57 protein-coding genes and 2 tRNA genes (1 of these 59 only partly in view) are annotated in these 53,721 nt (G+C 68.2%); 27 read left to right on the plus strand and 32 right to left on the minus strand.

What is annotated here, in order from left to right:
• Nucleotides 1-686 (minus strand): endonuclease III domain-containing protein (locus tag ACQUQ0_RS07460; RefSeq protein WP_435184265.1); only part of this gene is annotated, 686 nt, incomplete at its 3' end.
• Between the two features lie 146 nt (nt 687-832).
• Here ACQUQ0_RS07460 and ACQUQ0_RS07465 point away from each other — a divergent pair.
• Complete coding sequence (locus ACQUQ0_RS07465; protein ID WP_435184266.1) at nt 833-1,231, plus strand: DUF302 domain-containing protein; 399 nt, start codon at nt 833-835, stop codon at nt 1,229-1,231.
• 39 nt (nt 1,232-1,270) lie between these two features.
• Here ACQUQ0_RS07465 and ACQUQ0_RS07470 read toward each other — a convergent pair whose 3' ends face one another.
• A complete protein-coding gene (locus ACQUQ0_RS07470; RefSeq protein WP_435184268.1) occupies nt 1,271-1,705 on the minus strand; it encodes a DUF371 domain-containing protein in 435 nt (144 codons plus the stop codon).
• 333 nt (nt 1,706-2,038) lie between these two features.
• On the opposite strand from ACQUQ0_RS07470, the gene ACQUQ0_RS07475 reads away from it, so the two are divergent.
• Both ACQUQ0_RS07475 and ACQUQ0_RS07480 read left to right on the plus strand, forming a co-directional pair.
• The gene (locus ACQUQ0_RS07475; protein WP_435184270.1) at nt 2,039-2,962 is read left to right on the plus strand and encodes a coiled-coil protein; all 924 of its coding nucleotides are present in this window, start codon (nt 2,039-2,041) and stop codon (nt 2,960-2,962) included.
• Nucleotides 2,963-3,089: 127 nt separating this feature from the next.
• Nucleotides 3,090-4,196 carry a DUF373 family protein gene (locus tag ACQUQ0_RS07480; RefSeq protein ID WP_435184272.1) on the plus strand — a complete coding sequence of 369 codons (1,107 nt, stop codon included), beginning with the start codon at nt 3,090-3,092 and terminating at the stop codon, nt 4,194-4,196.
• Between the two features lie 42 nt (nt 4,197-4,238).
• Here ACQUQ0_RS07480 and ACQUQ0_RS07485 read toward each other — a convergent pair whose 3' ends face one another.
• The 6 genes from ACQUQ0_RS07485 to ACQUQ0_RS07510 form a co-directional block, all read right to left on the minus strand.
• Nucleotides 4,239-4,430, minus strand: a complete 192-nt coding sequence (locus ACQUQ0_RS07485) for a DUF7333 family protein (RefSeq protein WP_372389505.1) — start codon at nt 4,428-4,430, stop codon at nt 4,239-4,241.
• Between the two features lie 48 nt (nt 4,431-4,478).
• The gene (locus ACQUQ0_RS07490) at nt 4,479-5,303 is read right to left on the minus strand and encodes an aldo/keto reductase (protein WP_435184273.1); all 825 of its coding nucleotides are present in this window, start codon (nt 5,301-5,303) and stop codon (nt 4,479-4,481) included.
• A gap of 53 nt (nt 5,304-5,356) precedes the next feature.
• Nucleotides 5,357-6,592, minus strand: coding sequence for a digeranylgeranylglycerophospholipid reductase (locus ACQUQ0_RS07495; protein ID WP_435184275.1), 1,236 nt, complete (start codon nt 6,590-6,592; stop codon nt 5,357-5,359).
• Between the two features lie 290 nt (nt 6,593-6,882).
• Entirely contained in the window at nt 6,883-7,971 is a 1,089-nt protein-coding gene (locus tag ACQUQ0_RS07500) for a DoxX family protein (RefSeq protein ID WP_435184276.1), read from the minus strand.
• Between the two features lie 60 nt (nt 7,972-8,031).
• Nucleotides 8,032-8,895, minus strand: a complete 864-nt coding sequence (locus ACQUQ0_RS07505) for a 2-oxoacid:ferredoxin oxidoreductase subunit beta (RefSeq protein WP_435184278.1) — start codon at nt 8,893-8,895, stop codon at nt 8,032-8,034.
• Complete coding sequence (locus ACQUQ0_RS07510; RefSeq protein ID WP_435184279.1) at nt 8,892-10,646, minus strand: 2-oxoacid:acceptor oxidoreductase subunit alpha; 1,755 nt, start codon at nt 10,644-10,646, stop codon at nt 8,892-8,894. The genes ACQUQ0_RS07505 and ACQUQ0_RS07510 overlap by 4 nt, the downstream gene beginning before the upstream one ends.
• Nucleotides 10,647-10,966: 320 nt before the next feature.
• On the opposite strand from ACQUQ0_RS07510, the gene ACQUQ0_RS07515 reads away from it, so the two are divergent.
• Nucleotides 10,967-11,605: an FAD-dependent oxidoreductase gene (locus ACQUQ0_RS07515; RefSeq protein ID WP_435184281.1), complete on the plus strand. Its 639-nt coding sequence runs from the start codon at nt 10,967-10,969 to the stop codon at nt 11,603-11,605.
• Nucleotides 11,606-11,696: 91 nt separating this feature from the next.
• Here the strand turns inward: ACQUQ0_RS07515 and ACQUQ0_RS07520 are convergent, their stop codons facing one another.
• From ACQUQ0_RS07520 to ACQUQ0_RS07535, 4 genes are read right to left on the minus strand one after another with little or no spacing between them, the layout of a single operon-like run.
• A complete protein-coding gene (locus ACQUQ0_RS07520; protein WP_435184283.1) occupies nt 11,697-12,632 on the minus strand; it encodes an ABC transporter permease subunit in 936 nt (311 codons plus the stop codon).
• The gene (locus ACQUQ0_RS07525) at nt 12,625-13,458 is read right to left on the minus strand and encodes an ABC transporter ATP-binding protein (protein WP_435184286.1); all 834 of its coding nucleotides are present in this window, start codon (nt 13,456-13,458) and stop codon (nt 12,625-12,627) included. The genes ACQUQ0_RS07520 and ACQUQ0_RS07525 overlap by 8 nt, the downstream gene beginning before the upstream one ends.
• Nucleotides 13,455-15,533: a NosD domain-containing protein gene (locus ACQUQ0_RS07530; RefSeq protein WP_435184288.1), complete on the minus strand. Its 2,079-nt coding sequence runs from the start codon at nt 15,531-15,533 to the stop codon at nt 13,455-13,457. The genes ACQUQ0_RS07525 and ACQUQ0_RS07530 overlap by 4 nt, the downstream gene beginning before the upstream one ends.
• On the minus strand, nt 15,533-16,159 hold the full coding sequence (locus ACQUQ0_RS07535) for a nitrous oxide reductase accessory protein NosL (protein WP_435184290.1): 627 nt from the start codon (nt 16,157-16,159) through the stop codon (nt 15,533-15,535). The genes ACQUQ0_RS07530 and ACQUQ0_RS07535 overlap by 1 nt, the downstream gene beginning before the upstream one ends.
• Before the next feature lie 161 nt (nt 16,160-16,320).
• On the opposite strand from ACQUQ0_RS07535, the gene acs reads away from it, so the two are divergent.
• Nucleotides 16,321-18,300, plus strand: coding sequence for an acetate--CoA ligase (acs, locus tag ACQUQ0_RS07540; RefSeq protein WP_435184292.1), 1,980 nt, complete (start codon nt 16,321-16,323; stop codon nt 18,298-18,300).
• Nucleotides 18,301-18,396: 96 nt separating this feature from the next.
• Here the strand turns inward: acs and ACQUQ0_RS07545 are convergent, their stop codons facing one another.
• Together ACQUQ0_RS07545 and ACQUQ0_RS07550 are read right to left on the minus strand one after the other, a co-directional pair.
• Nucleotides 18,397-18,936 (minus strand): type IV pilin, encoded by a 540-nt coding sequence (locus ACQUQ0_RS07545; protein ID WP_435184295.1) that lies wholly within the window; start codon nt 18,934-18,936, stop codon nt 18,397-18,399.
• Between the two features lie 171 nt (nt 18,937-19,107).
• Nucleotides 19,108-19,863 carry a GNAT family N-acetyltransferase gene (locus ACQUQ0_RS07550; RefSeq protein WP_435184298.1) on the minus strand — a complete coding sequence of 252 codons (756 nt, stop codon included), beginning with the start codon at nt 19,861-19,863 and terminating at the stop codon, nt 19,108-19,110.
• Between the two features lie 177 nt (nt 19,864-20,040).
• On the opposite strand from ACQUQ0_RS07550, the gene ACQUQ0_RS07555 reads away from it, so the two are divergent.
• Complete coding sequence (locus tag ACQUQ0_RS07555; protein ID WP_435184300.1) at nt 20,041-20,460, plus strand: DUF7510 family protein; 420 nt, start codon at nt 20,041-20,043, stop codon at nt 20,458-20,460.
• Here the strand turns inward: ACQUQ0_RS07555 and ACQUQ0_RS07560 are convergent.
• On the minus strand, nt 20,457-21,512 hold the full coding sequence (locus ACQUQ0_RS07560; protein WP_435184599.1) for a glycosyltransferase family 4 protein: 1,056 nt from the start codon (nt 21,510-21,512) through the stop codon (nt 20,457-20,459). The genes ACQUQ0_RS07555 and ACQUQ0_RS07560 overlap by 4 nt on opposite strands.
• 134 nt (nt 21,513-21,646) lie before the next feature.
• On the opposite strand from ACQUQ0_RS07560, the gene ACQUQ0_RS07565 reads away from it, so the two are divergent.
• Complete coding sequence (locus tag ACQUQ0_RS07565; RefSeq protein ID WP_435184302.1) at nt 21,647-22,315, plus strand: 2,5-diamino-6-(ribosylamino)-4(3H)-pyrimidinone 5'-phosphate reductase; 669 nt, start codon at nt 21,647-21,649, stop codon at nt 22,313-22,315.
• Between the two features lie 83 nt (nt 22,316-22,398).
• Nucleotides 22,399-22,737: a thioredoxin gene (gene trxA / locus ACQUQ0_RS07570; protein ID WP_435184305.1), complete on the plus strand. Its 339-nt coding sequence runs from the start codon at nt 22,399-22,401 to the stop codon at nt 22,735-22,737.
• 78 nt (nt 22,738-22,815) lie between these two features.
• Here trxA and ACQUQ0_RS07575 read toward each other — a convergent pair whose 3' ends face one another.
• Nucleotides 22,816-23,004, minus strand: coding sequence for a hypothetical protein (locus tag ACQUQ0_RS07575; protein ID WP_435184308.1), 189 nt, complete (start codon nt 23,002-23,004; stop codon nt 22,816-22,818).
• A 209-nt stretch (nt 23,005-23,213) separates the two neighbouring features.
• Here ACQUQ0_RS07575 and ACQUQ0_RS07580 point away from each other — a divergent pair, with 209 nt between their 5' ends.
• The gene (locus ACQUQ0_RS07580) at nt 23,214-23,939 is read left to right on the plus strand and encodes a ribosome assembly factor SBDS (RefSeq protein ID WP_435184310.1); all 726 of its coding nucleotides are present in this window, start codon (nt 23,214-23,216) and stop codon (nt 23,937-23,939) included.
• 34 nt (nt 23,940-23,973) lie between these two features.
• Here the strand turns inward: ACQUQ0_RS07580 and ACQUQ0_RS07585 are convergent, their stop codons facing one another.
• Complete coding sequence (locus tag ACQUQ0_RS07585; protein WP_435184311.1) at nt 23,974-24,306, minus strand: FUN14 domain-containing protein; 333 nt, start codon at nt 24,304-24,306, stop codon at nt 23,974-23,976.
• A 135-nt stretch (nt 24,307-24,441) separates the two neighbouring features.
• On the opposite strand from ACQUQ0_RS07585, the gene ACQUQ0_RS07590 reads away from it, so the two are divergent.
• The gene (locus ACQUQ0_RS07590) at nt 24,442-24,927 is read left to right on the plus strand and encodes an Lrp/AsnC family transcriptional regulator (protein ID WP_372389544.1); all 486 of its coding nucleotides are present in this window, start codon (nt 24,442-24,444) and stop codon (nt 24,925-24,927) included.
• A gap of 31 nt (nt 24,928-24,958) precedes the next feature.
• On the opposite strand, the gene ACQUQ0_RS07595 is transcribed toward ACQUQ0_RS07590, so the two are convergent.
• Nucleotides 24,959-25,032 (minus strand) — tRNA-Lys (locus tag ACQUQ0_RS07595).
• Between the two features lie 122 nt (nt 25,033-25,154).
• Here ACQUQ0_RS07595 and ACQUQ0_RS07600 point away from each other — a divergent pair.
• The 3 genes from ACQUQ0_RS07600 to ACQUQ0_RS07610 all read left to right on the plus strand — a co-directional run bounded on the left by ACQUQ0_RS07600 (nt 25,155) and on the right by ACQUQ0_RS07610 (nt 28,596).
• A complete protein-coding gene (locus tag ACQUQ0_RS07600; RefSeq protein WP_435184313.1) occupies nt 25,155-26,609 on the plus strand; it encodes a DHH family phosphoesterase in 1,455 nt (484 codons plus the stop codon).
• 41 nt (nt 26,610-26,650) lie between these two features.
• A complete protein-coding gene (locus tag ACQUQ0_RS07605) occupies nt 26,651-27,082 on the plus strand; it encodes an SRPBCC family protein (protein WP_372389549.1) in 432 nt (143 codons plus the stop codon).
• Between the two features lie 173 nt (nt 27,083-27,255).
• Nucleotides 27,256-28,596, plus strand: a complete 1,341-nt coding sequence (locus tag ACQUQ0_RS07610; RefSeq protein WP_435184316.1) for a hypothetical protein — start codon at nt 27,256-27,258, stop codon at nt 28,594-28,596.
• A 265-nt stretch (nt 28,597-28,861) separates the two neighbouring features.
• On the opposite strand, the gene ACQUQ0_RS07615 is transcribed toward ACQUQ0_RS07610, so the two are convergent.
• Nucleotides 28,862-28,944: transfer RNA gene (locus tag ACQUQ0_RS07615), tRNA-Leu, on the minus strand.
• Nucleotides 28,945-29,026: 82 nt separating this feature from the next.
• Here ACQUQ0_RS07615 and ACQUQ0_RS07620 point away from each other — a divergent pair.
• Nucleotides 29,027-29,335, plus strand: coding sequence for a transcription initiation factor IIB family protein (locus ACQUQ0_RS07620; RefSeq protein ID WP_435184319.1), 309 nt, complete (start codon nt 29,027-29,029; stop codon nt 29,333-29,335).
• A 22-nt stretch (nt 29,336-29,357) separates the two neighbouring features.
• On the opposite strand, the gene ACQUQ0_RS07625 is transcribed toward ACQUQ0_RS07620, so the two are convergent.
• Both ACQUQ0_RS07625 and ACQUQ0_RS07630 read right to left on the minus strand, forming a co-directional pair.
• On the minus strand, nt 29,358-29,861 hold the full coding sequence (locus tag ACQUQ0_RS07625) for a phosphopantetheine adenylyltransferase (protein WP_435184321.1): 504 nt from the start codon (nt 29,859-29,861) through the stop codon (nt 29,358-29,360).
• Nucleotides 29,862-29,919: 58 nt separating this feature from the next.
• On the minus strand, nt 29,920-30,345 hold the full coding sequence (locus tag ACQUQ0_RS07630) for a Tfx family DNA-binding protein (protein ID WP_435184322.1): 426 nt from the start codon (nt 30,343-30,345) through the stop codon (nt 29,920-29,922).
• Between the two features lie 60 nt (nt 30,346-30,405).
• Here ACQUQ0_RS07630 and ACQUQ0_RS07635 point away from each other — a divergent pair, with 60 nt between their 5' ends.
• From ACQUQ0_RS07635 to ACQUQ0_RS07645, 3 genes are read left to right on the plus strand one after another with little or no spacing between them, the layout of a single operon-like run.
• A complete protein-coding gene (locus tag ACQUQ0_RS07635; RefSeq protein ID WP_435184323.1) occupies nt 30,406-31,326 on the plus strand; it encodes an extracellular solute-binding protein in 921 nt (306 codons plus the stop codon).
• Complete coding sequence (locus ACQUQ0_RS07640) at nt 31,301-32,110, plus strand: ABC transporter permease subunit (protein ID WP_435184600.1); 810 nt, start codon at nt 31,301-31,303, stop codon at nt 32,108-32,110. Before ACQUQ0_RS07635 ends, ACQUQ0_RS07640 begins: the two co-directional genes overlap by 26 nt.
• 2 nt (nt 32,111-32,112) lie before the next feature.
• Nucleotides 32,113-33,138: an ABC transporter ATP-binding protein gene (locus ACQUQ0_RS07645; protein WP_435184326.1), complete on the plus strand. Its 1,026-nt coding sequence runs from the start codon at nt 32,113-32,115 to the stop codon at nt 33,136-33,138.
• A gap of 137 nt (nt 33,139-33,275) precedes the next feature.
• Here the strand turns inward: ACQUQ0_RS07645 and ACQUQ0_RS07650 are convergent, their stop codons facing one another.
• From ACQUQ0_RS07650 to ACQUQ0_RS07670, 5 genes are all read right to left on the minus strand, one after another.
• A complete protein-coding gene (locus ACQUQ0_RS07650; RefSeq protein ID WP_435184328.1) occupies nt 33,276-34,346 on the minus strand; it encodes a tyrosine-type recombinase/integrase in 1,071 nt (356 codons plus the stop codon).
• Nucleotides 34,336-34,779 (minus strand): DUF5805 domain-containing protein, encoded by a 444-nt coding sequence (locus ACQUQ0_RS07655; RefSeq protein ID WP_435184331.1) that lies wholly within the window; start codon nt 34,777-34,779, stop codon nt 34,336-34,338. The genes ACQUQ0_RS07650 and ACQUQ0_RS07655 overlap by 11 nt, the downstream gene beginning before the upstream one ends.
• 1,273 nt (nt 34,780-36,052) lie before the next feature.
• Nucleotides 36,053-37,546, minus strand: coding sequence for an MATE family efflux transporter (locus tag ACQUQ0_RS07660; RefSeq protein ID WP_435184332.1), 1,494 nt, complete (start codon nt 37,544-37,546; stop codon nt 36,053-36,055).
• A gap of 143 nt (nt 37,547-37,689) precedes the next feature.
• The gene (locus tag ACQUQ0_RS07665; protein WP_435184334.1) at nt 37,690-38,784 is read right to left on the minus strand and encodes a putative sulfate/molybdate transporter; all 1,095 of its coding nucleotides are present in this window, start codon (nt 38,782-38,784) and stop codon (nt 37,690-37,692) included.
• Nucleotides 38,785-38,960: 176 nt separating this feature from the next.
• Complete coding sequence (locus tag ACQUQ0_RS07670) at nt 38,961-39,647, minus strand: TOBE domain-containing protein (protein WP_435184335.1); 687 nt, start codon at nt 39,645-39,647, stop codon at nt 38,961-38,963.
• Nucleotides 39,648-39,710: 63 nt separating this feature from the next.
• On the opposite strand from ACQUQ0_RS07670, the gene ACQUQ0_RS07675 reads away from it, so the two are divergent.
• From ACQUQ0_RS07675 to ACQUQ0_RS07685, 3 genes are read left to right on the plus strand one after another with little or no spacing between them, the layout of a single operon-like run.
• Nucleotides 39,711-40,820, plus strand: a complete 1,110-nt coding sequence (locus tag ACQUQ0_RS07675) for an extracellular solute-binding protein (RefSeq protein WP_435184338.1) — start codon at nt 39,711-39,713, stop codon at nt 40,818-40,820.
• 26 nt (nt 40,821-40,846) lie between these two features.
• Complete coding sequence (locus ACQUQ0_RS07680; RefSeq protein WP_435184340.1) at nt 40,847-41,848, plus strand: ABC transporter permease; 1,002 nt, start codon at nt 40,847-40,849, stop codon at nt 41,846-41,848.
• Nucleotides 41,845-42,834 (plus strand): ABC transporter ATP-binding protein, encoded by a 990-nt coding sequence (locus ACQUQ0_RS07685; protein ID WP_435184342.1) that lies wholly within the window; start codon nt 41,845-41,847, stop codon nt 42,832-42,834. The genes ACQUQ0_RS07680 and ACQUQ0_RS07685 overlap by 4 nt, the downstream gene beginning before the upstream one ends.
• A 40-nt stretch (nt 42,835-42,874) precedes the next feature.
• On the opposite strand, the gene ACQUQ0_RS07690 is transcribed toward ACQUQ0_RS07685, so the two are convergent.
• The gene (locus tag ACQUQ0_RS07690) at nt 42,875-43,591 is read right to left on the minus strand and encodes an SOS response-associated peptidase (protein ID WP_435184344.1); all 717 of its coding nucleotides are present in this window, start codon (nt 43,589-43,591) and stop codon (nt 42,875-42,877) included.
• A gap of 97 nt (nt 43,592-43,688) precedes the next feature.
• On the opposite strand from ACQUQ0_RS07690, the gene ACQUQ0_RS07695 reads away from it, so the two are divergent.
• Together ACQUQ0_RS07695 and ACQUQ0_RS07700 are read left to right on the plus strand one after the other, a co-directional pair.
• A complete protein-coding gene (locus tag ACQUQ0_RS07695) occupies nt 43,689-44,471 on the plus strand; it encodes a ribonuclease H-like domain-containing protein (RefSeq protein ID WP_435184347.1) in 783 nt (260 codons plus the stop codon).
• Nucleotides 44,472-44,540: 69 nt separating this feature from the next.
• Nucleotides 44,541-45,224 carry a dolichyl-phosphate hexose transferase gene (locus ACQUQ0_RS07700; RefSeq protein WP_435184350.1) on the plus strand — a complete coding sequence of 228 codons (684 nt, stop codon included), beginning with the start codon at nt 44,541-44,543 and terminating at the stop codon, nt 45,222-45,224.
• 22 nt (nt 45,225-45,246) lie between these two features.
• On the opposite strand, the gene ACQUQ0_RS07705 is transcribed toward ACQUQ0_RS07700, so the two are convergent.
• Nucleotides 45,247-45,444, minus strand: coding sequence for a DUF5800 family protein (locus ACQUQ0_RS07705; RefSeq protein WP_435184353.1), 198 nt, complete (start codon nt 45,442-45,444; stop codon nt 45,247-45,249).
• A gap of 125 nt (nt 45,445-45,569) precedes the next feature.
• On the opposite strand from ACQUQ0_RS07705, the gene ACQUQ0_RS07710 reads away from it, so the two are divergent.
• Together ACQUQ0_RS07710 and ACQUQ0_RS07715 are read left to right on the plus strand one after the other, a co-directional pair.
• Entirely contained in the window at nt 45,570-46,421 is an 852-nt protein-coding gene (locus ACQUQ0_RS07710) for a polymer-forming cytoskeletal protein (RefSeq protein ID WP_435184355.1), read from the plus strand.
• Nucleotides 46,422-46,641: 220 nt separating this feature from the next.
• Entirely contained in the window at nt 46,642-47,589 is a 948-nt protein-coding gene (locus ACQUQ0_RS07715; RefSeq protein WP_435184357.1) for a DUF4349 domain-containing protein, read from the plus strand.
• Between the two features lie 6 nt (nt 47,590-47,595).
• Here ACQUQ0_RS07715 and grpE read toward each other — a convergent pair whose 3' ends face one another.
• Together grpE and ACQUQ0_RS07725 are read right to left on the minus strand one after the other, a co-directional pair.
• Nucleotides 47,596-48,375: a nucleotide exchange factor GrpE gene (grpE, locus tag ACQUQ0_RS07720; RefSeq protein WP_435184359.1), complete on the minus strand. Its 780-nt coding sequence runs from the start codon at nt 48,373-48,375 to the stop codon at nt 47,596-47,598.
• 75 nt (nt 48,376-48,450) lie between these two features.
• The gene (locus ACQUQ0_RS07725) at nt 48,451-49,194 is read right to left on the minus strand and encodes a proteasome assembly chaperone family protein (protein ID WP_435184362.1); all 744 of its coding nucleotides are present in this window, start codon (nt 49,192-49,194) and stop codon (nt 48,451-48,453) included.
• A 116-nt stretch (nt 49,195-49,310) separates the two neighbouring features.
• On the opposite strand from ACQUQ0_RS07725, the gene ACQUQ0_RS07730 reads away from it, so the two are divergent.
• Together ACQUQ0_RS07730 and ACQUQ0_RS07735 are read left to right on the plus strand one after the other, a co-directional pair.
• Nucleotides 49,311-50,249 carry an RsmB/NOP family class I SAM-dependent RNA methyltransferase gene (locus ACQUQ0_RS07730; RefSeq protein ID WP_435184364.1) on the plus strand — a complete coding sequence of 313 codons (939 nt, stop codon included), beginning with the start codon at nt 49,311-49,313 and terminating at the stop codon, nt 50,247-50,249.
• Nucleotides 50,246-50,791 carry a DUF7122 family protein gene (locus tag ACQUQ0_RS07735; RefSeq protein WP_435184367.1) on the plus strand — a complete coding sequence of 182 codons (546 nt, stop codon included), beginning with the start codon at nt 50,246-50,248 and terminating at the stop codon, nt 50,789-50,791. Before ACQUQ0_RS07730 ends, ACQUQ0_RS07735 begins: the two co-directional genes overlap by 4 nt.
• Before the next feature lie 2 nt (nt 50,792-50,793).
• Here the strand turns inward: ACQUQ0_RS07735 and ACQUQ0_RS07740 are convergent, their stop codons facing one another.
• On the minus strand, nt 50,794-52,350 hold the full coding sequence (locus ACQUQ0_RS07740; protein WP_435184601.1) for a DUF790 family protein: 1,557 nt from the start codon (nt 52,348-52,350) through the stop codon (nt 50,794-50,796).
• Between the two features lie 92 nt (nt 52,351-52,442).
• Between ACQUQ0_RS07740 and ACQUQ0_RS07745 the strand changes: the two genes are divergently transcribed.
• The gene (locus ACQUQ0_RS07745) at nt 52,443-52,844 is read left to right on the plus strand and encodes a transcriptional initiation protein Tat (RefSeq protein ID WP_435184368.1); all 402 of its coding nucleotides are present in this window, start codon (nt 52,443-52,445) and stop codon (nt 52,842-52,844) included.
• A 38-nt stretch (nt 52,845-52,882) separates the two neighbouring features.
• Here ACQUQ0_RS07745 and ACQUQ0_RS07750 read toward each other — a convergent pair whose 3' ends face one another.
• Nucleotides 52,883-53,721, minus strand: the 3' portion of a protein-coding gene (locus ACQUQ0_RS07750) for a DEAD/DEAH box helicase (protein ID WP_435184369.1). It continues 511 nt past the right edge of the window; the window shows 839 of its 1,350 coding nt (coding positions 512-1,350); its start codon lies beyond the right edge, outside the window; it ends in the stop codon at nt 52,883-52,885.

Consider the following 53,721-nt stretch of genomic DNA (forward strand, 5'->3'; position numbering starts at 1 on the left):
ACAGGTTCGCGGCTCGACGCTCCGAGACGAACGTCTTGACTGGGAACATCGTTCGTCGGGTGACGCGGTCGCGTCACTCTTGCCCGCTGTGACTTCCAGCTACTGCTGAGATCTGACCAACAATCGTTTACCCAAGAGCGCACCGGAAAGACGCCGTCGCGGCCGCCGGCGAAGAGCAGCACGCAGTCGGCGGTCTTCGGCCCGACGCCGTGGATGTCGAGGAGCGCGTCCCGCACCTCGCCCGGATCGCCCTCGGTCACGAACGCGTCGAAGCCGTCGGCGCCGCCGTACTCCTCGCAGATCCGCTCGGCCGCGCCGACGATCATCTCCGACTTCTGGTTGTATAGCCCCGCCGAGGAGATCGTCTCCGCCAGTTCGGACTGCTCGGCGTCCGCGAGCGCGGCCGCCAGGTCGTGGTCGCCGTCGCTCGATGTCTCCCCGGCCGAACCGTACCGCTCCATCAGCGCGTCGTGGGCGGGCTGGCTCGCCACGTCGCTCGTGTTCTGCGAGAGGATGGTCCGCACAAGCGACTCGAAGGCGTCCTTGCCGCCGTAGGTCTTCTGCCAGTACAGCCGGCCGAGCTCGTCGACGACGCCCTCGGCGCGCGTCCCAGCGTCCCCGGATTCGAAGGCCGCCGCGGTGGCGCCGTCACCGCCGCTGATGTTCTCCCGCGGTTCCTCGGGCATACTCGCGGCTTCGGATCGGATCGAAAAAAGCCGTCCGGCCGCGGATCGGCTGCCGACGGCCCCCCGACACCGTGGACCGATCCACCACCGCGCACCGTAAGAGTGTAGTCCGTGTCCGGCCTCTGTAATCGTGTGGAAAATAGACTATGACGTACACGACATCGATATCCGTCGACGGGGCGTTCGAGGACGTGGTCGAGACGACGACGGACGCGCTCGCAGCGGAGGGCTTCGGCGTGCTCTGCGACATCGACGTGCAGGCGACGCTGAAGGAGAAACTGGGCGAGGAGTTCCGCGACTACCGGATCCTGGGCGCCTGCAATCCCGAATTCGCCCATCAGGCGATGGAGGAAGAACTGGAACTGGGCGCGCTGCTGCCCTGTAACGTCATCGTCTACGCGGACGACGACGGCGGCGTCGTCGTTAGCGCGGTCGCGCCCGACAAACTGCTCTCGGTGGTCGAAAACGACGCGCTCGACCCCGTCGCCGACGAGGTGGACGAGCGGCTCCAGTCGGCGCTCGCGACCGTCGAAGCGGCGTACTGACGGCCTTCCGTCGGGTCGCGCAGACGGACACTGTCCATCCTACTCGACGACCAGCTCGAAGCGGAGGTCGGCCCCGTCCGCGAGCGCCTCGACGAGGTCGCGGTCGACGTCTGCGGCCGCGCCGTCGGCGTCGACGAGCACCGTCCGATCGTCCACGTAGTCGCTGGTGCGACCGACGTGGCTCCGCTCGTTCTCGAAGGAGAGGTCCGGATCGCCGCTGCCGGTGATCGTCTGGGTGTAGGTGTCGCCGTCGTCGGTCGTCGCGGTGAGGGTCGCGGTGATCGTCGCGTCGGCGTCGCAGCAGGCCGCGACGAAGTCCGCGTCGAAGTCGGCCGGCACCCGATCGGCCTCGACCGCGAGGATGCAGTCGCCGGCGGGGGTCAGCCAGTCGTCGCTCGTCACCTCGAACGTGCTCGCGTGTTCGGCGGATACGTTCTCGTGTCCGCGCGCGCGAACGACCTCTCGCAGCGTCATACTGCCGACTCCGGGACTCCCGGGTAAATCCCGACCGATTCCGCGCCGCGATCGGCCGTCCGTATGCGAACAGTTCCCACTTTTGTTTATATACGACTCGTGTACACTGCGAACGTCTCACAAGGCCCGTATGGGGTGTGAGAGCGGCTTTCAGCCCGTCAGTCCACCGGCAGACTTATATGTAGTAGTCGACAACTGGTAGGTACCAGAACGCCTCCGGCGTTCCGGCGGCACAGCACGCAGAATGATCGGGAATTCTTATCCACGGTCGGCAGCGATCCACCAGCGGCCGCCACGGTCCGGAGCGGTGATGGTATCGAGGTTTGATTACGTATGGTAACGAAGCAAGACGTTCTTCAGGAATACGACGTACAGGAACTCAAAGACGAAGACAACATCGAGCTCACCGACGACAAGCTCGAAAACGGGTCGAAAGGCCAGCTCATCAAGGTCGCCGGACAGCTCCGGGACCGACGAAACGAGCTCAATCAGATGGCCTCCGAGCGCGCCTCCAAGCGCGACGACCTGAACGCCAAGACGCGCGAGAAGGTCGACGAGGCCCAGGAGCACCGCGAGAAGCGCGACGAGCTCAACGAGCAGGTCCAGGAACACAAAGAAAAGCGCAACGAGCTCAACGCGGAGGCCAACGAGCTCTTCGACCAGGTCGAAGAGATGAAAGAGGACCTGGAGCTCGACGACGGCAAGGACATCGAGGAGCTCGAAGACGAGATCGAGCAGCTCGAGTTCCGCCAGCAGACCGAGGTCCTCTCGACGGAGGACGAGCGCGAACTCATCGAGAAGATCGAGGACAAGCGCGAGGAGCTCCGTCAGAAGAAGGAGAAGGTCGAAGACAGCGGTGAACTCGAAGCGCTCATCGAGGAGGCCGAAGAGGTCCGCTCGGAGGCGTCCCAGCACCACCAGAAGGTGACAGAGCTCGCCGACGAGGCCCAGGAACACCACAACCAGATGATCGAGGCCTACCGCGAGGCCGACGATATCCGCGACAAGGCCGACGCGATGCACGAGCTCTTCGTCGAGGCCCAGGAAGCCGCCGACCGCCACCACGAGGACTTCGTCCGCGTCCAAAAGCGGCTCCGCGAACTCGACAAGCAGGAGGAAGAAGAGCGCGAGGACGAGCGCGCCGAGGAGCGCGAGGCCGCCAAGGAGGAGGCCGAAGAGATCTACCAGAAGTTCAAGGAAGGCGAGACCCTCGACACCGAGGACCTGATGAAGCTCCAGAAGACGGGGCTCCTCTAAGGGCTGACGCTTCCGGATTCGACGCGGCCGTGGTTTTTTCGACGGGACGGACGTGACACGCAGCCGTAGCTTCGCATCCCTGTCGCTGACCGGGAGGACTTTAACCGAGTGAAGCCTTCACACGACCGTGACCACACTCGTCCTCTGTGTCGATCGGTCCGACGACGTCGGTCACGCGGCCGGTCTCGAACTCCCGATCGTGGGGTGGGAGGCCGTCCAGTCGCTCGTGACCGACGTCGGCCTCGCCGATCCGGAGGATTCGAGCGTGAACTGCCTGCTGGAGGCGCTGCGGGTCGCCCGCGACCTCCGCGACGAGCGCGAGGAGACCGTCGTCGCGGTCGTCGCGGGCGGCAGGGACTCGCTCGTCGGCGCCGACCGCTCGCTGTCGACCCAGGTGGACGCGCTCGTCGAGGAGTACGACCCCGACTCCGCGATCGTCGTCCTCGACTCCGCGAACGACGAGCGGGTCGTCCCCGTGATCGAGAGCCGCGTGCGCGTCGACTCCGTCGACCGCGTCGTCGTCCGGCAGGCCCACGACATCGAGTCGACGTACTACCTCCTCAAGCAGTTCCTCGGCGACGAGGAGCTCCGATCGACGGTCCTGGTGCCCCTGGGGGCGACGCTGCTCTTCCTGCCGATCCTCCTGACGCAGTTTCCGCCCGCCGTCGCGCTCGCGGGGCTGGCCGCGGTGCTCGGGGCCGCGCTGCTCTACAAGGGGCTCGCGGTCGACGAGTACCTCGCCGAGGTCCCCGACCGCGTCCGCGCGGCGCTGTACTCCGGCCGCGTCTCCGTCGTCACCTACGCCGTCAGCCTCGGGCTCGGCCTCGTCGGCATCTTCCTGGGGGCGCTGTCGGTATCGCCGCAGCTCGGCCCCCAGTCGGTCGTCCTCCGGACGATGCAGTTCACCTACAACGCCGTCCCCTGGCTCGCGCTGGCCGCGCTCACCGCCAGCGCCGGCCGGCTGCTCGACGAACTCATCGGCACCGACGGCGTGAGCACGCCGTACCTGAACCTCCCGTTCGGCGTCGTCGCGCTCGGGCTCGTCGTCCGCGGCTTCGCCGGGTGGTTCCTCCAGCGCGAGGCCGTCCTGCCCGACCCGTTCATCTTCGGATACGTCGTGACGCCCCAGCAGCGGCTCGCGGCGTTCATCCTCGCGGGGATCGTCGTCAGCATCGTCGGCGTCCGCGTCGCCGCCAGCGTGAGCGGCGAGTCGATCGAGGACGTCGTGCAGTAGCGCGGTAGGCCGAAAGCCGCCGCGCCGGATTTCCCCGCTATCTCAGGTCCCGGCGCGGTACTCTCCGTGTTTGACGCCGATCGCGACGCAGATCACGCCGAAGACGAGCATCGACGGCGTCACCATCATCAGCACCGTGCTCGTCGCCATCACGCCCGACGCGACGAGGACCGCCGTTCCCACGGCGACGAGCGCGACGAGCGCGCCCACCGTGGTTCCGAGTGTGAAGTCCATACGGGTCGTTCGACCCCGACCGACAAGGCCGTTGCGCCCGCCGGTGCCTCACCAGGGCGAGAAGCTGGGGTCGACCTGGCGGTCCGTCCGGTCGATGGCGTCGATGGCGGCCACGTCCTCGTCGTCGAGGTCGAGGTCGACCGACGCGAGGTTGTCGAGAACGTGCGCCTCGCTCGTCGCTTTCGGGATCGCCGTCACGCCCTTCTCGCGGAGCCACGCCAGCGACACCTGGGCCTCGCTGACGCCGTGTTTCTCCGCGATCTCGGTGATCTCGGGGACGTTGAACACCTCGCCGCGAGCCAGCGGCGAATAGGCGACGACCTCGACGTCGCGGTCGGCGCAGTGCGCGCGGAGCTCCTCCTGGGGGAGCAGCGGGTGGAGCTCGACCTGGTTCGCGAAGATCGGCGCGTCCGCGTGGTCGATGGCCTCGTCGACCTGTTCGGGCAGGAAGTTGCTGATGCCGATCCGCTCGACCTTCCCCGCGTCGACGAGCTCGTCGAAGGCGCGGAGCGTCTCCTCGGGGTCGTACGCCCGGGAGGGCCAGTGGACGTACATGAGGTCGACGTAGTCGACGCCGAGCTTGTCGAGGCTCGCCTCGGTCGTCGAAAGCACGTCGTCGTACGCGAGGTTGTCGATCCAGACCTTCGTCGCCAGGAAGACGTCCTCGCGGTCGACGTCGGCCGCCTCGATCCCGCGGCCGACGGCCTCCTCGTTGCCGTAGGCCTGCGCCGTGTCGACGTGGCGGTAGCCCTCGTCGAGGGCGGTCTCGACCGTGTCCGCGCAGGTGTCGGGATCGTCGTTCTGCCAGGTGCCGAGGCCCAGCATCGGCATCTCGCTCGCGAGCGGCACGCGTCGCTCACCTTGCTGACTCATATCCGAGCGGAGACCCCTCGGACGGTTAGGGGTTTGGATGGCGGCGTGTCAGGTCACTCGGCGAGCCGCTGTTTCGCAAAGCGCGCGAGGAGCGGCACGTCGTCGAGGTGGATGAGCTTCGAGAGGCCGCGGACGCTGCCGTCGTTGGCGTCGCTGAGCGTCTCTACATCCATCGCGTTCAGGTCGTCCATCAGGCGGTCGTAGCGGTCGTTCGGCGCGAGGTACAGCAGCTGGGTCATCGTCAGCCGCGTGCGCATATCCGGGGCGACCCGGGCGTGCCAGAGGTCGTCGTAGAGCGACATCGCTTCGGCGGAGGTGTCTCGAACGGACCCCATCAGGCAGCGGTCCGCCGTGATGGCGGCCGCGCGCGCGGACTCCATACACTTGTGGATGCCCTCGCCCCACAGCGGGTCGATGGTGGGCACGGTGTCGCCGATGGCCATGAAGCTGTCCGTGCTGAGGTCGGCCGGCATCTGGATGTGTGCGCTGCCGCGGTGCTGCTGTTTGTCCGCGATGCGGTGGGCGTCGGCGAACCGGGGGTCGGTCTCCAGCCAGTGATTGAGGTGGTCGTCGATGCTCTTCGAGGCGTCGCCGAACCGCTGGTAGCTCTCGTTTTGGATGTAACACAGGCCGACTTTCGCGGTGTCGCCGCCCGTGTGGAAGATCCACGAGTACCCGCCGGGCGCGTACTCGTGGTCGAGGCGCAGCATCATCGCGTCGGTGAGGTCTGCGAACTCGGGGTGGTCGACGTCGACGCCCTCCATCTCCCACTCGATGCCGACCGCCTGATTCTGCCGTTCGAGGCCGCAGACGTCGAGCTTCTTCGCGAGCGGCGCCGCCGGCCCCGTGGCGTCGATGACGATCTCTCCGAACACCTCCTCGTCGCCGGCGTACCGGACGCCGACCACGTCGCCGTCCTCCACGACGGGGTTGTTCACGCGCGCGCCGAAGCGGTACTCCGCGCCGTGGTCGCGCCCCTCCGCGACCAGCCAGCGCTTGAAGTCCGCGAATTCGAGGACGGCTCCGGGCTGGTGCTGGACGAAGTGCCTGTTGGGAGATTCGAGGACGACCTCGTCGGTGTAGTTCATCACGACGTTGTCGGGGATCCCAAAGGCGCCCGTCATCGACGCGAACGTCCCCGCCGTGGACTTGTTCGACTGCCGGGGGAACCCGTCTTCGGGCTCGGCCTCGAGCACGAGCACGTCGTAGTCGCGCTGTGCGAGGTCCCGCGCGCACTGTGCTCCGGCCGGCCCTGCACCGGCGATGACGACGTCGTAATGTTCAGACATGGCGTACTCCCGTGGTGTGCGTCGGCTGCGCGCCCCGGCGCGCCAGTGCGGTTGTCGCACAGACGCCGCGTGGCGAGCGCTGTTCCCCCCGCACACGTCTTCGGTCGGGCGTCACGGCGTCCGCGGTCATTGGTATTACTGTAAATCGGGGCGCGGGTAAAAAACGCGCCGGAACATTCCTGACGCCCACGAGAGGGCGTAATTCGGGACTCGGGATTCAGGATTCGAAGTGATCGACGCCGCGGTCGGCGAGCACGCGACCGCCGCGAGGGCGTCGGCCTCGACCGCCGCTACACCGCCGGGCGTTCGCCCCCGCCGGCGCCGGCGCCGATGCGACGACGGAGGGCGGGGATGACCGTCCCGTCGAGCGAGAGCGCGCCCGCGCCGGTCACCATCAGCGCCGACGACAGCCCGAAGAGCGTGACGTGGGCCAAGACCGGATCGTCCGGGAGGCCGAACAGCGTCGTCGTCAGGATGACGAACGCCGCAGTCGCGGTCCCGCGGGTGAACGTCCCGGTGAGGAGGAACACGCCGACGACGGCCTCGGTGAGGCCCGCGCCGAAGATCCACAGCTCAGGCGAAACGGGGACGACCGCGGTGAGCCCGTACTTCTCCACGACGGCCGCCGCCTGGGCGGGCTGGAGCCACTTCTGGACGACGCCCAGGTACACGAAGTTCGCGCCGAGGAAGACGCGGATCAAAAGCGGCGCGGTCCCCTGGGTCAGGCCGAGCTCCGAGAGGACGTCCTCGGGCTTGGGGAACCACCTGAAGCGACTGAGGAGGGTCCCCTCGGCGGCCACGATCCGCCTGAGCATCATATCGGCGCTGGGCTGGCCGGGCCCCACGACGAAGATGCCGAGGAAGCCGGCGACGTACTCGCTGGCGAGGAGGAGTTCGGGAAAGGCGCCCGCGAGCGCCCAGAGGTACGCGAGCAGGCCGACGGCCGCCACGACGCGCGTCAGCAGGCCGAACAGCAGGAGGAATCCGATCCCGACTTGGAGGAGCCGCGCGTCGGCGGTGACGGTCGGCGAGAACAGATAGCCCGAAAAGCCCGCGCCAACGAGCGGCAGGCCGACCGAGAGCCGGAGCATCCACGGCAGGTACGGGCGGTACGACGCCAGTGTCCGCCGGGCCACCTCGACGTCCCGCAGGGACGCCGAAAAGCGGAGGTACCCGAGGGCCGCCACCGCGACGGAGGCCCCGCCGCCGGCGAGCAGCGCGAGCGCGAGCGGCGAGGACATCACCGCCGCGAAGAGCTCCGCCGCCGATCCGGGCGCGGTCTCCTCTGTGACGTAGTCGACGTGGGCCGCCGCGGATCCGGTGGCCACCGCGAGCGCTCCGACTGTCGCGCACACTGGACGCAGGGCTCTTCGGGCCATACGCCTATGATACGAAGCGACACGGGAAAAACGGTGCGCCGCGGGACCGCCCCTGGCCCCTCAGTAGAACTCGCGGACGAGGTCCATCGCGCCCTCGGGGGCGCCGTCGTCGATCTGGGACATGTCGGCGTCGACGCCGTGTTTCTCGCTGTAGGGGATCGACTTCTCGGACTGCCAGATGACGCCCTGGTACTCCTTGCTGGCGTCGAGGATCTTCTCCTTGGCGGCGTCGTAGTCCGTGCGGTCGTGGCCCTCCTCGGCGACGTCGACGAGGTTGTCGCGGAAGTAGTCGTAGGTGTCGACGTCGTTGAAGGTGACGCAGGGACTGAAGACGTTGACGAAGCCGAAGCCGTCGTGTTCGATCGCCTCCTGGACGATCTCGGCGTGCCGCTGGGCGTCCGTCGAGAACGACTGCGCGATGAACGTCGCGCCCGACGCGAGCGCGAGCGCCAGCGGATTGACCGGGGGCTGCTGGGGCCCTTCGGGCGTCGTCGACGTCTCGAAGTCCTTGCGCGAGGTGGGCGAGGCCTGACCCTTCGTGAGGCCGTAGATGCGGTTGTCCATCACGACGTAGGTCATGTCGACGTTCCGGCGGACGGCGTGGACGAAGTGGCCCGCGCCGATCGAGTAGCCGTCGCCGTCGCCGCCGGCGACCATCACTTCGAGGTCGGGGTTCGCGAGCTTGACGCCGGTCCCGACCGGGAGCGCGCGCCCGTGGACGCCGTGGAGCGCGTAGGAGCGCATGTACGTCCCGATCTTCCCGGAACAGCCGATTCCGGCCACGACGAACGTGTTGTCGGGGTCGTTGCCGGTGTTCGCGAGCGCTTTCATCATCCCGTTCATCGTCCCGAAGTCGCCGCAGCCGGGACACCACGTCGGTTGCTTGTCCGATTTGAAGTCGGTGAAACGTACGTCTGAGCTCATTGGTCTGCCTCCTGGAGGGTCGCTTTGATGTCGTCTGCGAGTTCGTCGGCTTTGAACCGCACGCCGTCGTACTTGTTCAGGCGGTCGACCCGCGAGAGCGTGTCGTGTTCGACGACGTCGGCGAACTGCCCCGTGGCGTTACACTCGACGACGATGACGTTCTCCGCGGACTCGACCTCCGCTGTGAGGTCCGGCCGGGGGAACAGATACGGCACCGAGAGGAACCGGACGTCGACGCCGTCCTCTTCGAGGAAGTCGATCGCCTCCTCCATCGCGCCCTCGTTCGACCCCCACGAGATCACGAGGTTCTCGGAGTCGGGGTCGCCGAACTCCCGCGGCTCCCAGTTTTCTTCCGCACGCGCGGTCTCGACCTTGCGGTTGCGCTTGTCGACTTGTTCGACGCGCATCTCGGTGTCTTCGGTCCGGCGGCCGAGCTCGTCGTGTTCGAGGCCCGTCGACATGTGTGCGCCCTCGGCGGTGCCGGGGAACGCCCGCGGGGAGACGCCGTCGTCGGTGAGGGCGTGCGGCTTGAACTGGCCCTTCTCGTTTTGCCACTCCTCGATGGACTCCTCGTCGACGACCTTGCCGCGCTCGATCTCGACCTCGTCCATATCGAACGTCTCCGGCGGGAAGGTCTGTTCTGTGACCGCAAGCGAGAGGTCGGCGGCGATGTAGACCGGCGTCTGGTACTTCTCGGCGAGGTTGAACGCCTCGACGGTCTTCCAGAAGCACTCCGAGATGGTCGTCGGCCCGAGGACGAACCGGGGGATCTCGCCGTGGCCGCCGTAGAGCATCATGTTCAGATCGCCCTGTTCCTGCTTCGTCGGCATCCCCGTCGAGGGCCCCGAGCGCATCACGTCGACGACGACGAGCGGCGTCTCGGAGGTCGCCACCAGGCCGAAGGTCTCGGCCATCAGGTCGATCCCGGGCCCGGAGGTCGCGGTCATCGAGCGGGCGCCGGCGCGCGCCGCGCCGAGCGCGATGTTGATCGCCGAGAGCTCGTCTTCGGCCTGGACGACGTGGCCGCCGAACTGCTCGATCCGGCCGGTGAGGTACTCCATCACGTCGGTCGCGGGCGTGATCGGGTAGCCGGCGTAGAACTTACAGCCGGCGGCGATCGCGCCCATCCCGATGGCCTCGTCGCCGTTCAGGAGGACGTAGTCCGAATCCGTCGTCTCCAGTTCGTAGTCGAAGTCGTGGTCGTACTCGTCGGCGACGTAGTCGCGGCCCTTCCGGGCGGCCTCCTTGTTGTTGTCGACGAGGGCCTTCCCCTTCGAGCCGAAGCGCTTCTCCAAGGCGCTGTCGAGGTTCTCGATCGGGAAGTCCGCGACCTCGCAGGCGGCGCCGAGCGCGACGACGTTGCGCATAATCGCGCCGCCGGCCTCCTCGGCGAGGCGCTTGAGGGGGACGTTCAGCCCGATCATCCCCTCGGGGATCTCGACGTTCTCCATCGTCGTGCGCTCGCCGTCGTAGATGATGACGGAGCCGTCGTGGAGCTCGTCGAGGTTCTCCTCGATCGTGCGCGGGGTCAGCGCGATGAGGACGTCGAGCCGGTCGACGACGCTCTGGACGGGATCGACCGCGGTTCGAACCTTGTACGCCGTGTAGCCGCCACGGATCCGGGACGCGAAGTCCTTCGACGTGAACACGTGTCGCCCGGCCCGAGAGAGTGCCTGGGCGAAGATTTTTCCCGTCGAGTCGATGCCATCGCCGGCTTCCCCGCCGATGGCCCAGTTGAAGTCCGCAGGCATGTGGCTAAGGGGTTGCCCAGGCCCGAACAAAAGCCTTCTGAAAAGCCTTGAAAAAAGAAACGGTTCGAGACAGCCAAAAGTTAACAGTAACAGGGATTATACGGAACATAAATTTAATAATTAATATAATATGCCGATATACTCGTCTAGAATGGCCAAATGTAAACCCCAAATTTCCGGTCGCGAACGCCGTCGACTCGCCGGTTCGGCGGCACTTATACCGGCGGTTCCTCGTCGTCGTGCGCGCGAGCGGATCGGTGGGGACGTCGACTACGAGGCCGGAAGGCAAAGGCCTTCTCGCCGGATCCGATAGTGGGGATATGGACGCGACAGTCACCGTCAGTGCGGTCCGCGACGTCGGGCCCCACACGATCGCACTCGAACTGGAGTCGCCGGAGGGATTCGACGCCGAGCCCGGGCAGTTCGTGAAGCTCCGCGGCACCGTCGACGGCGAGGACTACGCCCGGTTCTACACGCTCTCGTCGCCGGACGCAGACGCGACGTTCGAGGTCACCGTCGGCGTCGACCCCGACGAGGCGGGCCCGTTCAGTCAGTACCTCCTCGACCTCGCCGCGGGCGACACCCTGGATATCTCCGGGCCGTTCGGGCGGAGCTTCTACGACGGGGAACCGCGCGCGGTCGTCCTCGCGGGCGGCCCGGGGATCGGCCCCGCGGTCGGGATCGCCGAGGCGGCCGTCGCCGGCGGCAACGAGGCCGCGATCGTCTACCTGACGGACGCTCCGGCACACGAGGATCGCCTCGACGCGCTCGAAGACGCCGGCGTGTCGATCGTCGTCACCGACGGCGACATCACGGACGCGGTCGCCGACGCGGCCACCGGCGCCGAGGGCGAGCAGATCTTCGTCTACGGCTTCGCCGACTTCGTCGACGACGCGACGGCGGCGCTCGAAGCGGCGAGCGTCGACACCGACCGGGCGAAGTTCGAGAATTTCGGCTGAGGAGAGATGCGACGTCGAGAAGGTCGGAGCGCCGGCCGAGCCGGCGGCGATCGACCCCGAACGACGATTTAAATAGTCCTCTAGGGACGCATCACCTCTCGGTCTCGATCTCGTCGACGACGGGCCAGACCCGCCAGACGGCGATCGCGAGGGCGCCGAGCCACCAGAGCAGGAGGCCGAACGCGTTCGCCAGCGCGTTCCCCGCGGCGACGTCGGCCCCGCCGACGACGCCCACGGCCGACGAGAGCACGAGCCCGCGGAACGCGCTGTTGGGACTCAGCGCCAGCAGCGCGGCCACTACCTCCTCGGAGACGACGCCGCTCGCCAACCCGGCCACGAGCGCCGTGTCGATCCCCAACACGAGCGTCACCGCGAGCGCGGCCGCGAGCGCGAAGGCCGTCCGGACGGTCCGGGCCGCTGCGGAGATGGCGACCGTCGCCGCGAGGACGACGAGCGTGAACGCCGCCGCGAGCGCCACGAAGCGGACGTAGCGGACGCCCGAGTCGGCCGCGGCGTTGATCGCCAGGAACGTCGGGATGTCCGCGGTGAGAAGCGGGACGAGCAGGCCGACGGCGACCAGCGCCCCGACGACGACGCTCACGAGCGCCAGCGCGCGCCCGAGGTAGATCCCGCCGACGTAGGCGAGCCGGGGGACGTCGAAGGTACGGAGGACGTCCAGTTCGCCCGTCTCGCGGTCGCCGAGGACCGATCGGTATCCGAACGCGACGGCCAAGAGGGGCACCAGCACCTCGACGAACGTGAGCAGGTCCAGCGTGAGGGGGACGAACCCCCCGCCGCCGCCCGTGCCCGCCCAGGCGACGGCGACGACGCTCGCGACGAACGCCGCAGACAGCGCCAGCAACGCGGGCGTCCGGGCGATGGTCCGGAGTTCGCGCGTCGCGACGACCAGCAGATCGGTCCGGACCCGCTCGGAGCGGGTCCACGTCGTCGCATCGGAATCCCCGTCGGGGGCGTCTCCGTTCCCTCCGCCCGTCGCCCCGCTCGCCTCGCCATCCGCCTCACTCATCGTCGCGCACCTCCGTTTCCTCGGCGTCGCGCTCGCTCCCGTTTCCGCCGGCGCCGGCCCGCACCGTCGACTCCCCGGCCTCGGCTCGGACGAGCCGGAGGAACGCCTCCGAGAGCGATGCGGTACCGGTCTCCTCGAGGAGCGTCGCGGGCGCGCCGCTCGCCACGAACCCGCCGTCGTCGAGGACGTAGACGGTGTCGGCGTGGGCCTCGACGGCCGGGAGTTCGTGGGAGGCGACGACGACGCCCGTGCCCTCCGCGGCGAGGTCGCCGACCACGGCGAACAGCCGCTCGACCATCGCGGGGTCGAGGCCGCTGCCGGGCTCGTCGAGGAGCAGGACCGCGGGATCGCCGAGGACGGCCTGCCCGAGGCCGAGCAGTCGGGTCATCCCGCCCGAGAGCGAGCCGACCGCGCGGTCGCCCACGTCCGCGAGGCCGACCCGATCGAGCGTGGCCGCGACGTCGTCGCTCCCGACGCCGGGGAGCAGCGAGGCGTAGAACTCCAGGGTGTCCTGGGCGGTGAAGCCCTCGCGGAACGCGGGCTGCTGGGGGAGGAAGCCGACGCGTCGGGCGCCCCCGGCGCCGCTCGGGACCGCGACGTCGCCGCCGGCGGCCTCGTCGAGGCCGGCGAGGGCCCGGAGCAGGGTCGACTTCCCCGATCCGTTGGGACCGACGACCGCCGCGACCTCGCCGCGCTCGACCGTCAGGTCCACGCCCGAGAGCACTTCGACGTCGCCGAACACCTGTTCGATACCGTTTGCGCGCAGAGCGACCGAATCCCTGCTCGGACCATCGCTCGCGCCGTCGTCGCTCGCGTCGTCGCTCACGCCGCCTCACCTCCGGTCGATCCGTGTGTCGGCTCGGGGACGGGCGTGCTCGACCTGTCCGCGGTGGCCGATTCGGACGCGTTCCGCGCGGCCGCGACGAGGTCGGGGTGGAAGGGCTGCGTACGCGCGGCGGCGTCGACGACGCCCGACTGCCGGAGGCCGGAGACGGCGTCCTGGACTCGCCGGAGCGTCGCCACCGCGGGCGACTGCGCGAGCGTCGTCGCACCCGGGACCTCGCCGAGCCGGGAGTCCACCGCGCCCGTGGGCCGGTACGGCCGGTCGTAGACGCCGTCGTCGTTGGCGTCGGGGATCGGCAGCGCGCCCCAGTGGTTGCCGACGCCGCGGTGGGACCACGTCCGGAGCGGGCCGAGCGAGGACTCGACCGCGCGTCCGTTGCCGACGAAGTCGTTGCGGACGACCCAGTTCGACGGCAGGATCTCGCCCGCCCGCGCGCCGACTCGGTTGTCGACGACGACGTTGCCGACGAAGGCGTTCCGGTCGCCCGCGACGGTGATCCCGTACTCGTTGCCGGCGACGACGTTGCGGGCGTAGTAGGAGGCGCCGCCCGCGGGCACGACGCCGTAGGTGCTGTCGCGCACGTCGTTGCCGACCACGAGGTTCCCCGTCGGACGCGTCATCACGATCACGCCGGCCTGGGCGTCCCGGACGGTGTTGTTCGCGACCAGCGACGCGGAGGTGTACATCTCGTGGACGCCGTACCGGCCCGGGTCCGCGTAGTTGTCGCGGATGACGCTCCCGTCCGCGCGGTGGGTGTAGACGCCGTCTCGGCCGCCGAGGAACGTCGAGTCCTCGACGACGCTCGGCGCGCCGATGAGCACGACGCCCATGAAGCCCTCGCTGGCCGTGTCGGCGCCGCGGACGGTCAGATTCGAGATGACGCTCCGCGGGCTCTCGCGGGCGATGACGCCGCTGGCGGGCGTGTCGATCGCGACGTTCGCGACCGATGCGCCGGCCGCCCCGTCGAGGACGATCCCGGCGTCGCCGTAGCCGTAGGCCAACTGGACCGTGGTGTCCCAGTCCGCCGACTCGTTCCGGCGCCCGCGGCCGCGGCTGCCGACGTCGCCGACACCCGCGATCCGGAGGTCCGTCACGGCCGCGCCGTCGGCCCTGACCACGACGACGGTCCCGTTGCCGTCGCCGCGGAGGGTCGTCGAGGGCGCGGCTCCGTCACCGTCCCCTCCGCCGATCGCAGTCGCACCAGCGCCAGCGCCAGCCAGCGTCACCGAGCGGTTCAGGACGACCTGGTCGACGTCGTAGCTCCCGGCCGGCACGTAGACGGTCGTGTTCGGCGGCGCGCTCGCGACCGCGGCCGCGACCGTCGGCGCGGTCTCTACGTCCGCAGGCGTGCCCGAAGCCGCGGCGCCGCCGCTGCCGACGACGACGCTCACGGGTCGGTCACGTCGCGCGGCGGCCTCGCCGACCGTTCGGTCCGCCCAGGCGTGACGCTCCTCGATCGACGCCTCGAACTCGGCCAGTCGGGCGTCGAGCGGGTCGCCGACGCTGTCTTTCAGCGCCTCCCAGCCGACGATCGAACCCCCGTGCGCCGCGGCGAACCGCTCGGCGTCGGCGCGCTCGGCGAAGGGCACGACGATCGGCCCCGAGGGGATTCGCGCCGCGCTGCCGACGACGAAGTGAGCGCTCTCGGCGGGCGTCCAGCCGACCGCGCGGCCGCGCTCGGGGACGACGTACCCCTCGTCGGTCAGGGTCGGCGTGACCGTCGAGAAGTCCGAGACGTAGACCGCGAGCGGGTCGCCGAACTGCCGCCGGGCACTCGCATCGCCGAGTTCGCTCGCGACGGTCTCGATGCCGACGTAGCCGACGACGTAGCGGTATCCGGAGTAGAACACCTGAGCCCGGGGGAGCGCGAACCCCTCGGCTTCGGCCCGCCGGGCGTCGACGCCCGTGCCGCCCATACTCACGGTGTCTTCGAAGTCCACGGGGCTGAGCGTCTCGCCGCTGGCCGGCGTCAGCGCGAACGAGAGGCCGGCGACGACGAGCACGAACGCGACCCCCGCGGTCAGCCACGCGGTCCCGGACGGCGAGAGCAGCGCCATCACTTGCCGAGGCCGGCGACGACCTCCGGGGTCACGCCGTCGTGGGTCGCGAGCGACCCGCCGTGTTCGGTCTGGAACGCCTCCGCGTCGCTTTCGCTCGTGAACGCGATGAGGTCTCTGCCCATCGTCCCCTTCACTTCGGAGTCGACGACGTAGGTCACGTCGCCCGCCGGCGCGAACGCCGACGCCTCGTAGTGTCGCGAGATGAGGGTGTCGCCGCCGTCCTCGAACACCTCGTAGTCGACCGCCGAGTAGTCCGTCACGTAGAAGGCTACGTCGTCCCAGCCCCGGTTCTCGCGCTCGAACTCGTACTGGTAGGCCTCCCAGGTGCTGTCGAACCGCGCGGGGTTGTCGTGGCCGTTCGGCCGCTGGTCCGCGTAGAAGATCTCGGTCGTCGGTCCCGGGTGCTGCCGGATCGTCATCCCGCAGACGTCGCAGGTGGCGCCCTCGGGGACCGTGACCGCCGCGGGCGCGTCGGCGCCGTCGCTGTCCCCGTCGCTCCCGCTGCCGAGACACCCGGCCAGAGCCGTCGTCGCCGCGCCGGCCCCGGCGAGGAGGAACGGCCGCCGCCGGACGCCGTCGGTGTCGATACGGGCGTCGCCCGCCGCCCGTCGCTCGTCTCTCATACGCGTGCGTAGAGGTGCGCCGGATAAAACACGCGGGTCGGTTCCAGCCTTATGAGAACTGTTTGGAATATTTACAATATCGAGAAATACCGATCGTGGGACGGACCGTGCGAACGAGTCGCGAGGATTTATGAACTGGTGATAGAATGTTTCGAACGAGTATGACCGACGACGGAGACGGAGACCTCGAAGCCCGCCTCGTCGAACAGGAGACCTTCGAGCCGTCCGACGAGTTCGTCGAACAGGCGAACGTCTCGGACGAGTCCATCTACGAGGAGTTCGAAGAGGACTGGCCCCGGTGTTGGACCCGCGCGGCCGACCTGCTCGACTGGGACTCGCCGTACAGCGAGGTGCTCGACGACTCCGAGGAGCCGTTCTACGAGTGGTTCGCCGACGGCACCCTGAACGCCTCCTACAACTGCGTCGACCGCCACGTCGAGCGCGGCGACAAGAACCGCGCCGCGATCAAGTGGGAGGGCGAACACGGGGAGACGCGCACCTACACCTATCAGGACCTCTACCGTGAGGTCAACGAGTTCGCCGCGGCGCTCCGCGACCTCGGCGTCGAGGAGGACGACGTCGTCACGCTGTATATGCCGATGGTGCCCGAGCTGCCGATCGCGATGCTGGCCTGTGCGCGGATCGGCGCGCCGCACTCTGTCGTCTTCGCGGGCTTCTCGGCGGACGCGCTCGCGACCCGGATGAACTCCGCCGACTCGCGGTATCTGATCACCTGCGACGGGTACTACCGCCGCGGCGACCCGCTCGACCACCTCGCGAAGGCGAACGAGGGCCTCGCGGGCGTCGACCACGGCGTCGACGCGACGGTCGTCGTCGACCGCCTCGGGGAGGACGGCTTCGGCCACGACCTCAGCGGGAACCAACACGACTGGGACGACCTCGTCGCCGACCACCAGGGCGCCCGCGTCGACCCCGTCGAGCGCGACGCCGAGGATATGCTGTTCCTGATGTACACCTCGGGGACGACCGGCGAGCCGAAGGGCGTCAAGCACACCACCGGCGGCTACCTCGCATATGCGACCTGGACGTCCCACGCCGTCCTGGATCTCGAACCCGAGGACACCTACTGGTGCTCGGCGGACATCGGGTGGATCACGGGCCACTCCTACATCGTCTACGGCCCGCTCGCGCTCGGCACGACGACGGTGATGTACGAGGGCACGCCCGACTACCCCGAGCGCGACCGCCTGTGGGAACTGGTCGAGAAGTACGCCGTCGACGTGTTCTACACGGCGCCGACGGCGATCCGGGCGTTTATGAAGTGGGGCACGGAGTACCCCGAACGGCACGACCTCTCCAGCCTGCGACTGCTGGGGACGGTCGGCGAGCCGATCAATCCCCGCGCGTGGAAGTGGTACTACAAGCACATCGGGAACGAGGAGTGCCCGATCGTCGACACGTGGTGGCAGACCGAGACCGGCGGGATGATGGTCACCACCCTGCCAGGCGTCGGCACGATGAAGCCCGGATCGGCGGGCCCGCCGCTTCCGGGCATCGACGCGCGCGTCGTCGACACCGAGGGCGAGGAGGTCGGCGCCGGCCGCGCGGGCTATCTGACGGTCGACAAACCCTGGCCGGGGATGTTGCGGACGCTGTACAACAACGACGAGCGGTTCATCGGGGAGTACTGGGAGGAGTACTCCGACCCCGACGCAGACGAGTGGGTGTACTTCCCCGAGGACGGCGCGAAGATCGACGACGACGGCTACATCACCATCCTGGGCCGCGTCGACGACGTGATCAACGTCTCGGGCCATCGCCTGGGGACGATGGAGATCGAATCGGCCATCGTCGGCGTCGAGGGCGTCGCCGAGGCCGCCGTCGTCGGCGGCGACCACGAGGTCAAGGGCGAGGCCGTCTACGCCTACGTGATCCTCGAAGACGGCTACGGCGGGTCCGAGGAGATGCGCGAGGCGATCATCGAAGGCGTCGAGGACGCGATCGGCCCGATCGCCCGCCCCGAGCAGGTGATCTTCACGCCCGAGCTCCCGAAGACCCGGTCGGGGAAGATTATGCGCCGCCTGCTGGAGGAGATCGCCAACGGCGAGGAACTCGGCGACACGACCACCCTCCGCAACCCCGAGATCGTCGAGGAGATCCAGGCGAAAGTACGGGACTGATCTGTCGCCGAGATCGGCCGTCGGAACGACGCACCACCGACGGTGAGACGCCGCGGGGCGGTTCGCGGACCGAGACCGGAGCGCCCGCGAGCCCCCTCACGATGGCGCTTCGATCGTCACCGTCGCGATCTTGTACGCGGCCTCACCCGTCGGCGTCCCGGGGTTGACTCCCTCCACGGGCTGGCTCGCCCAGTAGATGCTGATCGTCACCTCCTCGAATGTACCCGCCGGGTCGAGGTAGGCTGTCTCACCAGCCTCCCACGTCTCGCCGATGCCGACCTGCGGCGGATTGTCGCCGCTCGACTCGGTGAACTTCTCCCGCTCGCTGGCGTGATCGTCGTTTGCGGGCGTGGAACTGTCTCCGGGTTTTCCGCCGATATCGAGCGGTTTCGATCCGGAAACGTAGAGGTGACCCGTGCGGACCGCATCGCCCGCACCGAGCGTGATCGCGACCGCGTGCTCCCCGTCGTCGACGGCGTCGCTGAGGCCGGCCGACACCTCTATCAGCGGCGCCTGAGGTTGCGTACTGGACGTGCCCACCGTGTAGATACTGATGACCGTGCCGAGGATCACCACGATCGCGATCATCAGGGACACCGAGACGACGGTGGACACAGCGCGGGAGTGCTGTGGCATATGTTCCTCGTCTGATGGCTATCCGTGATAAGCCTGCGGTCCACGGTACAGATCGTGATAATTGCACCGCCCCGGCTCGCGTCACGCCCGAGAGGTGTCGAGCGGGCGATCGACGGACAAATCCGCACGCGCACAGCAGCAACCCGAACGTCCCGATGAAACCGCGGGTGATCAGAGGTAAGCGGCGTCCCAGCGGGCGGGCTTGCGTCGGTTGCCGCAGGCGTTGCACTCCAGGCGCTCCATCGTGTCCATCGCGATGTCGAGGCTCTCGTCGACGCCGCACATCCAGCCGTACTTCTCCGTCCGGTCGCCGTCGAGATAGACCGCGAAGAACGGCGCGTCCGAGCCCCGGACGGACTCGTCGTAGGCGACGTGGACCGTCGTCCCGTCGGCGTCGCGCTCGACGAGCCCCGTGGGGTCGGTCTCCTCCTCGTCGAGGAACGTCGAGTAAACCCGCTCGGTGAAGGTCTCGCCGTGGATCTCGACGGGCCGTTCGCCGACCACGCTGAAGCCCTGTTCATCGTAGAACGAGACGCCCTCTTCGTTCTCGGTGAGCACGCGGCCCTCCAGGCGGTCGACGCCGCCGTCGACGAGCTCCTGTTCGAGCCGCGCGAGCAACTGCGAGCCGATCCCCTCGCCGCGGTGCGCCGGGACGACGTGGAGCCAATCGAGGTAGCCGACGGTCTCGCGGCCGTCGGAGATCTCGCTTTGGGCGAATCCGACGACGCTCCCATCGTCCTCCGCGAGGACGAACACCTCGCTGTCGTCGCCGAGCGAGTCCGTCACGCGCTCTGTGCTGTACCACTTGTCGACGGCCGCGGTGATCACGTCCTCGTCTATGGCGTGGCCGTAGGAGGCCCGTAACGATTCGGTGGCGACCCGGCGAATCTCGTCGACGTCGTCCGTCGTCGCATCGCGCACGTCCATAGTAGTCGATTCGGCGTCCTCCTACTTGACATTCAGGGACATCGGCGCCTGGGTGGGACTCTTTCCCAATACGAACGGAGGTACCCGGAAATTACTGAATGGATGTCAAATTCGACGCGCCGACGGCGGCGTGAAGCGCGCCCGAGCATATAAGTGCGCAGCGAACGCCCTCCCGGTATGAGCGGCCCCGACGACGGGACGACGGACGAGGCGGCCGAAGACGCCGGATCGGTCACCTTCACTGTCGCCATCGAGAACGGCGAGACGATCATCACGATGCGCGGCGACCGCGACACCGCCGTGATCGTGCGCTCCGAGATGGGCGAGCGGATCTACCTCCCGCCGGAGGACTTCGAGCGCGAGGCCGAGAGCGCGAGCCCGTATGGGGGCGCCGAGGATGCCAGCCCCTACCGCGGCGCCGAGAGTTCCAGCCCGTATCAGGGCGCCGAAAGCTCCAGTCCCTACCGCGGCATCGAGAGCGACAGCCCGTATCAGGCCGCGCGCGAGGAGCTTCCGAGCGAGGGAATGGTCCCCACCGCGGACGGCTATCGGATCCGCCACCCCGAGTCCGCACGCGACGTGCGCGTGTTGCGCTAAGAACCGCTCGCTTCCTGACTCCCGTCGCCGAGGATCTCCTCGTAGAAGCCGACGGTTTCGTCGACGACTTCCGCCCAGGTGATCGGCTCGTACTCGGGCGTCCCTTCGAGGTCGAGGCCGCGTTCGATCCCCGCGGCGATCGACTCCGAGTCGGGGTCGACCTCGACGACGCAGTCGTCGGGAAGCACCTCGTTGACGCCGCTTTCTGTCGCCACGACGCGGGTCCCCGCCGAGAGCGCCTCCGTGATCGTGATGCCGAACGGCTCCGCGAGCGACGGCGAGACGAACAGGTCCGCCGAGGCGTAGTAGTCGCCGAGTTCCTCCTCGGGCACGTAGCCCACCCACTCGATCCGGTCGTCGACGCCGAGCAGTTCGGCGAACCGCTTCAGCTGATCGGTGAGGTGACCCGAGCCGCCCATCACGAGCGTCACGTCGTCGCGGCGGAGCTTCTCCAGGGCGTAGACCAGGTGGGAGATGCCCTTCTGGTCGGTGTGGCGGCCGACGAAAAAGAGCATCTTCCCGTCGATGCCAAGTTCGGCCTTGTAGTCGCGGCCGGTCGTCTCGCACTCCGAGAAGCCGTTGTAGATGACCCGGCAGTCGCCGCCGTACTGCCTGCGCACCTCGTCGGCGGTGAGCTGGCTCACCGCGATCAGGTGGTCCGCGCGCTCGACGAGGCGCCGCTCGGTCTCGACCTCGCGCTTCGGCGGGTCGACGTTCCGGTCGTTCGAAAGCGAGTGGAAGGTGGTCACCCACTCGACGTCGGCGTTCGAGGCCGCGCGCGACCCCGGGCCGTAGCCGAACCAATCGTGGGTGTGGATGAGGTCCGCGTCCGCGGCGCGCTCGGCGAACGTCGAACTCATCCGGCCGACCCGGGTGATAATGTCGCCGTCGCCGGTCGGGACGGCGACGATTCCCTCCCGGTCCCGCGGCGCGTACTCGGCGGGGAGCACCAGTTCGACGTCGAGGCCGCGCGCCCGCATCCCGTCGAACAACTCCCCGACGTGGGTGTCGAGTCCGCCGCTCACGTTCGGGGGGAACCCCCAACCGAGCATCAGCACTTTCGGCGACATCACTTTCGAACCACCACGTTCGATCACCTAAGTCCTGTCGCCGCGGCAGCGCCCGAGGGGCCGTCAACCGACGATAAACCGAAATCCGCTTGACGTATCGGCGTCAGAAGCCCCGTATGCACGTCGTCGTCAACGCCGCCGTCAGCGCCGACGGGAAGCTCTCGACGCGCCGGCGCGAGCAGGTCCGGATCAGCGGCCCCGACGACTTCGACCGCGTCGATCGGCTCCGCGCGGAGAGCGACGCCGTCCTCGTCGGCGTCGGCACCGTGCTCGCGGACGACCCGCACCTCACGCTCGACGATCCCGACCGCCGGGAAAATCGGGAGCGGCGCGGCGAGGAGCCCACCCCCGCCCGCGTCGTCGTCGACTCGACGGGGCGGACCCCGACCGACGCGCGGATCCTCGACGACGCGGCGACGACGTACGTCCTCGCCGCGGAGGCCATCGCCGACGAACGCCTGGCGGCGCTCGAATCGGCGGGCGCGGAGGTGCTCGTCGCCGGCGAGGAGCGCGTGGCGCTCGCGGCGGCGCTCGACGCGCTCGAAGACGAAGGGATCGAGGCGCTGATGGTCGAGGGCGGCGGCGAGGTCATCTTCTCGCTCTTCGAGGCCGGTCTCGTCGACGAGCTCTCCGTGTACGTGGGCTCGCTGCTCATCGGCGGCCGCGACGCCCCGACTCTCGCCGACGGGGAGGGCTTCGTCGAGTCGTTCCCCCCGCTCTCGCTCCGGGAGGTCTCTCGGATCGACGACGGCGTCCTCCTGCGGTACGACGTCGGGACTGAGTGAGCCGCGGCGCCGACTCCGGCGGTCGTGCGGCGGTCGCCCCAACCCTCGAAATAGGTAAGAGGCTCCCCCGACTACGGGACGGTATGAGTACGCCAGAAGCGACCGGCGCGCCGATCCACATCGAGAGCCAAGCGCAGTTCGACGAGCTCGTGGCCGACCACGACGTCGTCCTCGTCGACTACCACGCCGAGTGGTGCGGCCCCTGCAAGATGCTCGAACCGACCGTCGAGGAGCTCGCCGCCGAGACCGACGCGGTCGTCCTGAAGGTCGACATCGACGAGCACCAGGACCTCGCGCGCGAGGCGGGCGTCCGGTCGGTCCCGACGCTGGAGTTCTACAAGAACGGCGAGTCCCAGGACCGCGTCATCGGCGTCCAGGACAAAGACGACCTCCTCGACGTCATCGAGGAGCTCTCGGCCTGACGGACGCGAACGTCGGCGAACGTCGGTTCCGGAGTGAAAGCAGAGAACGAAGAAAGAGGGAGACCGCAGACCGCGTTTTCACTCGATTTCGACTGCTGTGATCGGGGCGAGTTCGACGTTGTGCCCGGTCTCGGCACGATGGGCCTCCAGCTGCTCTTGGGCCACCCGTTCGCCGGCGATCACGGATTCGGTCGGGCAGTCGTGACAGACTAGGTGGTAGACGGACCGTTGCTCCTCGGAGGTGTTGGTGTCGACGGCGCGTGTCATAGTTGAACAATATCCTCGACAAATATAATTAATGGTGAATTACGGGGCCGACCGCTCGGTGTAACCACTGATTAATCGGTGAGCACTGCAACCACGGCCGTGATCGATCCGGGCGCTCAGGTCGACGGGGTACGGTGATCCGCGGCCGACCCGGCGGCGACGCGGCGCCGCGGGGAGGGCTTTTTATCCCCGAGAGAAAAAAAAGCGGTATGATCTCACTTGACGAGGCCGTGACGGCTCGACTCGAATCACACGGCGAGCGGTTCGAGGTGCTCGTCGATCCGGACGCGGCGCTGGCGATCAAACGCGGCGAGTTCGAGGGCGACCTAGAGGACGTGATCGCCGCCGAGGACGTCTTCGAGGACGCCTCCCGCGGCGATCGGCCCGCCGAATCCGATCTAGAGACCGTCTTCGGGACGACAGATCCCCTGGAGATCATCCCCGAGGTCGTACAGCGCGGGGAGATCCAGATCACGGCCGAACAGCGACGCGAGATGCAGGAACAAAAGCGCAAGCAGCTGATCAACCGCATCGCGCGGAACGCGGTGAACCCCCAGATGGACAACGCGCCGCACCCGCCCGAGCGGATCGAGCGCGCGCTCGAAGAGGCGGGCTTCCGCGTCGACCCGATGGAGCCGGTCGAATCGCAGGTCGACGACGCGCTGGACGCGCTGCGGCCGGTCATCCCGATCCGGTTCGACGAGGTGACCGTCGCGGTCCAGATCCCCGCGGAGTACGCCGGCAAGACCCAGGCCCAGGTCCGGGAGTACGGCGACCTCGAACGCGAGGAGTGGCAGCCCGACGGCTCGTGGGTCGGCGTCGTCACCTTCCCCGCGGGGATGCAGAACGACTTCTACGATCTCGTGAACGAACACACCTCCGGCGAGGCGGAGACCCGAATCATCAAGGACAAAGACGAACTCAGCACGCGATAGCGGCGGTAGCGGCCAAAAGCGGCGCCGAAGACGATTATCCCTTCTTGAACCCGACCAGGAAGCCGCCGGTGAAGCCCGCCGAGATGGACAGCGTCGAGAGGATCGTCGAGAGCCAGTCCGGCGGGGCGCCCGTCGCGACGTTCTGGGCCGGCTCTATGATCCCCGCCGTGAGCCGCTCCCAGTCGACGCTGAGGATGCCGCGCGATTCGAGGAACTTGAAGAGCGCGAGTTCCAGGCCGACGATCACGGCGATGATCTTCGCGACCTTCTTCGCCGCGAACCCGATGATCCCCCCGATGACCGCGCCGCTCCCGAATTCGAGGCCGAGCTGGGTCGGGTCCAGGGACAACTGCAACGACTCGAACATAGCTGACCTCCGCTTCGGCGGTATAAGTCGTTTGTGGAGGTTCGGCCCCCGATCGTTCACGCGACCTGACATATATCGGGCCTCTGACAGGCGCAATATACAACTAACGCGGGCCGAAACGGACCCCATCGGAATATGGACGAACGCGACATCCGCCTCCTGAAAGCTATCTCGGACCTCGGGACAGGCAGTCCGGAACGGCTCCACGAAGAGACCGACATCCCGGTCTCGACGATCCACTACCGCCTGAACAACCTCCGCGAGGCGGGCATCATCGAGAACGACCTCTACGACATCGACCTCGAAGCCGTCGGCCTCGGCGTGACCGTCATCGTGGAACTGCTGACGGACTACAACGGCTCACACCACGACTTCGAGGACAAGATCCTCGACGTCGAGGGCGTCTCGCAGGCGTACTTCACGATGGGCGAGACCGACTTCGTCGTGATCGCACACCTCCCCGACCAGGAGATGGTCGAGCGGCTCATCACCGACCTGGAGACCATCGAGGAGATCCGGCGGACGAACTCGACGTTCGTCGTCTCGTCGCTCCGACACAGCACGCGAGCGTTCGAACACTACGATCTGGAGACGCTCCTGGAGGAACTGGCCGACGAATGAAACTTCCCGCTCACTGTCGTTCGCAACAGAACGGGCCGGACGCGATTTGAACGCGCGACCGTCTGATTAAGAGTCAGACGCTCTGCCGGACTGAGCTACCGGCCCACTGCAATCGATCATTTCGGTGGGGTAAGTAAAGATGTTTCCTTTCGGCCGGCGGGCTCGGATATGCGGAAGCCGCGCGAACGAGTGCTGTTAAGTGGCGGCCGACCGCAGTGGTCCACACAATGAGCGCCGGGGTCACTATCTCGTCGATGTCGTCGTACGCGATCCTCGGGTGCGGGAGCGTCGGCTACGCCGTCGCGGAGGATCTCGTCGAGGACGGCAAGGACGTCCTCATCCTCGACAAGGACGAGAGCCGGGTCGAGTCACTCCGCGATCAGGACCTGAACGCACAGCGGACCGACATCGCGGATCCGGACGTCGTCGACGCGGTCGAAGACCGCGACGTCGTTCTCATCCTCGCGTCCGACGTCGAAGCGAACAAGGCCGCGGTGTCGGCGATCCGCGAGCGCGGCGGCGACCAGTTCGTCGTCGTCCGCGCTTCGGACCCCGTCTCGGAGGACGAACTCTCCGAGCTGGGCGCCGACGTCGTGATCAACCCCTCGGAGGTCATCGCCGACTCCGCGCTCCGCTCGCTGGAGTCAGGCGAACTGGAGTACAAGGCCCGCCAGCTCGCGGAGGTCCTCGAAAGCGCCGACGAGGGGCTCGCGGTCCTCACCCACGACAACCCAGACCCCGACTCGATCGCCTCCGCGGTCGCGTTGCAGGCGATCGCCCGCGAGCACGGCATCGACGCCGTGATCAACTACGACGGCGAGATCGGCCAGCAGGAGAACCGCGCCTTCGTGAATCTCCTCGGCATCGAACTCGTGCCGCTCTCGGAGGGCAGGCCGCTCTCGGAGTACGGCGCGGTCGCGCTCGTCGACCACATGAAATCGGGCGATCCCGAACTCGACGTCGACGTCGACATCTTCATCGACCACTACGAGCCCGAGGAGGCGATCGAGGCTGCATTCACCGACGTCCGGCCGAACGTCTCCTCGACGTCGACGATCCTCACGAAGTACCTCCAGGAGTTCGACATCTCGCCGAGCGAGGCGGTCGCCACGGCGCTCCTGTACGGGATCCGCTCGGAGACGCTCGACTTCAAGCGCGAGACCACGCCCGCGGACCTGACCGCCGCGGCGTACCTCTATCCCTTCGCCAACCACGACACGCTCGAACAGGTCGAGTCGCCGTCGATGTCGCCGGAGACGCTCGACGTCCTCGCGGAGGCCATCCAGAACCGGGAGGTCCAGGGAAGCCACCTCGTCTCGAACGCGGGCTTCATCCGCGACCGCGACGCGCTCGGACAGGCCGCCCAGCACCTCCTCAAATTGGAGGGGATCACAACCACGGCGGTCTTCGGGATCGCCGACGACCGGATCTACCTCTCGGCCCGCTCGAAGGACATCCGGATGAACATCGGGAAGATCCTCGAAGACGCCTTCGCGGAGATCGGCGAGACGGGCGGCCACTCCACCCAGGGCGACGTCGAGATCCCGCTGGGCATCTTCACGGGGATCGAGACGAGCGACGACAACCGCGACACGCTCCTCAAGCTCACCGAGGAGGCCGTCCGGCGGAAGCTCTTCGAGGCCATGGGCGTCGAGAGCGCCGAAAGTGGGAACGGAAGCTGACGGGCGTCGGGCTTTTCTCCGTCACCGCGCTACCGTGGGGTATGAAGGCCTCTGCCGAGATCGTCGTCGACCGACCGCGAGAAGCCGTCTTCGAGTACATGGACGTCCCCGAGAACCAGGCGCGGATCTCGCCCCGCCTCTCGGCGGTCGAGACCCTGGGAACGCTCGACAACGGCGGGAAGCGGGCGTCGTACACCTACCGCCTGGGGCTCGGCTTCGACGGCGAGGTCCGCGGCGTCGTCCACGAGCCGCCGGAGCGGGTCGTCTTCGAGATGGACGGCGACATCGAGGGCCGGATCGAGTGGACGTTCGAGGAGGACGACGGCGGGACGCGCGTCACCTACACGGCCGAGTACGACCTCGGGCTGCCGACGGCGCTCGACCTCCTCCTCAGGCCGCTCACGAACCGGTACAACCGCCGGGAGCTGGAGCGGACGCTGGCGAACCTCGCGGACAGACTGGCCGACGACTGATAGCGACTACTCTCACTGTTTCCCGCCGAACGCCACCCCCGGCGACGGCGTTTGGCGGGAAGAGACGAGAATAATCACTGCGAGAACGGATCCGTCCCGCCGGGAGCGGGTGCTGCGGCCGCAAGCGGCAAATGAGTTCGGTCCTCAGGGATCGCAACCGGATACCGTCCCGTATGACCCACCCCACGCCGATCCCGCCGGACGTCTTCGCCGACGCAGTCGCGCGATTGGACGAGTCCGAACTCGCCGCGTTCGTCGGCGCGCTCCAGCGGGGGACGAGCGGGGACGTCGCGGTCGAGATCGATCCCCCGTACGTCACCGTCGGGAGCGAGGATATCCGGACGACAGTCCTCGTGGCGGGCGCGTCGGGCGAACCCGGCCGATCGACGGACGCCGATCGGATCGTCCGGCCTGTCGAGGACGACGCGGCTGCGGCCGACCCGTCGGTTCTCACGCCCTCGGACCTTCGGGAGCAGTTGCTGTACGGACTCGCTCCCGAGGAGGCCGAGGCGGTCTGCGAGGAGTTCCTCGAGACGGCCGCGCGGTCTGTGTCCTACGCCTCCGAGACCGCCGAATCGACGGGGGCCGAGCGGACCGTGGACGCGACGACCGGCGAATCGAGGTCCGGAGCGGGAGCGTCCGGCGGCCGTCAGAGCCGGTCGTCGCAATCGAGAGGATCGAAGCGGGAGTCGGCCTCGACGGGTCCGCGCGGAAGGGACGCTGACGAGAGGTCGGACTCCCGGAGGCACCCGACGACCGCGACGCGCCTGTCGAATGCAGTCAGTTCACGGCGTGCGGTCGTGGTTGCCCTCGTCCTCCTCGTCGCCGCGGGCGGTGTGGCCTCCGTGGCCGATCGGCCGCTCGGCGACGCCGCGGGACTGCTCTCGGGATCCGCCGGCGACGGCGGTGAGTCGCTGACAGGACCGGAGGGGGAAGTGACCGGCGCCGCTCCCGCGACGGGGACGGCGACGACCGAAGAGCCTGGGACTTCGACCGGTGCCGGAATGGAAGCCGAGGTCCTCGACGACGGGACGAACGGGAGCGAGGCGGGCGTTCAGGACGGGGTCTCGGAACGCGAGCGACACTTCAGGCCGGAACCGACGTGTACGCGCTCGTTCCTGTTGGTCACGCAGATCCAGATGAACGCGCTGCGGTACAACGACAACGAGACCGACGCGGGCATCCGGACGGTCCGGCGGTTCGCCTCGCCCACGAACCGCCGCGCCATCGGGAGCTTCCGCGAGTACGCCGAGGTGATCCGCAGCCCGAGCTACGCGGCGATGCTCACCTACGAGAGCGTGCAGTACGATCCGGTCCGCACCGGCGAACGCACTGCACAGGTGCGGGTCGTGACGCGCGAAAACGACACCGTGACCGGACGCTACGCGTTCTTCCTGCGGAAGGTCGGTGACGGGGAGTACGACGGTTGCTGGATGACTGACGCCGTGCTGACGCAGTCGACGGTGGTCCTCGATGCCGATCCCGTCGCGAGCGAGGGGTCTATCGGCGCTTGAGGCCGTGTGGATGCGACTCGGTCCGAGATCGGCCTCGCTCTCGCTGGGTTGTTCTCCGATGATCCAGTTATTCGGCGTGATCGGTAGGTCTTGTAGGCTGATTTCATTTTCTGGTCCTACCGAAGCAAAAACCGACGGACCGTGTCGAGGTCAGATGCGCGGGACAGGATTCGAACCACGGTCGCTCTGCTCGCTCCGCTCACGTCGCTCCCTGATTCGAATCCTTCGGAACGATATTCGTCCTCGCTGTCGCTCGGACAGAATATGCGCGGGACAGGATTCGAACCTGCGGACCCCTATGGGACAGCGTCCTAAGCGCTGCGCCTTTGACCGCTTGGCTACCCGCGCGCAGACGCCACTACACCCAAGTCCCAAATCAACCTATCGCTCCGCGCGGAGGATTCTTATACGGTCCCGACCCACTCCGGGTGTGTACAGCGCCCGCGACCGCGTCGCCAACGAGGAGTGGCTGGCCCGCATCGAACAGGCGGCCGATCGCCTGGACCTCGGGTCGGAAGCCCGCTCGTTCGCGACGGATATGTTCCTCTCGGAGGTCCCGGACGAGGAGCGATCGAAGCGGGCGATCGCCGCCGCGAGCCTCTATGCGGGCGCGCTGATCGCCGGCGAGGAGCGCTCGCAGTCGCGCGTCGCCGACGCGATGGACGTCAGTCGGCTCAGCGTCCAACAGAACTGGAAGCCCGTCCTCGAAGCGGCGGGGTTCCGGCCGCCGTCGTGGTGAGGTCTCGGGGCCGAACCGACCGTCATCCGTCTGCGCTCGGCCGCTCCGCCCCGCGGCCCTCGCGCTCCGGGGTTATGTTGCCGTGGCGGTCGATCTCGCCTTTGACGATCCGAGTCGAGGAGATCCGCTCGCCGTCCTCCGCGGTGACGTGATCGACGACTTCGATCTCCAGCGGGTCGCAGCCGCGTTCGCGCCGGATCTCGTTGATCCGCTCGCCACCGTCTTTGGTCTCCGGAGAGACGATCAGGTAGTCGAACTGCTTTTCGGTGGCGATCCCGGTCGGTTCGGTCAGCTCCCGGACCTCGAAGTCGCGGTCGTGCGCCTCCGCGAGCGGCTCCAACTCGGCGACGAGGTCGCGCTTCCGCTCGTCGAACGGTCGGACGTAGCGGTCGACGTGGCGGGTCTTCGGCGCGAGTTCGTCGCTCGTCAGCCCGACGGTGACGTCACCCAACTCGAAGGCGCGCTCGAAGAGCGCGTGGTGGCCGTCGTGGACCGGATCGAACGTCCCGCCCAGAGCGACGTGCATATCCGGCCGAGGTCCTCCCGGAACTTAAACGGGACGGGTCCGGGCCGACGGTCTGCGGTCACGACTCGTCGGCGAACACCCGCACCTCGCCGTCACTCGTTAGCCCCACGCTGACCGCGGCGTTCAGCATGTTCTCGTTCGCGACGTCGCCGAGGACGCCGTAGAGGTGGGCGTACAGTTCCGGCCGGCAGTAATCGACTTTCAGACCGGCCTCATCGCCGCGCTCGTAGATGCGATCGACGAGGTCCTCGAAGCACGTCCCCGCCGGTACCGTGAACCGCGCGGGCGCGCGGAGCGTCCGGACCAGATCTAGCGTCCGGCGCGCTTTCTCGACGTTGTCCTCTGCGGCCCGTTCGATGGCGCTCACGTTCGAGTCGGTCGTGCCGAGTTCCGCTGCGACCTCCCGCTGTGTCCGCCCGCGCTCGCGGAGCTCCAGCACCTCCACCTGTCGATCGGTCAGGATCGTCGCCCCGGGGTCGGTCATACCCTGTCAAACAGATCCGTTTGAGGTAAGTTTATTGGTCAAACAGAATATGTTGCCCCTATGCCGACTTCCCCGCACCGTCCCGTCCGCCGTCGGTCCGTTCTCGCGGGTATCGGGGCCGCGTTCGGGGGCGTCGCGGGCTGTGTGGGGACCTCGGGAGGCTCAGGAGGGACAGAGACCGTCTCGATGCTCGCCGCGGGCAGCCTGAACAACGCATTGGAGAACGGTCTCCGGCCGGCCGTCGACGCGCGACTCCGCGTCGAGTCTCACGGCTCGGCGCGGGTCGCTCGCCTCGTCGCGGAGGGACAGAAGGATCCCGACATCGTGTCCGTGGCGGACGTGGCGCTGTTCGACGGCCCGCTCGATCCCGAGTGGTACGCGGAGTTCGCTACGAACGCGATCGTCGTCGCCTACAACCCCGAGACCGAGGGCGGACGGCGCGTGGCCGACGCCGGCCGCGAGGGGTGGTATCGGCCGATCCTGGCGGGCGCGGTCGATCTCGGTCGGACCGACCCCGACCTCGATCCGCTCGGCTACCGGACGCTCTTCGCGCTCGATCTCGCGACCGGCCACTACGGCACCGAACGGGACCTCCGGACTGCGATTCCGGAGCGGGACCAGATCTACCCCGAGACCCAACTCATCAGCCAGTTCGAGACGGGCTCGATCGACGCCGCGATCGCCTACCGCAGTATGGCCGTCGAGCGCGACTACGACTACCTCGATCTGCCCGCCGAGATCGACCTCAGCGATCCCGCGTTCGCGGAGTCGTACGCGACGTCGACCTACGAACTCCCGAGCGGGACGGTAATCGAGGGCGGCCCGATCAGTTACGGCTCGACGATCAGACGCGACGGGCCCTCCGTCCGCGACGTCTTCGAGGCGCACGTCGCGGGCGAATACCTCCCGGCGTATGGATTCGACCGGCCCGATGACTACCCCCGATACAGTGGAAATGCTCCCGGCGAAATCGCGGGCTAGGTCGATCGAGGGGCGGCTCGACTGGCTCTCGGTGGTGTTCGTTCTCGGTGCGGTGCTTCTGGTGTACTACCTGTTTCCGCTGGTGTCGCTCCTCGTGAGCCAGCCGCCGGCGGCCGTGATCCGCCGCCTGTCGAGTCCGGACGTCGTCGCCGCAGCGACGACCTCGCTGCTCGCCGCGACCGCGAGCGCCGCCATCGCGACCGCGTTCGGACTCCCGCTCGCTTACTGGCTCGCACGCGCGGACGGGCGGATCGAGACCCTGGTGACCGCGCTCGTGGTCCTGCCGCTCGTCCTCCCGCCGATCGTCAGCGGGATGGTGCTTCTCACCGTGGTCGGCCCCGAGACGCTCGTCGGGCGGCTCGCCGCGGCGAACGGCCTCCCGCTGACGCGCTCGCTCGCCGGCGTCGTCCTCGCGCAGACGTTCGTCGCCTCGCCGTTCGTCGTCGTCACCGCGAAGGCCGCCTTCGAGAGCGTCGACCGCAGCCTCGAATACGCCTCGCGGTCGCTGGGAAAGAGCCGGCTCGTCACGGTCAGGCGCGTGACGCTTCCGCTGGCCTGGCCGGGCATCCTCGCGGGGATCACGCTGGCGTTCGCGCGCTCGATCGGCGAGTTCGGCGCGACGATTATGCTGGCGTACTACCCGCGGACGATGCCCGTCCAGATCTGGGTCTCGTTCACGACGCTCGGCCTCGATCGGGCGTTTCCCACCGCCGTCGTCCTCGTCGCGATCGCCGTCGCGACGCTCGTCGTGCTCAACGCCCTCGGACGGAATCCACTGGAGTAGCGATGCTCGAACTCACAGACCTCACGAAGCGCTACGACGGGTTCGCGTTCGGCCCTCTCGATCTGACCGTCGAGGACGACGTCCTCGCGGTCCTCGGCCCCTCGGGGAGCGGTAAGACGACGTTGCTGTCGCTGATCGCCGGGATCGTCGAACCGGACGGCGGAACGCTCGAACTGCGCGGACGGTCGCTCGTCGGCACGCCGCTCGAATCCCGACGGACCGGACTCGTGTTTCAGGACGGCGCGCTGTTCCCGCATATGACCGCGCGTGAGAACGTCAGGTACGCGGCCGCGGACTCCGAGCGCATCGACGAACTGGCCGAACGCCTCGAAATCAGCGGCATCCTCCACCGCAAGCCCGGGCAGCTGTCGGGCGGCGAGCGCCAACGGGTGGCCCTTGCCCGAACGCTCGCCGCCGACCCGGACGTGTTGCTCTTGGACGAACCGCTATCGAGCCTCGACGCGCCGATCAGACGCCGCCTCCGGAGCGAACTCCACGCGCTCTTCGAATCGCTTTCGATTCCGGTGGTCTATGTGACCCACGACCAACGCACGGCGACCGCACTCGGCGACCGAATGGCGATCTTTCGAGACGGCCGGATCGAACAGATCGGCGACGCCGAGCGCGTGCTCTGTGAACCCGCGAACGAGTTCGTCGCCCGGTTCACCGGCACCGAGAACGTGTTCGACGCCGTCGGCGACGGCCGGTCGATCCGAGTAGGCGACCGCACACTCGACGTCGACGAATCCGTCCCGGAGGGAGCGTCCGTGACGGCCTGTGTCCATCCCTCCCGCATCGGACTCGCCTCGCCGGACGACCGAACCGACGACGAGGCGACTACCCTCCCGGGAACGGTGGACCACTGGCTGAACGAGGGCGGAGAGTACCGGGTCGTCGTCGATGTCGAAGGGGTCCCGGCACCGATCGTCGCGGCGGTCCAGCCGCCCGTGTTCGAGGCGTTGCGCGCGGCCGACGGGTCAGCCGTCCGCGTCGTGATTCCCCGCTCTTCCGTTCATCTCATCCGATAGCGATCCCCTACTTCGGCGTTTTGACCCCGAAAACCGTAGAATTCTGGATATCTGATCTCGAACTGATCGTGGATCCACTCATCGAATTCTATATAGCGAAATAAAATTTATCAGTCGCTCTCCGAACGGCTTTCGTATCAGTACAACGAATAGATCTGGCGCTCGTAGGTCTCTCGGACCCGATCGCCCCAGTTGTGGGTGTACGTGTCGATGATGTCGCCGCCGACGTCGCCGCGGAGGTACTTGACGATCCCCCGGTCGCCGGTCCGGTCTCGGAGGTGCGTCGTGAAGAAGTGCCGGAAATAGTGCGGAGTGACGTTCTCGTCGGCCCCGCCGCCGGATCGATGCCAGCCGGCGGTCTTCGCGTGGCGTTCGACGATGTGATGGACCATATCCGGCGTCAGCCGCGCGCCCCAGGTACCCGACGTGCTGGCGAACAGGGGCTCCGCGGACGATCGTGTCGCCGGGCGCACGGCGAGCCAGCGACGAAGCGCCGTTTCGAGTTCCTCGTCCACCGGAACGACCGTCGCGCGCTTCCGCTTGTTGGACGCCGAGCGCTTCTCGTCGTTGAGGACTTCGCCCGCCGTGGGTTCGGCAGAGACGTACAGCGACGGTCCGCGGCCGTCAAGCTGCGTCCGGGAGACCACGTCGTCGTTCGTGACAGCACGCAGCGGTGTATCTTCGGCTAGGGAGACGTCGCGCAAATCCAGATTGCAGAGTTCGCCGACCCGCATTCCGGTCTTCAGGAGTGTACAGACCACCGCGTGGTCGAGCGGATGGGCGACGTCGCGGACGAACTCCCGCATCGCCGGCAGGGAGATCTCACGGCGAGACGGGTCGGTGTCGATCTGTTCGTCCATCTCCTCCATCACGAGCGCCATCGGATTCGAATCGAAGGTCCCGACCTGCGTCAGATACGCGTAGAAGCGATGAAGGTACGAGGCGTACGTCGCGATTGTGCTGTCGGCCGCGTCGGAACGCCTGAGCGTATGGATCCAGGCCATACAGTCCCGATAGGTGGCCTCAGCGACGTCTATCGAGGCGTTCTGTGGATTCGCGTCGGGATCGGCGAGGAATGCCTCATACCGTCTGAGAACCCGCTCATACGCCTCACGAGTCCTTTCTGACTTCCCGTGGTAGGTCATATCCTCCAGGAAGTAGGCGATCGGGTCTTCGGGCCGCTCTGCGGTGACCGATTCACCGCTCATCGACGTCCTCCGCGGACTCCGCGAGGGTGTACCCGCCGTGACGACCGCTGTACTGCACGGCGTTCGACGCCTGTAACTCCTGGAGCGTCGCGTCGAGTCGATCTTCGATGTCGTCTGTCAGCTCCGCCAGCAGTTCGTCCCACGAACGGTACTCGGATGCCGAGAGGACGCGCTTGACGCGGCGCTCGAAGGCGTCCTCCGGATCGTTGGTCCGGTCGGACTCGGGGGTCGACGCTCCGGAACCGGCCTCGTCTTCGTCTGTCGTCAACGAGGGGACCTCGAAGTCCCGCCGTCCGGCCTGGACCATCGTACGAACGAACTCGCTTTGGCTCATTCCCAGCTCCTCGGCGTGGGTCGCCCACCGCTCCTTCTGATATGCCGGCACGTACGTCATCACCGTGGTCCGCTCTGTCTCCGATTCCTCGGTCGACATAGAACCGACTGCGAACGCGATCCACTTCAGTGTTTGCAGATACCAGGATAAGGGAGATTAGGTGTGCTAGTGAATGCGTCAAACGGGGGATTGAGTTTAATTATTTGTCTGAATACAAGCAAATTTAGCAATAAAAATAGTACCTACACATCTAGTATTAGTTGGGTACAAAAGGTCATAGTATGGCTGGGAAATCCCGCTGTTTCTTCGATCACGATTTCCGATGAACAACTTCGATTCGGTGTCGACGGGAACGAAAATCCAAAATCGGATCGGGGGTCTTCGGAGCGTTACCCCAGGGATCGATGGGGTGAAGAAGCCCTTCCAGATGTGAGGTCTGAAAAACAGTTTCGCCCCGAATTGACGTGATTTCTCGAACGCATCGTTCTTGACTCATACTGTCGGACACAACTGTTTCAATCAAGATATTCGCCGCCCCGGGCGGCGAAATTCTTCACGACTTGTGTCCGACAGTATCAATCACGTAGTGTTGAAATCGCGAACAGCTATCCTCCAGGATTGGTCCAACGAGAATTCGACGGACCGTGAACGACACCCGTCTCCTGACTTCCGACGATAGTTCGTGACTGGAGTTCGCACTCGATCGGTGAGAGGTCAGATTTTCGGATGCTTCCATATGGTGACTGACGTTCGGTTCCGGACCACCCACTGACTCGATAGCGAGCGCGGTGAATCTCATTAGAGCGCATCAAGCCATCAGCGAGTGGGATTCTTCGTAGATACAGCCGATCTTCGGAGTCCGTGTGCAGTGTAGACGTGCGGAATCCTGGCCGACTACTACCACTAAGCTGGCTGCTGGGGACTATGACTCAGCTCTCACACACAGGATCCAAAGCGGTCTTCACGAGAGGGTAGCGTCTATCGATCCCGACGCACGACGGATCTCCGAACGCTGAACGGGTCTGCGTCATCCGTTTTTGTATTTTATTCCCTTCTAGTATCGATCGACAGTAATATTTGGTAACATCCTACATATCCACGACTGTCTTCGCTCGCACTTGTAAATCATATATTGCTATATCGATTGTCCGGTGCTCACGCTATGCAATTTGATTGTGAATTGGTACATCCGTGACGCGACCGAGTGACAGGAATTCGGATCGTCCGGATCCTACCGATCGCCGAATGAGATCGGTAAAATCGGTCACTTACCCTCGTTCACGGACAATAACGCCAGAATCGATCACCGAGAGCCATCAAGAGAGTCGGATGGAAGAAGGCAGGGGCCGTGACGAGCGGTCCGGCAGTAAACTCAATCGTCCGCCGGCATTTCCCGTTCGCGGCCTCGCTCGATCACGCCGTCGGTCCAGGTGCCACGCCGGAAGTACAGTCCCGAGATGAGCACCACCGCGACGTTGGCGAGGGCGATCCCGTACCAGACGCCGGTCGCGCCGAGATCGAACCACGCGAGCAGGACGTACGCCGGCGGCACGCGGAGGAGAATGAGCCCGAGCACGCCGAAGATCATCGCCAGTCGAGTGCTCCCGCTCCCGCGATAGGCGCCCTGGAGGACGTGGAACACGCCGAGGAAGGCGTACGTCGCGCCGACGATGCGGAGGTACTCGGCCCCGACCGCGACGACGCGTGCGGCGTCGGGGCCGGTGATGAAGACGTCGACGATTGCGGCCGCGCCGAGATACACGATCACGGAGACGACGGCGAGCACGACGGCGGTGATGGCAGCGCTCGCGACGACCGACCGCTTCGCCCGGTCGGGCTGCTCCGCGCCGAGGTTCTGCCCGACGATCGTCTCCGTCCCGCGCGCAAGGCCGAGCGCGGGCAACACGACGAGCGAGGTGACCCGTGTTCCGATTCCGTAGGCCGCGACCGCGTCGGCGCCAGCGAGTGCGACGAGCGCGGTGACGACCGTCACGCCCAGGGACTGGGTGCTCATCTCGACGCTGGCCGGGCCGCCGATCCGGACGATCTTCCGGATCGTCTCGCGCGTGGGAACGAAATCACGCGGTGCGAGGTGGATCCCGACGCGGCCGGAGAGCAAGAGCCCGATCGCGACGACGGCCCCGAGGCCCCGCGAGGCGATCGTCGCGATCGCCGCGCCCTGGACGCCGAAGCCGGTGAATCCGGTCGCGGCGAACAGGTCCGCTTGCAGCGCCGTCAGGCCCGCGACCTCGAACAGGAGATTGTCCTGGAAGCCGAGGATCAGGAAGGGATCGGCGACCACGTTGAGCACGACGCCGAGGAGCATCAGGTACAGCGGCGTGCGGGTGTCGCCCCAGCCCTGGAGGAGCGACTGGAAGATGAAGAAGCCGAAGACGAACGGGATCCCCAGAAACATCGTCCGCGTGTAGGTCACAGAGAGGGCGAACACCTCGGTCCCGGGCGTCGCGCCGATCAGTCCGAGCAGCCACGGCGCCAGCGCGTAGCCGACCACCGAGAGCAAGACCGACGCCCCGATGACGAACGCGATCGTCTGTCCGGCGACCGCGCTGATCCGATCGAGGTTGCCCGCGCCCTTGTTCTGAGCGACGAGGACCGTCCCGGCGACGGTGAAGCCGGCGGCGAGGGTGATGATCAGAAAGACGATCGCCCACGAGAACGAGAGCGCGCTGACCGCATCCTGACCCAGTCGACCGACCCAGAAGGTGTCCGCGAGGTTGTATGCGACCTGCAGGAGGTTCGTGAGCACGATCGGCAGCGACAGCACCACGAGCGGCTTGAGCAGGGGGCCGTCGGTGACGTTCACCGCGCGCCGCCCGCCCGAGTCGGGGGCGTCGCTCCCGCTCATCGTTCCGCTCCCGTCGAGAGCGCGTCGTCGGTCGGAGGGCGAGCGCGGCGGACCAGTTGCAGTGCCGTCGTCAACGTAGTAGTGGTATCAGGTCCCGCTGGATAGCGGTTGCGTTCCGCGCCCGCGAGGACGTCGCGGACGCGTCACGCGTCGGCGACGCGTCGGCGGAGACGGGCGGCGACGACGCCGACCACGAACGCGATCCCGACGTTCGTCGCCACGCCGAGGAGGCCGACCCCGACGGTGATCGGGAGGTCGTCCGTATCCAGGCCGGCTCGGCCCAGTTCGACGGCGATGACCGCGAGGACGACACCCAGCATCGAGAGGGGAAAGGCGGCCACCACGCCGACCGCGACGACGGCCGCGAGCGCGTAGAGGACGCCGAGGATCACGTTCGCGCCGGCGGTCCGGGCGCCGAAGGCGTATTTCCCGGCGACGCCGCCGCTGCCGTGGCACATCGGCATCGCGCCGACGGGGACCGCGAGGAGGTTCATCGCGCCCATACTGCTCGCGAGGTCGTCGGCGGAGACGTCGGCGTCGAAGTAGTCCGAGAGCAGGAGCGACGTCGCCACGGCGGCGTTGCCGACGGTCATCGCGAGCTGGCCGACGGTCGCGCCGACGGCGTCGGTCGAGAGCGCGACGGCGCCGGGGGAGACGAACGCGAGCGTCGGGAGGTGCGGGCTCGGCATCCCGGTCTCGGCGAGTGCGACGGCGATCCCGACGGCGAGGACCGCGAGCGTGCTGCCACGGCGGTATCCGACGGCGACAGTCCCGACGACGACGCCGACGGCCACGAGCGCGTACACCGGCCCGTCGAGGCTCAGTTCGACGCCCGTGCGGAGGAGCACGAGCCCGACCGCGAGCTGCACGCCGCGGATCACCGGCCGGTCGACGTAGCGCTCGATCCGGGCCAGCGTCCCCGTCGCGCCGACGGCAAGCAGCGTGACGCCCGCGAGCAGGCCGGCCGCCGCGAGCTCCGACGGCGTGAGCGAGCCCGCGATCACGAGCGCGGCGAGCGCCTTCATCGGCTCGACGGAGATCGGGAGCCCGTAGTAGACGCCCCAGACGACCTGGAAGACCGCGAAACCGAGCAGCAACCGCGACAGCGAGAGGTCCGTGAGTGCCGCGACCGCGACGACGACCGGAAGAACAGTAACCGAATCTCCTAACGCCCCGGTCAGCTCGCTCCGGGAGAGCTCGACCCCCGAGAGCCGCCGGACGCGAGCGAGGTTCTCCATCACATTCGTACAGGATCCGGCCCCACATAACCGCTTGGTTCGGATGACGGATTCGGCTAGGAAGTCGATTCCGCGGCGTCAGGTCTGCGATCGCGATCAGTAGTGACGATTACTCATTCAGAAAACGAAACCACGTACGGTTTCGTTCGTCGAGGGCGACGACAGCGCACACGCGATCAGACGGAGATGCCGCGGGTCGCCGTCGCCTTGAACGAGATGACCACGTCGCTTCCGGGCGCCAGCCCCAACTTCTCGCGGCTGTCCTGGGTGACAAGCGCCAGGAGCGGCTCCCCAGTCCCGATATCGACAGCGATTCGGGCGATGCGCTCGCCCGACTCGACGCCGGTGACCGTCCCCGAAAAGCGGTTTCGCGCGCTCGTGTGCTCGGGGACGGGGGTATCGGCGGGATCGGTCAGCGTCACGGCGTCGGCGCGGATCGACAGCTGCACCCGGCCCTCGCCCTCCGGGACGAGCGCGCGGACGGGTCCCGCGTCGGTGTCGACGGTGACGAGCTCGCCGTCCCGCGCCGTGATCTCGCCGGTCAGGACCGTCTCGGCGATGTCGGCGACGCCCTCGAAGCTCCGCTGGGTCCGCTCGAACGCCGTGAGGAGGTCCTTGGCGGTCTCGGTGAGTTCGCTCCCGCCGCCGCCCGACCCGCCGCGGCGGCGCTCGACGAGCGACCCGAACGCCTCTTCGAGTTCGACGACGCGCCGCTGGGCGTGCGCGTAGGACCGGCCGAGGACCTCCGCGGCGTGGTTCAGCGATCCCTCCCGGTCGATGGCGCGCAGGAGCGCGGCGTCGCGAGCGTCGAGCGTCACGCCGTCGTTCCGGATGTAGGCGTCGAACGAGGGGCGAACGTCCATAGATGTTCTTCGTGGCCGCGAGCAAAAGCATTATGTCTCCGCTGATAATACGGGGATGTATCTATGCCGAAACAACGGTCCGAGCGCGACCCGGCGGAGCGGGGCGGACGAAACACCTCGCGTCGACGGTACCTGACAGCCGCCGGCGCCGCGGGCGTCGCCGCGCTCGCCGGCTGTTCGGGCGGTGGCGGCGGTGACACGGCCACGGAGGCCTCCGTGGGCGACTCGACCGCCACCGAGACCGGGACGCCGACCGCGACCCCGATGGCGGACTCGATGACGATCTTCCACGCGGGGTCGCTCGCGCCGCCGTTCAGCGCGGCCGAGCCGGCCTTCGAGGAGAAGTACGGTATCGAGGTCAACCGCGAACCGAAGGGCTCGGTCGCCTCGACGAAGAAGATCACCCAGCAGGGGCGGTCGGCGGACGTCCTCGGCGTCTCGGACTTCCGGCTGATCCGCAACCGGGTCCTCCCCGAGTACGGCAACTGGTACACGGTTTTCACCACCAATTCGATGTCGATCCAGTACCGCGAGGACTCCAAGGGCGCGGCCGACATCAGCAATGACAACTGGTGGGAGGTCCTCTCGCGGGACGGCGTCACGATCGGCCACGCCGACCCCGCCGTCGACCCCGGCGGGTACCGCGCCGTGATGACCCAGCAGCTCGGGAAGATCCCCTTCGAGGGCTCGGCGCTGTACGACGACGCCACGTACCAGAAGCTCCGCGAGAACTCGATCGTCCCGACCGGAACGGAGACGAACCTCAAGGGCCAGCTCGAGACCGGCAAGCTCGATTACGCGATCTACTACCAGTCGATCAGTTCGACCACTGACCGGCCGTACATCGACCTCCAGCCCGAGGTCGACCTCTCGAAGGCGACCTCGAAGTACGCGGAGCACTACGCGAAGGCCAAGGTCGAAACCGACAGCGGGACGTTCACCGGAGCGCCGATCGCCTACGGGATGACCGTCCCGAGCGTCGCCCGAGCGCCCGGACGGGGCGCGCAGTGGGTCGAGTTTATGCTCCACGGCGAGGGCCAGCAGATCCTCAAGGACGAGGGCCTCGTCCCCGTGGAGCCGGCGGTCGTCCCCCAGTCCGGGTCGGAGTCCGTCCCGTCCAACGTGATAGAGTACGCCGCGGCGAAGTCGAACCTCGGCCCGCTGCAGCTTTGAGAGCGGCTGTCCGAACACGATAACATATGTCGGCCCCACCAACGACGGACGTCAGAGTCGGGCGGAACCGCCTGTTTCGATCGCTCCCGCGCGGTTCGTTAGTACTCGCGTTCGTCGTCGTCCAACTAACCGCGTTCGTCGCGGCGTACGCGGCCGGATACCCCACGGCGTATCCCGTCTTCGTCGTGCTCAGCGTCTTCGCGACGGCGTACGCCGCGAACGAGGGCGCCTTCGGGATCTCGGTCGCCGTCCTCGGGAGCGTCCTGCTCGTCGCGGTCGGGCTCCCCCTGGCGATGTTCGTCGCGCGGCAGAACCCGTCGCTGATCGTCGAGCGGGCGCTCGATCCGGAGGTCCACCGGATGCTGTATCTCTCGGTGTACGGCCCGCTGCTCGCGGCGCTCTTCAGCCTCGCGTTCGGCGTGCCGCTCGCGCTCGCGCTCGCCCGCGGGTTCCCGGGGCGCTCGATCGTCGAGAGCCTCGTCGACCTGCCGCTCGTCGTCCCGCACTCGGCCGCCGGGATCCTCATCCTGTTCGGGTTCGGCCAGGGCGGCGCGTTCCCGCAGTTGACCCTCCTCACGACGATGACGGGGATGGTGCTGGCGATGGTGTTCGTGAGCGCGCCCTACGCGGTCAACAGCGCCCGCGAGGCGTTCGCGTCGATCAACGACCGGGTCGAGTACGCCTCCCGGATCCACGGCGCGAGCCGCTTCGAGACGTTCCGACGGGTCACCGGTCCGCTGGCGCTCCGCGGGATCCTCACCGGGGGCATCCTGGCGTGGGCCCGCTCGGTCTCGGAGTTCGGCGCGGTCGCGATCGTCGCCTACAGCGTCCGGTTCTTCTACCCGCCCGCGGGCGGCAAAGTGATCTCGCAGCACGCGCCGATCTTCATCCGCAAGGCGTACCTCACGGGCGGCCTGGAGTCGAGCGGCGCGGTGACGTTCCTCCTCCTGCTCCTGTCGGTCGCCGTCTTCCTCCTCATCCGGTGGCTCGCATACGACACCGCGACCACGACCGGGGGGATGCGATGACGCTCGAGATCGACGTCTCGGCGACGTTCACAGCCGAGGGGGCCGAGGCCTTCGAGGTCGACGCGGCCTTCGCGGTCGAACGCGGCGAGACCGTCGTCGTACTCGGTCCGAGCGGGAGCGGCAAGAGCCTGCTCTTGGAGACGATCGCGGGCTTTCACGACCACGACGGGGAGATCGCGCTCGACGACGCGGACCTCACGGCGACGCCCCCGGAGTCGCGTGACTTCGGCTTCGTGTTCCAGGACTACGCCCTCTTTCCGCACCTCTCCATCAGGGAGAACGTCCGGTTCGGTGGCCGATACCGACAGGAGACCGGCGACGCGGACGAGCTGCTGTCGAGGCTCGGAATCGGCGACCTGGCCGAGCGATACCCGCCGACGCTGTCGGGCGGCGAGAAGCAGCGCGTCGCCCTCGCCCGTTCGCTGTATGTCGAACCCGAGATCCTCCTCCTCGACGAACCGCTGTCCTCGCTGGACGTCCCGACGCGGGACGACCTCCGCCGCGACATGCTCGACGTGCTGGACGGGGTGACGGCGGTCTATGTGACCCACGACCGAACGACGGCCAGGATGCTGGCCGATCGGATCGTCCTGATGAACGACGGGGAGGTGGTCCAGCGCGGGACGCCCGAGGCCATCTTCGAGCGGCCCGCCTCACCGTTCGTCGCCCGCTTCACCGGGGGCAACTGCGTCTCGCTGTCCAACGACGCGGTGCGGACCGCACTGGACGTGAGGGACCCGAGCGCCGAGTGGGTCGCGTTCCGGCCCGAGAACGTCCGCCTCTCCGCGTCCGCCGAGGCCGACGGCGGGGCGACTCTATCGAGCGACGGGACCGCGACGATCGAGAGCGTCATCCGCGAGGACGCGGCGTTCAGGGTCTCGCTGTCGGTCGGCGGCGAGCGGTTCGACGCCTTCGCGACCGATCCGCCCGCCGTCGGATCCCCGGTCGACGTCGCCGTCGACGAGTCGGCCCGGACGCTGTTGTAGCGGGGGATCCGGACGCTTCGTAGCCGGGCGACCCGGTCAGTCAGATCGAGTCGGACTCGGCCGGCTCGATCAGGCTGGGGTCGTCGTTCGCGGGGCTGTTCACCCGCGTCGAGACCGGATGGGCCGTCCACTCGTCGCCGGGGTGCGGGTCCAGCAACGCCGCGGCCTCGTCGGTCGAGCCGTGGAGCCACGTCTCCTCCTCGTCGGGGTCGAGGACCACCGCCATCCGGTGGTGGAGGTCGGCGACGACGTCGTTGGGCTCGGTCGTGACGATCGCGAACGACTCGACCGCCTCGGGGTCGGTGTCGGCCGCGCCCCCGCCGCCGAAGTCGCCGAGGCCGGTCTGGGCGTGGGACGGCTCCCAGCGCTCCCACAGCCCGGCCATCGCGAACGGGCGGTCGTCGTCGAGCGCGACCCGGTAGGGCCGTTTGGTCTCCCCCTCCTGCACCCACTCGTAGAAGCCGTCGGCGGGGACCAGACACCGGCGGCGCTCGTAGGCCTCCGAGAAGGAAGCCTTCTCCGAGAGCGTCTCCGCGCGGGCGTTGATGCGGTCGTTGCCGGCGGACTCGTCGTCGGCCCACGAGGGGATCAGCCCCCATTTGAGGCGGCGGAAGGTGTCCGGCGCGTCGTTCCTGACGACCGGCAGCGACTGCCCGGGCGCGCAGTTGTACCGCGGCCCCGGCGGCTCCGCGAAGGTCGCATCGAACCGCGCTTCGAGTTCGTCGGCGGGCGTGAAGAGCGTGTAGCGGCCGCACATACCCGCCCCTGATCGCCCGGGGACAAAACGGAATCGGCCGTGGAGTTGCCCGCGTCCGTCCGACACCCTTAGGCCCCCGCCACCCCCTGACTCGGATATGCGAATCGAGAACAGCTTCGTCCCCGCGGAGGGCGTCGGCGAGGCCCGCGAGCGCTCGCTGTGGGAGGCCGGAATCGTGCGGTGGGCGGACTTCGACCCCGACCGCGCGCCGCTCGGCCCGAAGACGAGCGAGCGCGTCGAGTCCTTCCTCGCAGAGGCGCTCGAACGGCTCGACGACGGCGACGCGCGCTACTTCGGCGAGCGGTTCCCCGCCAAAGAGACGTGGCGCTTCTACGAGAACTTCCGCGACGAGGCGCTCTTCTTCGACATCGAGACGACCGGCCTCGACGCTCACACCGAGGACGTCACCACCGTCTCCGTCACGCGGGGCGGCGAGACCACGACGCTCGTCCGCGGCGAGAACCTCACGAGCGAGGCGCTCGCCGAGCAGTTCCGCGACGCGCCGCTCGTGGTCTCCTTCAACGGCAAGCAGTTCGACGTGCCCTTCCTCGAACAGAATTTCGAGATATCGATCGACGCGCCGCACTTAGACCTCATCTACCCCTGCCGGCGGATCGACCTGACGGGCGGCCTGAAAGCGATCGAGAAGGAGGTCGGCATCGACCGCGACCGCCCGGACCTCTCGGGGCGGGACGCCGTCCGGCTCTGGTACCGCTACGCCCGCGACGGCGACGACGACGCGCTCGACACGCTCGTCTCGTACAACCGCGACGACACCGAGAACCTTCGGAACCTCGCCGACGTCGTCGCCCGCCGGCTCCACGAGACGTCGATCGGCGCGGTCGCCGGCGAGCCCGCCGGAATCCCCGACCCGCGCTGAGGAGACGTTCGTTCGCCGGCTTTTTGGCGAACCTAAAAGTTCAAATACACCCGGCGGAAACGGCGGGTAATGACCGAGTACACCTTCGACGACCTCGCGGTCGTGATGGGGACCTACAACGAGGAGGCGGCCATCGAGACAGTCCTGGAAGACGTCGACGAGGTCACCGACGGCCGCGCGGAGGTCGTCTGCGTCGACGGCTCCGACGACCGGACCCCCGAGATCGCCCGCGAGCACGGCGCGACGGTGATCGAACAGCCGCCGATGGGCTACGGCCACGCCGTCCGGGAGGCGGTGCTCGCGCCCGACCGACCGGTGGTCGTCACGACCGACTGCGACGACACCTATCCGATGGAGAAGCTCCCCGAGTTTCTGGACCTGATCAACGAGGGCTACGACGTCGTCTCCGGCGACCGGCTCTACCACGGCGCCGACGCGATGCCCGACTTCAATCGGCTGGGCAACGTCGCGTTCGCGCTCGTCGCGTCCGCGCTGATGGGCGAGCGCGTCCACGACACCACGACCGGGATGCGCGCCTACCGACGGGAGCTCCTCCACGACATCGAGTGGACCGAGAACACCGGGCTGTCGGCCGAACTCCTCATTCGGCCGCTGATGCGGGGCTACGAGGTCCGCGAGGAGCCGATTCCCTATCGCGAGCGCGCCGGCGAGACGAAGCTCGATCCGCTCGGCGGCGGCGCGGCCATCGCGAAGTCGATCGTGAAGGTGTGTCTCGAAGAGCGGTTCGGGTAGCGGGATCGACGCGGCAGTCGGATCAGCGGATGATGTCCTCGATCCGTCGGGGCTCGCCGCTCAGCGCGGGGTTTTCCTCGACGATCTTCAGGACCTCGTGGTCGGTGACGTCGGGGTAGGACTTCTCTGTCGCCTCCTCGATGAGTTCCTTTTCGAGGCGGAATTCCGTTCCCTCGTAGACGACGTCGACGCCGTCCTCGTCGAAAGAGAGTGCGGTCATACGCGGATCTACTCGGCCGCGGAGTAAAAGCCCATCAGTCCGCGTCGCGGCGGGATCGCTCCCGACCGCTCGTCCGACGGGCGTCTGACGCGCCGTTTATTACGACGCGTGCGCTGGTGCGGTGTGTGGCACTCGGGAAGGACCCGCTCGACGCCCTGGAGATCCCCGACGGAACGACCGTCGAGGAGCACGACCTCGTGACCGACGGCGACGTCGTCGTCGGCGGGCAGAGCACCGTCGAGTTCGGCGTCCGCGGCCGGAACGTCCTCGCGGGCGAGCGCGTCACCTTCGGCGGCGACATCGAGGCCGAGGGCGACTGCCGCCTCGACGTCTGGTGCGACGTCGCCGGCAACGTCCTCGTCGGCGAGGACGCCTACCTCGGCGAGCGCGTCCACATCGGCGGCCGGCTGATGGTCTCCGGCGACCTCGACATCGGCGACGACGTCGACATCGAGGAGGGCTTCGAGGCCAACGGCTGGATCGTCATCCGCAATCCGGTGCCGACGCTCGTCTTCTACTTCGTCGTGCTCTCGCAGCTCCTCCGCTTGGGCGAGAACGACGCGGCCGACGAACTCGCGGAGGCGCTCTCCGGCGACAGCGAGGACGACCCGCTCGTGATCCCGCGGGGGTCGACCGTCTCGGACGACGCCTGGCAGGCCTCGACGCCCGCGGTCGTCGGCGACGGCTGTCGGCTCCACGGCAACATCCGGGCCGAGCGGCTCGAAGTGGGCGAGGACAACAACATCTTCGGGAGCCTCCGCGCCCGTGGCGACATCTCGATCGCGGAGGGCACCCGGATCCACGGCGACGTGACGACCCGCGACGGGACGGTCACGATCGCTGACGGCGCCCAGATCCTCGGCGACGTCTCCTGCTCGGCGCTGGAACTCCACGACGGCGCGGAGGTCGACGGGACGATCCGGGCCCAGGGCGACGTCCGACTGATCCGCTCGAACGCCTCCCGCGACGCGGAGTGACGGGCCCCGGATAGGAGCCGATTCGCGGGCGTGATCTTATATAGCGAACCGCGGCCAGCACCGCCGTGACGTAGCGACAGCCCCGCGCCGGCCGCGGTTGTCCGGCCACCCGGTGCGGGCGAGGCGATCGACGGCCGGCTGTCAGCCCATTCGCGAAACTCAAAGACCCCTTTGTGCCATCGGCGCGTCTTTCCCGTGAGGTGTCGTACCCGTATCCGTGATGACATCGAGACGCACGCTCGCGACCCTCGCGCTCGTCGCGCTCGTCGCGCTGGCCGGCTGCGGCGCGACCGGTGGTGGCAGCGGCGGCGGCGCCGACGGGGGCTACCAACAGGCGACCGAACTGGCGGCGTCGGGAGCGAAAGCCACCGGGGCACCGACGGGCACGCCCGTCGCAGGCGACGCCGCGAGCGGGGGCGGCGGCAGCGGCAGCGGCGTCGCGGTGAACGTCCAGCAGCGAAAGGTGATCAAGACCGGGACGGTCGTCGTCACCGTCGACGACTTCGAGCGCGCCCGGGCGAACATCACCTCGGCGGTCGAGGGCTACGGCGGCTACGTCAGCGACACCTCTCAGGAGCGTCGAGAGATCGACAACGAGACCTGGGTCCGCGGGCAGGTCGTCCTGCGCGTGCCGCAGGACCGCTTCGACGACCTCGTCGACGACGCGAAGGCCCTCGGGGAGGTCGAGTCCGTCGAGACCAACGCCCGCGACGTCACCGGACAGATCGTCGATATCCAGGCCCGATTGGAGAACCTCCGCGCGGAGCGCGACCGCCTGCGCGAACTCTACGACCAGGCGAACACCACGGAGGACGTGCTGGCCGTCCAGCGCGAGCTCTCGGACGTCCAGGGCGAGATCGAGCGCTTGGAGGCTCGACTACAGTCCCTGCAGAACCAGGTCGCCTACTCGACGCTGACCGTGAGGTTGGAGGAGCCGCGGCCGACGCCGAACCGCGTCGCGCCCGATCGGTGGTACGACACGCCCGTCCTCTCGGCGTTCCTGCAGTCTGTCGACGGCGTCGTCGTCGTCGCCAGAGCGATCGTCGTCGGGCTCGCCTACGCGCTCCCGTACCTCATCGCGTTCGGCCTCCCGGTGGTGCTCGTCGGCGGCGCGATCTGGCGGTACCGCGGCCGGTTCGGTCTCCCGAGCCGCGGCGACGGCGGCTGACCGGAGTTACTCCGCGTCCGCCTCGTCTGCTTCGCCATCCTCGTCGCTGTCGGCGCCCGACCCGTCGCTGACGGTGACCTGGGCCTCCCGGACGACCGATCCGGCCATCTCGTAGCCGGGGCGGTAGACGTCCACGACCGTTCCCTCGGGCTGGTCGGCGTCCTCGACGCGCATCAGCACCTCGTGGCGCGTCGGGTCGACGTCGTCGCCGGCCGCAGGCTCGATCGCCGAGACGTCCTCCTCGTCGAGGATTCGGTCGAACTCCTCCAGGGTCGATTCGACCCCCGGGCGGATGTCGGCGTCCTCGTCCTGGTCGAGCGCGCGCACGAGGTTGTCGCGCACGCTGACGATCCGGCCCACGAAGTCCTCCGTGGCCCGCTCGCGGATCTCCTCCTGGCGCTTCTTCGCGCGCTTCTTGTAGTTCTTGAAGTCCGCCTTCGAGCGCTTCAGCGCCGACTCCAGTTCCTCGATGCGGTCGTCCCGGTCTTCGAGGTCGGATTCGAGATCGGCGACTCGCGACTCCAGCGCCGCGACCTCGTCGGCGAGCGCCTCGTCGTACTCCGCCACTCGGTCGGCGAGATCCGATTCCTCGGGGTCGTCCACGGAGCCCGCCCCGTCGGCGTCCGGCGTCGCGTCCGCCTGCTCGTCGGGCGCGGCGTCGTCGGACACGTCCGCGTCCGCATCCTGCGCGTCCGTGGCCTCGTCGTCCGCGTCTGCGTCTGCGTCTGCGTCGGCGTCGGAGTACTCGGCGGCCGCGGTGCGGCCCTCGGGGGACTCGTCGCTCATATCCGGTGAGAGTGGACGACGAGTCTTAAACGTGTAGAAAGGGGGTCGACGACGGGGCCGCTGCGCTACTGTACTCTACTGGTACATCCCGATCGGCCGGGCCTGTGTGCTCTCCTCGCTGGCCTCTTCCATCCGCTTGGCGAGCCGCTCTTTGGCCTGCCGGATCTGCTCGGCGCGGTCGACGAGGTCGTCGACGGGCACGTCGAGCCCCGTCAGCGGCTCGATGCCCTGCTTGATCAGGATCCGGGACGCCTCCGGGTCCGGGAACCGCGGGTCCGATTCGACGACCAGCCCGACCGCCGTCCGCCCGGACTCGACCGCGTGGTTGAGGAGGACGCCCGTGGGCCCCGAGACGAGACCCATCTCGTGTGGGGCCTCGATCCCGACCTCGGAGATCCGATCGACGCCGTCGGCGACGCCGAGGCCGTACAGCGACGGGACGGTGCCCTGGTCTTTCTCGCGCGGGATCCCCGAGAGGTACAGCGGCGTCACGTTCAGTTCGTCGAACCACCCGGACAGGCAGTCGGCCAGTTCGACGGCGGCGTCCGGTCGGATCGGGACGTCGCTCTGGAGGACGAGCAGGTCGCGGTCGGCGTCGGCGTAGATCCGGACCGGCGGTCGGAGCTCGGCGTCGTCCTCGGCGTAGACCGCGACTTTCGGGAGTCCGTCGCAGTAGACGTTGGCGTAGTGGACCATCTCGAACTCCTCGACGAGGTGGTCGGCGGCGATCTTGCCGACGAGGCCGACGCCCGGGAACCCCTCGACCAGCGACGGTTCCGACAGCGACACGTCGGCGGCGAGCGTGGAGATGCGAGCCATACGGTCACCACGGCGCCGACCGTGGTAAAACCGCTGGGAACCGGACCGAACCGACCTGCTCGGAGGGGAGTCGCGGAACCGACACCCACAAGCGGGCCCGTCGAGTTGCCTCCCCTATGGAACTACTCGAGCGGTACGCGTCGCTCGTCGACGACTTCGACGCGTTCCGCGGGGCGTGCGAGCGGCCGCTCCCCTCGGTCGTCCGCGTCAACACCCTGAAGGCCTCCGTCGACCGCGCCCGCGAGGCCCTCGACGACGAGGGTGTCGACTACGAAGTCACCGACTGGCATCCCGGGATCTTCCGGCTCGACGAGCGCGGCCCGGGGACGTCGTGGCCGTACTTCCACGGCTGGCTCCACGGCCAGGAGGAGGTGTCGGCGCTGCCCGCGCTGGCGCTCGATCCAGGGCCGGGAGACGTCGTCTGGGACGCCTGCGCCGCGCCGGGGAGCAAGACCACCCAGCTCGCGGACCTGATGGACGATTCCGGCCTCCTGATCGGCAACGACAACAACCTCGGGCGGCTCTCGGCGCTCCGGCACAACGCCGAGCGCCTCGGGATCACGAACCTCGCGGTGACGAACCAGGACGCGCGGAACTTCTCGTTCAAGCCGTTGGGCGACCGCACCGACCACGACAAGCGAGTCGAGGCCTTCGACCGCGCGCTCGTGGACGCGCCCTGCTCGTGTGAGGGGACGATCCGCAAGAACCCCGACGCCCTGGACCGCTGGTCGATGGACCACGTCGAGAGCGTCGCGGGCATCCAGAAGGGCATCCTCCGGCGGGCGATCCAGGCGACGCGACCGGGCGGCACCGTCGTCTACTCGACCTGTACCTTCGCGCCCGAGGAGAACGAGGCCGTCCTGGACCACGCGCTCGAATCCGAGGACTGCGAGCTCCGCGAGTGGGAGGCTCCCGACGGCTTCGAGACGGACCCGGGCGTCACCGAGTGGGACGGCGAGGAGTACGATCCGACCGTCGAGCGGGCCCACCGCGTCTACCCGCACCGCAACGACACGGGCGGGTTCTTCTGTGCGAAACTGGAGGTGACAGGATGACTGACGAGACGGGGGACGGTAGCGGCGGCGACCCGCCCGAGAACGACGGCCAGCGGTTCGATCGCCTGCCGGCGACGCCCGACGAGCGCGAGGTCCCGGGGCGGCCGGCCCGCTCGGAGGTCGTCGACTGGTGGCACGACCGCTACGGGATCCCGCCGGAGACCTGGGACGACTACACCTTCTGGGAGAAGGGCAACGGCAAGCTCTGGGCGTTCGCAGCCGACGTCGTCTCGCCCGTCGCCGTTGAAGGGCTCGGGCTGCGGATCCTCCGCGCGCGCCAGGAGCACTGGAAGCCCTCGACGAACGCGGTCCAGCGGTTCGGCGGTGCGGCGACAGAGAACGTCGTCGTCCTGGAAAGGCAAGAGGCCGAGCGCTTCGCCCGCGGCGACGACCAGGACCTGCCGCGCTGGGACGGCGACTGGGGCTACGTGATCGCCGCCCACGAGTTCGCGGGCGACGTCGAGCCGATCGGCGTCGGGCTCTACCTCCACGGCGAACTCCGCTCGACGATCCCGAAGGGCCGCCGGGAGGACCTCTCGTAGCGCTACGGCTCTTTCTCCTCGATCGTCCCGCCGCCGAGGTCCTCCCACGCGACCCGATAGCCGAGCCGCGAGAGGACGGCGGATGTGTCGTCGATGCCGCGGTCTTCCAGCACCGATTCGGCCTCCGACAGCGACAGCCCCGGCTCGATGTCCGCCGCGAGCGCGTCGAGCACCGCTGGGCGAATCAGCGACCGACCCACGCGCTCGTGCTCGGGGAACGACGCCGACTCGACGGCCGCGGCGCTCACGCCGTGGTCGCGCGCCAGGGTATCGAGGTGGACGACGTCGTCGTCGGGGACGAGCGAGTCGGGGAGCGACTCCGCCGCGGCGTCGACCAGGGCCGACTCGTACTCCCGGAGGGCATCGACGACGTCCTTCACGCGCACCCGATCGGTGAAGGTGATCACCCGGTGGTCGAGGGCTTCGATCTCCTCGCCGACGCCGAGGGACTCGTCGACCGCGACGAGCAGTTCGACGTCGTCGTCGACGCTTCCGAACTGGTCGAGCTTCTTCTCGACGTACTCGGGCGTCCAGAAGCCCATCACCTCGAAGAACACCCGGAGCGCGGGCGCGTCGGCGCCGCCGGGCCGGTAGTCGAACGCGAAGTCGGGGATCATCGCCCGCGCGCCCGCCGCGAGCGGCTCGGGTTCCCGCGAGAGTTCCCAGTCGAGGTCGAGGCCGGCGAATCGGGCGGCGAAGTCGGCCTCGACGCCGCTGTCGTAGGTCGGCTCCGCGACGGGATCGACGTCGGGCACTGTGACGTCCCCCGAGCCGAGCCGGAGTTCGCGCTCGGTGCCGCGGTCGTCGATCGTCGCCGACAGCGACCACTCGGCGGTCCCGGCGACGCTCCGCAGGAGGCGCGCGAAGGCGGTCCCGTAGCGGCGAGTCCGTCGGAAGAGCGCGTCGGGGCCGGTCACGACCAGCTCGCGCTCGGCGATGCTGTCGTCCGCGCGGCCTCCGCTCCCGCCGTCGCGACGGATCTCGTACATCAGACCGAGGCGTTTGACGGCCGAGACGAGCCGCTTCGGGTCCGAACATCGGACGCGGACCTCCGTCGCGTCGAAGAGGGCAGTCTGGGCCAGCGAGAGGTTGTACTGCTCGATGAGCTGGTCGGGGTCCCACCGCGGTTCGAACGACGACAGCACCTCGTTTACCTCCCGATCGGCGTACAGCGACGTCTCGACGGACTCGACGTCGGTCCCGAGCGCGTCGGCCGCCGTCTCCAGCGCCTCCCGCCGGTCGCTCTCGGTCACGACCGCGCCGACTCCCTCCGCGGACTCGAAGACGACGCGCCGGACGCGCTCGGGCGGGAGCGGCGCGCGCGTCTCGAAGACCCCCTCGCGTTCTACGAGCGCCGCGAACCCGCGGACGAGCTTGAAGTCGTCGGCGTCGCGTTCGAGGTCGTCGAGCGCCTCGTTCAGGCGCCGGCGCGGCTCGCCGACGTGCCCCTGGAAGACGCCGATGACGCGCGCGGCGAGCGGCCGGTCCTCGCGTCCCGCGAACTGCGGGTGGTAGCCGCCGCCCGCCCTGGAGACCCGGAGGAGGTCCTTTCGCAGCACGCTCCCGCGTTGGCGGCCGCGGGCCAAGAGCGTGCCGCTCTCGCAGGTCCCGAGGAGAAGACTCATCACCACGGCCGGCCGTTCGTGGCACGATGGACCGACGCACCGTACTCGCCGCCGCGACCGGGTCGCTCTCGGCGCTTCTCGGCGGCTGCCTCGGCGCGGCGCCGGGAGCGACGGGTCCGCGCCACCCGCCCGACGCGCCCGCCGGCGAACCCCGCCGAACGACGGCCCCGCCCCCACTCGGCGTCGGCACCTTCGACTTCGAGGCGACGGACGCGGGCGACCTCCGCGTGTTCGGGACGGTCCGGAACCGAAGCGAGGCCGAGCGGACTGCGACCGTGACGGTCACCGTCGGCCTCGGCGAGGAGGAGTTCGAGCGGGAGGCGTCGCTCGCGGTCCCCGCGGGGGAGACGGCCGAGTGGTCGGTGACGTTCGACGTCGCCTACGAGCGGTTCACGACGAACGGGAACCTCAGCGTCGACGTCGCCTGAGTATCGTCTCGATCACACTGATCACACTCACCGCACACTCACCGGCGCCGGTCTGCGACGCGTTCCTCTGCGGTCTCCTCGCTCACGACCTCGTACAGCAGCGCGCGTCCGCCGTCGTCCTTCGGGCGGAGGATCCGGCCGAGCCGCTGGGTGAACTCCCGCTCGGAGCCCGAGCCGGCGAGCACGACCGCGACGTTGGCGTCGGGGACGTCGACGCCCTCGTCGAGGACGTTCGCGGTCACGACCCGCGAGTACGTCCCGCCCCTGAATCGGTCCAGGATCTCCCGGCGCTCGCTCGCGCCGGTCTCGCTCGTGATCGCCGGAAGCAGGTACCGTTCCGAGAGCCGATAGACAAGGTCGGTGTGGGCCGTGAAGACGATTACCCGATCCCCCCGGTGGCGATCGAGCAGGCGGCCGAGCGTCTCCACCTTCGCGTCGGCGTTCATCATGATCCGCCGGGCGCGCTGCTTCGCCAGGAGCGCCTCGCGGGCCTTCGGATCGTTCCCGGAACGCATCACCAGCTTCCGGTAATCGGAGCCGCTCTTCAGCGAGAGGTTCGAGCGCTTGAGGTAGCCGACGAAGGTCCCCTGGGCCGCCTCGTAGGCCTCGCGCTCCTCGGGGCCGAGTTCGACCTCGACGCGCCGGACCTCGTAGTCCGCGAGGTGCTCGCCCGCGAGGTCGTCGACGCCGGCCTCGTAGACCTTCGGCCCGACGAGGTCCTCGATGACCTCGTGGGCGCCGTCGGGGCGCTCGAAGGTCGCCGTCAGCCCGAGGCGGGCGGGCGCGGCGACGAGTCGCGCGACGTCGCGGTAGCCCTCGCCGCCGAGGTGGTGGACCTCGTCGAAGACGACGAGCCCGAAGTCGCCGCCGACGTCTT

It is taken from the genome of Halobellus sp. EA9, from assembly GCF_051195055.1.
GTDB lineage: Archaea > Halobacteriota > Halobacteria > Halobacteriales > Haloferacaceae > Haloquadratum > Haloquadratum rubicundus.

Bases quoted from the DNA above. Each gene is read 5' to 3' on its own strand.
- ACQUQ0_RS07575 (WP_435184308.1), bottom strand. From the start codon at position 23,004: ATGACACGCGCCGTCGACACCAACACCTCCGAGGAGCAACGGTCCGTC.
- ACQUQ0_RS07520 (WP_435184283.1), bottom strand. From the start codon at position 12,632: ATGAGTGAGGCGGATGGCGAGGCGAGCGGGGCGACGGGCGGAGGGAAC.
- ACQUQ0_RS07665 (WP_435184334.1), bottom strand. From the start codon at position 38,784: ATGGAGAACCTCGCTCGCGTCCGGCGGCTCTCGGGGGTCGAGCTCTCC.
- ACQUQ0_RS07490 (WP_435184273.1), bottom strand. From the start codon at position 5,303: ATGAGTCAGCAAGGTGAGCGACGCGTGCCGCTCGCGAGCGAGATGCCG.
- ACQUQ0_RS07680 (WP_435184340.1), top strand. From the start codon at position 40,847: ATGTCGGCCCCACCAACGACGGACGTCAGAGTCGGGCGGAACCGCCTG.
- ACQUQ0_RS07735 (WP_435184367.1), top strand. From the start codon at position 50,246: ATGACTGACGAGACGGGGGACGGTAGCGGCGGCGACCCGCCCGAGAAC.
- ACQUQ0_RS07685 (WP_435184342.1), top strand. From the start codon at position 41,845: ATGACGCTCGAGATCGACGTCTCGGCGACGTTCACAGCCGAGGGGGCC.
- ACQUQ0_RS07700 (WP_435184350.1), top strand. From the start codon at position 44,541: ATGACCGAGTACACCTTCGACGACCTCGCGGTCGTGATGGGGACCTAC.
- ACQUQ0_RS07500 (WP_435184276.1), bottom strand. From the start codon at position 7,971: ATGGCCCGAAGAGCCCTGCGTCCAGTGTGCGCGACAGTCGGAGCGCTC.
- ACQUQ0_RS07610 (WP_435184316.1), top strand. From the start codon at position 27,256: ATGACCCACCCCACGCCGATCCCGCCGGACGTCTTCGCCGACGCAGTC.
- ACQUQ0_RS07515 (WP_435184281.1), top strand. From the start codon at position 10,967: ATGGACGCGACAGTCACCGTCAGTGCGGTCCGCGACGTCGGGCCCCAC.
- acs (WP_435184292.1), top strand. From the start codon at position 16,321: ATGACCGACGACGGAGACGGAGACCTCGAAGCCCGCCTCGTCGAACAG.
- ACQUQ0_RS07545 (WP_435184295.1), bottom strand. From the start codon at position 18,936: ATGCCACAGCACTCCCGCGCTGTGTCCACCGTCGTCTCGGTGTCCCTG.
- ACQUQ0_RS07635 (WP_435184323.1), top strand. From the start codon at position 30,406: ATGCCGACTTCCCCGCACCGTCCCGTCCGCCGTCGGTCCGTTCTCGCG.
- ACQUQ0_RS07505 (WP_435184278.1), bottom strand. From the start codon at position 8,895: ATGAGCTCAGACGTACGTTTCACCGACTTCAAATCGGACAAGCAACCG.
- ACQUQ0_RS07730 (WP_435184364.1), top strand. From the start codon at position 49,311: ATGGAACTACTCGAGCGGTACGCGTCGCTCGTCGACGACTTCGACGCG.
- ACQUQ0_RS07660 (WP_435184332.1), bottom strand. From the start codon at position 37,546: ATGAGCGGGAGCGACGCCCCCGACTCGGGCGGGCGGCGCGCGGTGAAC.
- ACQUQ0_RS07695 (WP_435184347.1), top strand. From the start codon at position 43,689: ATGCGAATCGAGAACAGCTTCGTCCCCGCGGAGGGCGTCGGCGAGGCC.
- ACQUQ0_RS07725 (WP_435184362.1), bottom strand. From the start codon at position 49,194: ATGGCTCGCATCTCCACGCTCGCCGCCGACGTGTCGCTGTCGGAACCG.
- ACQUQ0_RS07555 (WP_435184300.1), top strand. From the start codon at position 20,041: ATGAGCGGCCCCGACGACGGGACGACGGACGAGGCGGCCGAAGACGCC.
- trxA (WP_435184305.1), top strand. From the start codon at position 22,399: ATGAGTACGCCAGAAGCGACCGGCGCGCCGATCCACATCGAGAGCCAA.
- ACQUQ0_RS07565 (WP_435184302.1), top strand. From the start codon at position 21,647: ATGCACGTCGTCGTCAACGCCGCCGTCAGCGCCGACGGGAAGCTCTCG.
- ACQUQ0_RS07625 (WP_435184321.1), bottom strand. From the start codon at position 29,861: ATGCACGTCGCTCTGGGCGGGACGTTCGATCCGGTCCACGACGGCCAC.
- ACQUQ0_RS07535 (WP_435184290.1), bottom strand. From the start codon at position 16,159: ATGAGAGACGAGCGACGGGCGGCGGGCGACGCCCGTATCGACACCGAC.
- ACQUQ0_RS07715 (WP_435184357.1), top strand. From the start codon at position 46,642: ATGACATCGAGACGCACGCTCGCGACCCTCGCGCTCGTCGCGCTCGTC.
- ACQUQ0_RS07630 (WP_435184322.1), bottom strand. From the start codon at position 30,345: ATGACCGACCCCGGGGCGACGATCCTGACCGATCGACAGGTGGAGGTG.
- ACQUQ0_RS07650 (WP_435184328.1), bottom strand. From the start codon at position 34,346: ATGAGCGGTGAATCGGTCACCGCAGAGCGGCCCGAAGACCCGATCGCC.
- ACQUQ0_RS07550 (WP_435184298.1), bottom strand. From the start codon at position 19,863: ATGGACGTGCGCGATGCGACGACGGACGACGTCGACGAGATTCGCCGG.
- ACQUQ0_RS07485 (WP_372389505.1), bottom strand. From the start codon at position 4,430: ATGGACTTCACACTCGGAACCACGGTGGGCGCGCTCGTCGCGCTCGTC.
- ACQUQ0_RS07530 (WP_435184288.1), bottom strand. From the start codon at position 15,533: ATGGCGCTGCTCTCGCCGTCCGGGACCGCGTGGCTGACCGCGGGGGTC.
- ACQUQ0_RS07640 (WP_435184600.1), top strand. From the start codon at position 31,301: ATGCTCCCGGCGAAATCGCGGGCTAGGTCGATCGAGGGGCGGCTCGAC.
- ACQUQ0_RS07745 (WP_435184368.1), top strand. From the start codon at position 52,443: ATGGACCGACGCACCGTACTCGCCGCCGCGACCGGGTCGCTCTCGGCG.
- ACQUQ0_RS07580 (WP_435184310.1), top strand. From the start codon at position 23,214: ATGATCTCACTTGACGAGGCCGTGACGGCTCGACTCGAATCACACGGC.
- ACQUQ0_RS07510 (WP_435184279.1), bottom strand. From the start codon at position 10,646: ATGCCTGCGGACTTCAACTGGGCCATCGGCGGGGAAGCCGGCGATGGC.
- ACQUQ0_RS07590 (WP_372389544.1), top strand. From the start codon at position 24,442: ATGGACGAACGCGACATCCGCCTCCTGAAAGCTATCTCGGACCTCGGG.
- ACQUQ0_RS07645 (WP_435184326.1), top strand. From the start codon at position 32,113: ATGCTCGAACTCACAGACCTCACGAAGCGCTACGACGGGTTCGCGTTC.
- ACQUQ0_RS07560 (WP_435184599.1), bottom strand. From the start codon at position 21,512: ATGCTCGGTTGGGGGTTCCCCCCGAACGTGAGCGGCGGACTCGACACC.
- ACQUQ0_RS07470 (WP_435184268.1), bottom strand. From the start codon at position 1,705: ATGACGCTGCGAGAGGTCGTTCGCGCGCGCGGACACGAGAACGTATCC.
- ACQUQ0_RS07670 (WP_435184335.1), bottom strand. From the start codon at position 39,647: ATGGACGTTCGCCCCTCGTTCGACGCCTACATCCGGAACGACGGCGTG.
- ACQUQ0_RS07600 (WP_435184313.1), top strand. From the start codon at position 25,155: ATGAGCGCCGGGGTCACTATCTCGTCGATGTCGTCGTACGCGATCCTC.
- ACQUQ0_RS07475 (WP_435184270.1), top strand. From the start codon at position 2,039: ATGGTAACGAAGCAAGACGTTCTTCAGGAATACGACGTACAGGAACTC.
- ACQUQ0_RS07495 (WP_435184275.1), bottom strand. From the start codon at position 6,592: ATGTCTGAACATTACGACGTCGTCATCGCCGGTGCAGGGCCGGCCGGA.
- ACQUQ0_RS07655 (WP_435184331.1), bottom strand. From the start codon at position 34,779: ATGTCGACCGAGGAATCGGAGACAGAGCGGACCACGGTGATGACGTAC.
- ACQUQ0_RS07705 (WP_435184353.1), bottom strand. From the start codon at position 45,444: ATGACCGCACTCTCTTTCGACGAGGACGGCGTCGACGTCGTCTACGAG.
- grpE (WP_435184359.1), bottom strand. From the start codon at position 48,375: ATGAGCGACGAGTCCCCCGAGGGCCGCACCGCGGCCGCCGAGTACTCC.
- ACQUQ0_RS07465 (WP_435184266.1), top strand. From the start codon at position 833: ATGACGTACACGACATCGATATCCGTCGACGGGGCGTTCGAGGACGTG.
- ACQUQ0_RS07675 (WP_435184338.1), top strand. From the start codon at position 39,711: ATGCCGAAACAACGGTCCGAGCGCGACCCGGCGGAGCGGGGCGGACGA.
- ACQUQ0_RS07690 (WP_435184344.1), bottom strand. From the start codon at position 43,591: ATGTGCGGCCGCTACACGCTCTTCACGCCCGCCGACGAACTCGAAGCG.
- ACQUQ0_RS07585 (WP_435184311.1), bottom strand. From the start codon at position 24,306: ATGTTCGAGTCGTTGCAGTTGTCCCTGGACCCGACCCAGCTCGGCCTC.
- ACQUQ0_RS07605 (WP_372389549.1), top strand. From the start codon at position 26,651: ATGAAGGCCTCTGCCGAGATCGTCGTCGACCGACCGCGAGAAGCCGTC.